The sequence below is a fragment of the Pseudomonas sp. VEM90 genome (genome assembly GCF_054611535.1).
The window spans coordinates 1-56769 of sequence record NZ_JBTRAR010000002.1 but is presented as its reverse complement, the minus strand read 5'-3'; the positions used below and the strand labels follow the sequence as shown (position 1 = coordinate 56769).

General features: G+C 62.4%; 48 protein-coding genes and 1 other RNA gene. 32 read left to right on the top strand and 17 right to left on the bottom strand.

The annotated features are described in order from the left end of the window. Positions 1-182: 182 nt before the first annotated feature. Positions 183-827, bottom strand: coding sequence for a DedA family protein (locus tag ACYCCG_RS02605; protein WP_176682836.1), 645 nt, complete (start codon positions 825-827; stop codon positions 183-185). 211 nt (positions 828-1038) lie between these two features. Here ACYCCG_RS02605 and ppk1 point away from each other — a divergent pair, with 211 nt between their 5' ends. Further along, on the top strand, positions 1039-3288 hold the full coding sequence (gene ppk1, locus ACYCCG_RS02600; protein WP_209969229.1) for a polyphosphate kinase 1: 2250 nt from the start codon (positions 1039-1041) through the stop codon (positions 3286-3288). Here ppk1 and ppx read toward each other — a convergent pair. Then, positions 3275-4777, bottom strand: coding sequence for an exopolyphosphatase (ppx, locus tag ACYCCG_RS02595; protein WP_209969232.1), 1503 nt, complete (start codon positions 4775-4777; stop codon positions 3275-3277). The two genes, ppk1 and ppx, sit on opposite strands and share 14 nt — an antisense overlap. A gap of 253 nt (positions 4778-5030) precedes the next feature. On the opposite strand from ppx, the gene trxA reads away from it, so the two are divergent. The 5 genes from trxA (at position 5031) to ACYCCG_RS02570 (ending at position 10382) form a co-directional block, all read left to right on the top strand. Further along, positions 5031-5360, top strand: a complete 330-nt coding sequence (trxA, locus tag ACYCCG_RS02590) for a thioredoxin TrxA (protein WP_003253660.1) — start codon at positions 5031-5033, stop codon at positions 5358-5360. Positions 5361-5587: 227 nt separating this feature from the next. Beyond that, a complete protein-coding gene (gene rho / locus ACYCCG_RS02585) occupies positions 5588-6847 on the top strand; it encodes a transcription termination factor Rho (protein ID WP_003253661.1) in 1260 nt (419 codons plus the stop codon). A 203-nt stretch (positions 6848-7050) separates the two neighbouring features. Next, a complete protein-coding gene (gene ubiD, locus ACYCCG_RS02580) occupies positions 7051-8517 on the top strand; it encodes a 4-hydroxy-3-polyprenylbenzoate decarboxylase (RefSeq protein ID WP_020192776.1) in 1467 nt (488 codons plus the stop codon). Further along, positions 8517-9485, top strand: a complete 969-nt coding sequence (locus ACYCCG_RS02575; protein ID WP_459669346.1) for a CDP-6-deoxy-delta-3,4-glucoseen reductase — start codon at positions 8517-8519, stop codon at positions 9483-9485. The genes ubiD and ACYCCG_RS02575 overlap by 1 nt, the downstream gene beginning before the upstream one ends. 246 nt (positions 9486-9731) lie before the next feature. Beyond that, the gene (locus ACYCCG_RS02570; protein WP_176682832.1) at positions 9732-10382 is read left to right on the top strand and encodes a gamma-glutamylcyclotransferase; all 651 of its coding nucleotides are present in this window, start codon (positions 9732-9734) and stop codon (positions 10380-10382) included. A 141-nt stretch (positions 10383-10523) separates the two neighbouring features. Here ACYCCG_RS02570 and ACYCCG_RS02565 read toward each other — a convergent pair whose 3' ends face one another. Further along, complete coding sequence (locus ACYCCG_RS02565; protein ID WP_209969235.1) at positions 10524-11501, bottom strand: NADPH:quinone oxidoreductase family protein; 978 nt, start codon at positions 11499-11501, stop codon at positions 10524-10526. A 157-nt stretch (positions 11502-11658) separates the two neighbouring features. On the opposite strand from ACYCCG_RS02565, the gene ACYCCG_RS02560 reads away from it, so the two are divergent. Together ACYCCG_RS02560 and ACYCCG_RS02555 are read left to right on the top strand one after the other, a co-directional pair. Further along, on the top strand, positions 11659-12063 hold the full coding sequence (locus ACYCCG_RS02560) for a flagellar basal body-associated protein FliL (RefSeq protein WP_003253671.1): 405 nt from the start codon (positions 11659-11661) through the stop codon (positions 12061-12063). A 163-nt stretch (positions 12064-12226) separates the two neighbouring features. Further along, complete coding sequence (locus ACYCCG_RS02555) at positions 12227-12661, top strand: type II toxin-antitoxin system PemK/MazF family toxin (RefSeq protein ID WP_060489058.1); 435 nt, start codon at positions 12227-12229, stop codon at positions 12659-12661. A gap of 180 nt (positions 12662-12841) precedes the next feature. Here ACYCCG_RS02555 and ACYCCG_RS02550 read toward each other — a convergent pair whose 3' ends face one another. The 4 genes from ACYCCG_RS02550 to ACYCCG_RS02535 form a co-directional block, all read right to left on the bottom strand. Next, complete coding sequence (locus ACYCCG_RS02550; protein WP_101196396.1) at positions 12842-13954, bottom strand: ABC transporter permease; 1113 nt, start codon at positions 13952-13954, stop codon at positions 12842-12844. A gap of 1 nt (position 13955) precedes the next feature. Beyond that, positions 13956-16676 carry a ribosome-associated ATPase/putative transporter RbbA gene (gene rbbA / locus ACYCCG_RS02545; RefSeq protein ID WP_459669343.1) on the bottom strand — a complete coding sequence of 907 codons (2721 nt, stop codon included), beginning with the start codon at positions 16674-16676 and terminating at the stop codon, positions 13956-13958. Beyond that, the gene (locus ACYCCG_RS02540) at positions 16673-17632 is read right to left on the bottom strand and encodes an HlyD family secretion protein (protein WP_176682828.1); all 960 of its coding nucleotides are present in this window, start codon (positions 17630-17632) and stop codon (positions 16673-16675) included. Before ACYCCG_RS02540 ends, rbbA begins: the two co-directional genes overlap by 4 nt. A 95-nt stretch (positions 17633-17727) precedes the next feature. Further along, positions 17728-18177 (bottom strand): EVE domain-containing protein, encoded by a 450-nt coding sequence (locus ACYCCG_RS02535; protein WP_176682827.1) that lies wholly within the window; start codon positions 18175-18177, stop codon positions 17728-17730. A 178-nt stretch (positions 18178-18355) separates the two neighbouring features. Between ACYCCG_RS02535 and ACYCCG_RS02530 the strand changes: the two genes are divergently transcribed. Next, positions 18356-18508: a hypothetical protein gene (locus ACYCCG_RS02530; RefSeq protein WP_176682826.1), complete on the top strand. Its 153-nt coding sequence runs from the start codon at positions 18356-18358 to the stop codon at positions 18506-18508. An 18-nt stretch (positions 18509-18526) separates the two neighbouring features. Here the strand turns inward: ACYCCG_RS02530 and ACYCCG_RS02525 are convergent, their stop codons facing one another. The 4 genes from ACYCCG_RS02525 to ACYCCG_RS02510 all read right to left on the bottom strand — a co-directional run bounded on the left by ACYCCG_RS02525 (position 18527) and on the right by ACYCCG_RS02510 (position 19954). Continuing rightward, complete coding sequence (locus ACYCCG_RS02525) at positions 18527-19135, bottom strand: 5-formyltetrahydrofolate cyclo-ligase (RefSeq protein ID WP_339442847.1); 609 nt, start codon at positions 19133-19135, stop codon at positions 18527-18529. A 122-nt stretch (positions 19136-19257) separates the two neighbouring features. Further along, positions 19258-19437, bottom strand: a non-coding RNA gene (gene ssrS, locus ACYCCG_RS02520) — 6S RNA. Positions 19438-19454: 17 nt separating this feature from the next. Then, positions 19455-19775: a cell division protein ZapA gene (locus ACYCCG_RS02515; RefSeq protein WP_003253687.1), complete on the bottom strand. Its 321-nt coding sequence runs from the start codon at positions 19773-19775 to the stop codon at positions 19455-19457. Continuing rightward, positions 19772-19954 (bottom strand): TIGR02449 family protein, encoded by a 183-nt coding sequence (locus tag ACYCCG_RS02510; protein WP_029886233.1) that lies wholly within the window; start codon positions 19952-19954, stop codon positions 19772-19774. The genes ACYCCG_RS02515 and ACYCCG_RS02510 overlap by 4 nt, the downstream gene beginning before the upstream one ends. Before the next feature lie 181 nt (positions 19955-20135). On the opposite strand from ACYCCG_RS02510, the gene ACYCCG_RS02505 reads away from it, so the two are divergent. The 10 genes from ACYCCG_RS02505 to gcvP all read left to right on the top strand — a co-directional run bounded on the left by ACYCCG_RS02505 (position 20136) and on the right by gcvP (position 32647). Continuing rightward, positions 20136-20690 (top strand): YecA/YgfB family protein, encoded by a 555-nt coding sequence (locus ACYCCG_RS02505; protein WP_101196394.1) that lies wholly within the window; start codon positions 20136-20138, stop codon positions 20688-20690. Positions 20691-20711: 21 nt separating this feature from the next. Beyond that, positions 20712-22046, top strand: a complete 1335-nt coding sequence (pepP, locus tag ACYCCG_RS02500; RefSeq protein ID WP_003253692.1) for a Xaa-Pro aminopeptidase — start codon at positions 20712-20714, stop codon at positions 22044-22046. After that, complete coding sequence (gene ubiH, locus ACYCCG_RS02495) at positions 22043-23242, top strand: 2-octaprenyl-6-methoxyphenyl hydroxylase (RefSeq protein ID WP_209969241.1); 1200 nt, start codon at positions 22043-22045, stop codon at positions 23240-23242. Before pepP ends, ubiH begins: the two co-directional genes overlap by 4 nt. After that, entirely contained in the window at positions 23239-23721 is a 483-nt protein-coding gene (locus ACYCCG_RS02490; protein WP_401100632.1) for a DUF4442 domain-containing protein, read from the top strand. The genes ubiH and ACYCCG_RS02490 overlap by 4 nt, the downstream gene beginning before the upstream one ends. 9 nt (positions 23722-23730) lie before the next feature. Next, positions 23731-24948 carry a 2-octaprenyl-3-methyl-6-methoxy-1,4-benzoquinol hydroxylase gene (locus ACYCCG_RS02485; RefSeq protein WP_176683046.1) on the top strand — a complete coding sequence of 406 codons (1218 nt, stop codon included), beginning with the start codon at positions 23731-23733 and terminating at the stop codon, positions 24946-24948. Positions 24949-25116: 168 nt separating this feature from the next. After that, complete coding sequence (locus ACYCCG_RS02480; protein ID WP_012054051.1) at positions 25117-26118, top strand: extracellular solute-binding protein; 1002 nt, start codon at positions 25117-25119, stop codon at positions 26116-26118. Between the two features lie 152 nt (positions 26119-26270). Beyond that, positions 26271-27893 (top strand): ABC transporter permease, encoded by a 1623-nt coding sequence (locus ACYCCG_RS02475; RefSeq protein WP_176682821.1) that lies wholly within the window; start codon positions 26271-26273, stop codon positions 27891-27893. Positions 27894-28020: 127 nt separating this feature from the next. Then, positions 28021-29103: a glycine cleavage system aminomethyltransferase GcvT gene (gene gcvT / locus ACYCCG_RS02470; protein WP_459669340.1), complete on the top strand. Its 1083-nt coding sequence runs from the start codon at positions 28021-28023 to the stop codon at positions 29101-29103. Between the two features lie 51 nt (positions 29104-29154). Further along, a complete protein-coding gene (gcvH, locus tag ACYCCG_RS02465) occupies positions 29155-29538 on the top strand; it encodes a glycine cleavage system protein GcvH (protein ID WP_176682820.1) in 384 nt (127 codons plus the stop codon). A 235-nt stretch (positions 29539-29773) separates the two neighbouring features. Further along, positions 29774-32647 carry an aminomethyl-transferring glycine dehydrogenase gene (gene gcvP, locus ACYCCG_RS02460; RefSeq protein ID WP_459669338.1) on the top strand — a complete coding sequence of 958 codons (2874 nt, stop codon included), beginning with the start codon at positions 29774-29776 and terminating at the stop codon, positions 32645-32647. Positions 32648-32712: 65 nt separating this feature from the next. Here gcvP and ACYCCG_RS02455 read toward each other — a convergent pair whose 3' ends face one another. From ACYCCG_RS02455 to ACYCCG_RS02445, 3 genes are all read right to left on the bottom strand, one after another. After that, the gene (locus ACYCCG_RS02455) at positions 32713-33027 is read right to left on the bottom strand and encodes a DUF2388 domain-containing protein (RefSeq protein ID WP_176682818.1); all 315 of its coding nucleotides are present in this window, start codon (positions 33025-33027) and stop codon (positions 32713-32715) included. An 88-nt stretch (positions 33028-33115) separates the two neighbouring features. After that, entirely contained in the window at positions 33116-34789 is a 1674-nt protein-coding gene (locus ACYCCG_RS02450) for a GspE/PulE family protein (RefSeq protein ID WP_459669336.1), read from the bottom strand. A gap of 186 nt (positions 34790-34975) precedes the next feature. After that, positions 34976-35281 carry a hypothetical protein gene (locus ACYCCG_RS02445; RefSeq protein ID WP_209969256.1) on the bottom strand — a complete coding sequence of 102 codons (306 nt, stop codon included), beginning with the start codon at positions 35279-35281 and terminating at the stop codon, positions 34976-34978. 126 nt (positions 35282-35407) lie between these two features. On the opposite strand from ACYCCG_RS02445, the gene ACYCCG_RS02440 reads away from it, so the two are divergent. Then, complete coding sequence (locus ACYCCG_RS02440) at positions 35408-35878, top strand: Lrp/AsnC family transcriptional regulator (RefSeq protein WP_003253717.1); 471 nt, start codon at positions 35408-35410, stop codon at positions 35876-35878. Positions 35879-36010: 132 nt separating this feature from the next. Here ACYCCG_RS02440 and ACYCCG_RS02435 read toward each other — a convergent pair whose 3' ends face one another. Beyond that, the gene (locus tag ACYCCG_RS02435; protein ID WP_459669335.1) at positions 36011-37378 is read right to left on the bottom strand and encodes a CYTH domain-containing protein; all 1368 of its coding nucleotides are present in this window, start codon (positions 37376-37378) and stop codon (positions 36011-36013) included. A gap of 227 nt (positions 37379-37605) precedes the next feature. Between ACYCCG_RS02435 and argE the strand changes: the two genes are divergently transcribed. Then, entirely contained in the window at positions 37606-38748 is a 1143-nt protein-coding gene (argE, locus tag ACYCCG_RS02430; protein WP_021783547.1) for an acetylornithine deacetylase, read from the top strand. A gap of 124 nt (positions 38749-38872) precedes the next feature. Then, positions 38873-40171, top strand: coding sequence for an amino-acid N-acetyltransferase (argA, locus tag ACYCCG_RS02425; RefSeq protein ID WP_459669332.1), 1299 nt, complete (start codon positions 38873-38875; stop codon positions 40169-40171). Positions 40172-40324: 153 nt separating this feature from the next. Here the strand turns inward: argA and ACYCCG_RS02420 are convergent, their stop codons facing one another. After that, positions 40325-41701, bottom strand: coding sequence for a glutamine synthetase family protein (locus tag ACYCCG_RS02420; RefSeq protein ID WP_021783548.1), 1377 nt, complete (start codon positions 41699-41701; stop codon positions 40325-40327). A gap of 574 nt (positions 41702-42275) precedes the next feature. Here ACYCCG_RS02420 and ACYCCG_RS02415 point away from each other — a divergent pair. The 7 genes from ACYCCG_RS02415 to ACYCCG_RS02385 all read left to right on the top strand — a co-directional run bounded on the left by ACYCCG_RS02415 (position 42276) and on the right by ACYCCG_RS02385 (position 50583). Next, complete coding sequence (locus ACYCCG_RS02415; RefSeq protein WP_003253727.1) at positions 42276-43634, top strand: glutamine synthetase family protein; 1359 nt, start codon at positions 42276-42278, stop codon at positions 43632-43634. 48 nt (positions 43635-43682) lie between these two features. Further along, positions 43683-45044: an aspartate aminotransferase family protein gene (locus tag ACYCCG_RS02410; RefSeq protein WP_209969262.1), complete on the top strand. Its 1362-nt coding sequence runs from the start codon at positions 43683-43685 to the stop codon at positions 45042-45044. Positions 45045-45212: 168 nt separating this feature from the next. After that, positions 45213-46310, top strand: coding sequence for a polyamine ABC transporter substrate-binding protein (locus tag ACYCCG_RS02405; RefSeq protein ID WP_209969265.1), 1098 nt, complete (start codon positions 45213-45215; stop codon positions 46308-46310). Positions 46311-46466: 156 nt separating this feature from the next. Then, complete coding sequence (locus ACYCCG_RS02400) at positions 46467-47561, top strand: polyamine ABC transporter substrate-binding protein (protein ID WP_176682811.1); 1095 nt, start codon at positions 46467-46469, stop codon at positions 47559-47561. 72 nt (positions 47562-47633) lie between these two features. Continuing rightward, positions 47634-48776, top strand: coding sequence for a polyamine ABC transporter ATP-binding protein (gene potA / locus ACYCCG_RS02395; RefSeq protein WP_021783552.1), 1143 nt, complete (start codon positions 47634-47636; stop codon positions 48774-48776). After that, on the top strand, positions 48773-49693 hold the full coding sequence (locus tag ACYCCG_RS02390) for an ABC transporter permease subunit (protein WP_176682810.1): 921 nt from the start codon (positions 48773-48775) through the stop codon (positions 49691-49693). The genes potA and ACYCCG_RS02390 overlap by 4 nt, the downstream gene beginning before the upstream one ends. Further along, positions 49690-50583 (top strand): ABC transporter permease subunit, encoded by an 894-nt coding sequence (locus ACYCCG_RS02385; protein ID WP_209969271.1) that lies wholly within the window; start codon positions 49690-49692, stop codon positions 50581-50583. Before ACYCCG_RS02390 ends, ACYCCG_RS02385 begins: the two co-directional genes overlap by 4 nt. 149 nt (positions 50584-50732) lie before the next feature. On the opposite strand, the gene ACYCCG_RS02380 is transcribed toward ACYCCG_RS02385, so the two are convergent. Continuing rightward, complete coding sequence (locus ACYCCG_RS02380; protein ID WP_209969275.1) at positions 50733-51188, bottom strand: REP-associated tyrosine transposase; 456 nt, start codon at positions 51186-51188, stop codon at positions 50733-50735. A 314-nt stretch (positions 51189-51502) separates the two neighbouring features. Between ACYCCG_RS02380 and ACYCCG_RS02375 the strand changes: the two genes are divergently transcribed. From ACYCCG_RS02375 to ACYCCG_RS02365, 3 genes are read left to right on the top strand one after another with little or no spacing between them, the layout of a single operon-like run. Beyond that, entirely contained in the window at positions 51503-52591 is a 1089-nt protein-coding gene (locus ACYCCG_RS02375; protein WP_209969279.1) for an efflux RND transporter periplasmic adaptor subunit, read from the top strand. Beyond that, positions 52588-53655: an efflux RND transporter periplasmic adaptor subunit gene (locus tag ACYCCG_RS02370; protein WP_209969282.1), complete on the top strand. Its 1068-nt coding sequence runs from the start codon at positions 52588-52590 to the stop codon at positions 53653-53655. The genes ACYCCG_RS02375 and ACYCCG_RS02370 overlap by 4 nt, the downstream gene beginning before the upstream one ends. Continuing rightward, the gene (locus ACYCCG_RS02365; protein ID WP_209969284.1) at positions 53652-56705 is read left to right on the top strand and encodes an efflux RND transporter permease subunit; all 3054 of its coding nucleotides are present in this window, start codon (positions 53652-53654) and stop codon (positions 56703-56705) included. The genes ACYCCG_RS02370 and ACYCCG_RS02365 overlap by 4 nt, the downstream gene beginning before the upstream one ends. Positions 56706-56769: the final 64 nt, after the last annotated feature.

Below are 56769 nucleotides of genomic sequence, written 5' to 3'. Positions count from 1 at the left end.
GCTACTTGATGGACGTGGCCGAGCGCGTGCCGGTTGCCGCGCTGGTGCTCGGCTGGTCACTGATGGCGTTTGGCTTGTTCGTGCTGGGCGCGTTGCTGGAGAATCGGCCCTGGTCTGCACGCCTTGAGCTGGCGCGGCTGTTTCTGAATGCGCCGGCCTTGTACCTGGCCGGCGCCTTGGGCTTAGCGGTGGTCGTGCCGCTGGCCTGGTTTCTGCTCGTGGCCTACAGCCTGCTCAGCCTCTGGGGGCTGGGCCTGGCTCGCCGCCCTGCGCTCCGCGCGCAACGCGCGGAAGCGCCGGCGCAGCCACAGCAGACCGCCCAGCGCCACCAGGCCACCAAGCACCCATAGCTCGTAACGCTTGACGTTGCCCAGCAAGCCTTCGAGGATGGCGCCGAAGTGGTAGGCCGCGACGCCCAGGGCCACTGCCCAGATGCCCGCGCCAATCCCGTTCAGCAGCAGGTAGCGGCGTGGCGGGTAACCCGACAGGCCTATGGCCACCGGCATGACCGTGCGCAAACCATAGACAAAGCGGAAGCTCAGCACCCAGATATCAGGATGGCGGCGGATGTGGTCCAGCGCGCGGTCACCCATTGCCTGCCAGCGCGGCTTGCGCGCCAGGATCCTGCGCCCGTGGCGTCGGCCCATGAAGTACCACAACTGGTCGCCCGCGTAGCTGCCGAAGAAGGCCACCAGGCACACCAGATTGATATCCATGTAACCGCGGAACGCAAGGAAACCCGCAAGCACCAGAATGGTCTCGCCTTCAAAGAAGGTGCCTAGAAAAAGGGCGAAGTAGCCGAAATCCTGCAGGAATTGTTGAAGCATTTTCTGAGGTGCTGGCGAAATGAACGCGCAGCCTACCCCTTCGCGCGCGTTCGTGAAAGTGTCCAAATGTGTCTCGACGTGAACAATTCCAGCGCAGACAATGCCAGAGGCCTTGCCACGGCTTGCCCATGTGTGTCACACGGGCGTCATAATGGGCGCTTATCTTGCCGCTCAATAGATGATAGGGCGTTAACGTCCTCAGGAACGCCAGATGAATAATGAAGTGCTAAGCCCTGTCGCGATCAAGGATGCTCAGGAGCTCCCAGAAGAGATGGTGCAAACCCCGCCAGACCTGCCTCCGGCGGCCGAGCCTGAAGCGGAACAGGTGGCCGAGCCTGTGGCTCCGGTGCCTGCGCCGGCCCCGGCCCCGGCAATCGCCGTCCCTGGCCTGGACGACAGCAGCCTGTACATTCATCGCGAACTCTCGCAACTGCAGTTCAATATCCGGGTGCTGGAGCAGGCACTGGACGAGAGCTACCCGCTGCTGGAACGCCTCAAGTTCCTGTTGATCTTCTCCAGTAACCTCGACGAGTTCTTTGAGATTCGCGTCGCCGGCCTGAAGAAGCAGATCAACTTCGCCCGTGAACAGGCCGGAGCCGATGGCCTGCAGCCCCACCAGGCGCTGGCGCGCATCAGCGAACTGGTGCACATCGAGGTAGAGCGCCAGTACGCGATCCTCAACGACGTGCTGTTGCCTGAGCTGGAAAAGCACCAGATCCGCTTTATCCGCCGCCGTTACTGGACACCCAAGCTCAAGACCTGGGTACGCCGCTATTTCCGCGACGAAATTGCCCCGATCATTACCCCGATTGGCCTTGACCCGACTCACCCGTTCCCGCTGCTGGTGAACAAGAGCCTCAACTTCATAGTCGAGCTCGAGGGGGTGGATGCCTTCGGTCGCGACTCGGGTCTGGCGATCATTCCGGCGCCACGCCTGCTGCCGCGGGTTATTCGCGTGCCGGAAGAGGTGGGCGGCCCGGGCGCAAACTACGTGTTCCTGTCGTCGATGATCCACGCGCACGCCGACGACCTGTTCCAGGGCATGAAGGTGAAGGGCTGCTACCAGTTCCGTCTGACGCGTAACGCCGACCTGGCGCTGGACTCTGAAGAGGTCGACGACCTGGCTCGCGCGCTGCGCGGTGAGCTGTTCTCGCGCCGCTACGGTGACGCCGTGCGCCTGGAAGTGGCCGACACCTGCCCGAAACACCTGTCGGACTACCTGTTGAAGCAGTTCAGCCTGAGCGAAAGCGAGCTGTACCAGGTCAATGGCCCGGTCAACCTCACCCGCCTGTTCAGCATCACCGGCCTGGACAGCCATCCGGAGCTGCAATACACACCGTTCACCCCGGCGATCCCCAAGCTGCTGGCGAACGCCGATAACATATTCAGTGTGATCAGCAAGCAGGACATCCTGCTGATGCACCCGTTCGAGTCCTTTACGCCAGTGGTCGACCTGCTGCGCCAGGCCGCCAAGGACCCGCACGTGCTCGCCGTGCGCCAGACCCTGTACCGCTCGGGGGCTAACTCAGAAATCGTCGACGCCCTGGTGGACGCGGCGCGTAACGGCAAAGAGGTCACTGCGGTGATCGAGTTGCGTGCGCGCTTTGACGAAGAGTCCAACCTGCAGATGGCCAGCCGCCTGCAAGCGGCCGGTGCGGTAGTGATCTACGGCGTGGTCGGGTTCAAGACCCACGCCAAGATGATGCTGATTCTGCGCCGCGAGCAGGGTGAGATCGTGCGTTATGCGCACTTGGGTACCGGTAACTACCACGCCGGCAACGCCCGCCTGTACACCGACTACAGCCTGCTGACCTCTGACGATGCGCTCACCGAGGACGTCGGCAAGCTGTTCAGCCAGTTGATCGGCATGGGCAAGACCCTGCGCATGAAGAAGCTGCTGCATGCGCCGTTCACCCTGAAAAAGGGCATGCTCGACATGATCGCGCGGGAAACCCAGTTTGCCCTCGAAGGCAAGCCGGCGCACATCATCGCCAAGTTCAACTCGCTGACCGACGCCAAAGTCATCAAGGCGCTGTACAAGGCCAGCCAGTCGGGCGTGAAAATCGACTTGGTGGTGCGTGGCATGTGCTGCCTGCGCCCTGGCATTCCGGGGGTTTCGCACAACATCCAGGTGCGTTCGATCATTGGTCGCTTCCTCGAGCACACGCGGGTGTTCTACTTCCTCAATGGCGGCGAAGAGCAGATCTACCTGTCCAGCGCCGACTGGATGGAGCGCAACCTCGACAAGCGTGTCGAGACTTGCTTCCCGGTGGAAGGCAAGAAGTTGTTGCTGCGTGTGAAGAAGGAGCTGGAAGGCTACCTGACCGACAATACCCACGCCTGGACCTTGCAGCCAGACGGGCGCTACGTGCGCAGCACCCCGACCGGCAACCAGAACCCGCGCAGCGTTCAGGCGACCCTGCTGGAGCGCCTGAGCAACCCGGTCCTCAACGTACGCTGAGGACGAAACCGACCCGGGCCAGCCACTCCGCCTCGTTGGCGAAGTCGGCCTGGGTCAGCTGGTTCTGTTCCAGCCAACCCTCAGGGAAGGCGACATCCAGGCTGTTGTCCCCGCCGTGCAGTTCTACTTTTGGCATTTGCTGGGTGCCGCGGATGTGGTGGAACAGGATGGCAAAGCGCAGCAGCACGCACAGGCGCAGCAGCTTGACCCCTTCCTCACCCAGTTCGGCATAACGGTCCTTGGGGATGTTGCGGCGGTGCCCGCGCACCAGCAGGGCCATCATCTGCTGATCTTCCCGAGAAAAGCCCGACAGGTCCGAGTGCTCGATCAGATAAGCGCCGTGCTTGTGGTAGTGATAATGGGCAATGTCCAGCCCGATTTCGTGCACTTTCGCGGCCCAGCCCAGTAGATCGCGCCAGTTTCCTTCTTTCAGATTCCAAGCATCGGCCACCTGGTCGAATGCGTGCAACGCCTTGCGCTCAACGCGCGCAGCCTGGCCCTGGTCCACGTGATAGCGCTCCATCAGCGAGTTCAGGGTGCGTTCGCGCACGTCTTCGTGGTGGTGGCGGCCGAGCAGATCGAACAGCACGCCTTCGCGCAGGGCGCCGTCGCAGTGGTCCATGCGGTGCAGTTCAAGGGCATCGAAGATCGCTTCGAGAATCGCCAGGCCAGCCGGGAAGATGGTGCGGCGGTCTGGCTTGACGCCGTCGAAGTCGATCTTGTCGACCTCGCCCAGCTTGAACAGTTTGCGTTTGACCCAGGCCAGGCCTTCGGCGTTGACCTCGCCATTGCCCAGGCCGCCGGCCTTGATGGCGGCGCCGATGGCGCGAATGGTGCCGGATGAGCCGATGGCCTCATCCCAGGTCAGGCGGTGCAGGGCATTTTCGATGCTCATCAGTTCCAGGCGCGCGGCAGTGTAGGCCTGGGCATAGCGGGCCGGGGTGATCTTGCCGTCGCGGAAATAGCGCTGGGTAAAGCTTACGCAACCCATCTGCAGGCTTTCGCGCAGCAGCGGCTCGAAGCGCTGGCCAATGATGAATTCGGTACTGCCGCCGCCGATGTCGGCCACCAGGCGCTTGCCGGGGGTGTCGGCCAGGGTGTGTGACACGCCCAGGTAGATCAGGCGCGCCTCTTCACGGCCGGAGATGACCTCCACCGGGTGGCCGAGGATGGCTTCGGCGCGTTGGATGAATTCGTTACGGTTGCGCGCTTCGCGCAATGCATTGGTACCGACGATACGCACGGAGCCTGCCGGCATGCCGTTGATCAGCTGGGAAAAGCGCTTGAGGCAATCCAGGCCTCTTTCCATTGCCTCTTCACTGAGCATGCGCTCTTCGTTGATGCCGGCGGCCAGCTGAACCTTCTCGCCGAGCCGCTCAAGGATGCGGATTTCGGTATGGTGGGCCTTGGCCACGACCATGTGAAAACTGTTGGAGCCAAGGTCGATGGCGGCGATCAGGGACAGGTTCTTCGCGATGGTATGCGGCATGATCTGGTTGTTCTCGGTCGTTAACCTGGCAATCGTGCCACGATAGCAGGCTATCGCCAACGCGTGGCACTCCGCCGTTGTACTGGCCTTGATGCAAGGCAATGTGCCATTCGATTCTATGACGGCCATATGACAGTTTCGATTCGCGGCGTCTTGCGCAACTATAGTTACACTCAATCGTCCGTGGCTTCCTGTCCGGCGTGGGTGCGGCTATCATGGGCCACGTTTTTTGCTTACGACCCTGGAGATATCCATGAGCAGCGATCTGATCAAACATGTCACCGACGCCTCCTTCGAAGCCGATGTCCTGAAGGCCGAAGGCGCGGTACTGGTCGACTACTGGGCTGAATGGTGCGGTCCATGCAAGATGATCGCTCCGGTTCTGGACGACATCGCTTCCACCTACGAGGGCAAACTGACCGTCGCCAAGCTGAATATCGACGAGAACCAGGAAACCCCGGCCAAGCACGGTGTGCGTGGTATCCCGACGCTGATGCTGTTCAAGAACGGCAACGTCGAGGCCACCAAGGTTGGTGCACTGTCCAAATCGCAGTTGGCCGCATTCCTCGACGCCCACCTGTGATGTGAAAAGGCCCCGCAAATGCGGGGCTTTTCTTTTTCAGAGCACTAGACGCAGAAAAAAGCAAGTGTTACATTCGGCCTCGCACTGCTTTTCCAGTGCCCTCTACATGCCGTCGCCGAAGCATCCCTAATTCGAATCAGTACGCGATCCTGTCGCCATCCAGCGGCGCGGCCTCATTAAGCCAGAAGCTTAATTCTCCCTTCTTACATGATTACGTCATTCCCCTTATGAACCTGACTGAACTCAAGCAAAAGCCGATTACCGATCTTTTGGAAATGGCCGAACAGATGGGCATCGAAAACATGGCCCGTTCGCGCAAACAGGACGTGATTTTCGCCCTGCTGAAGAAGCATGCGAAAAGCGGCGAAGAGATCTCGGGTGACGGCGTGCTGGAGATTCTCCAGGATGGTTTCGGTTTCCTGCGTTCGGCTGATGCGTCCTACCTGGCCGGCCCAGACGATATCTATGTCTCGCCCAGCCAGATCCGCCGTTTCAACCTGCGTACCGGCGACACCATCGTCGGCAAGATCCGCCCACCGAAGGAAGGGGAGCGTTACTTCGCCCTGCTGAAGGTCGATACCATCAACTTCGACCGCCCGGAAAACGCGAAGAACAAGATCCTGTTCGAAAACCTGACGCCGCTGTTCCCGAACAAGCGCCTGAAGATGGAGGCCGGTAACGGCTCCACCGAGGACTTGACCGGTCGCGTCATCGACCTGTGCGCCCCGATCGGCAAAGGCCAGCGCGGCCTGATCGTTGCCCCGCCGAAAGCCGGTAAGACGATCATGCTGCAGAACATTGCGGCCAATATCACCCGCAACAACCCCGAGTGCCACCTGATCGTCCTGCTGATCGACGAGCGCCCGGAAGAAGTGACCGAAATGCAGCGCACCGTGCGTGGCGAAGTGGTTGCCTCCACCTTCGACGAGCCGCCAACCCGCCACGTGCAGGTTGCCGAGATGGTGATCGAGAAGGCCAAGCGCCTGGTCGAGCACAAGAAGGATGTGGTTATCCTGCTGGACTCGATCACTCGACTGGCACGTGCCTACAACACCGTGATCCCGAGCTCCGGCAAGGTGCTGACCGGTGGTGTCGACGCCCACGCCCTCGAGAAGCCCAAGCGCTTCTTCGGTGCTGCGCGTAACATCGAGGAAGGCGGTTCGCTGACCATTATCGCCACTGCGCTGGTTGAAACCGGCTCGAAGATGGACGAAGTGATCTACGAAGAGTTCAAGGGCACCGGCAACATGGAGCTGCCGCTGGACCGCCGCATCGCCGAGAAACGTGTGTTCCCGGCCATCAACATCAACCGCTCCGGCACCCGCCGCGAAGAGTTGCTGACCGCTGACGACGAACTGCAGCGTATGTGGATTCTGCGCAAGCTGCTGCACCCGATGGACGAAATCGCTGCCATCGAGTTCCTGGTCGACAAGCTCAAGCAGACCAAGACCAACGATGAGTTCTTCCTGTCGATGAAGCGCAAGTAAGCTTCCCGATCAGGCAGTAATTGGGGCCGCCTTGCGGCCCTTCGCGGGCACGCCCGCTCCCACAGGTTAAATACAATCCTTGTGGGGGCGGGCGTGCCTGCGAAGGGGCGCAAGGTGGCCCCAGTGCATTTTTGCCCCCAAACAGGCCTCGAACGGCGCTACACTCTGCACCCCGACCGATACGGCCAACACGAGGCTCCTGCATGCAGTATCGCGACTTGCGCGACTTCATCCGTGGCCTGGAACAGCGCGGTGAGCTCAAGCGCATCCAGGTACCGATCTCCCCCGTCCTGGAAATGACCGAGGTCTGCGACCGCACCCTGCGCGCCAAGGGCCCGGCATTGCTGTTCGAAAAGCCCACCGGCTTCGACATCCCCGTGCTGGGCAACCTGTTTGGTACCCCGGAGCGGGTGGCCATGGGCATGGGCGCCGAGTCGGTCAGCGAACTGCGGGAAATCGGCAAGCTGCTGGCCTTCCTCAAGGAGCCCGAGCCGCCCAAGGGCCTGAAGGACGCCTGGTCGAAGCTGCCGATCTTCAAGAAGGTCGTGTCGATGGCGCCCAAAGTGGTCAAGGACGCGGTGTGTCAGGAAGTGGTGGTCGAGGGTGACGATGTCGACCTCGGCGCACTGCCGATTCAGCACTGCTGGCCTGGCGACGTGGCGCCGCTGATTACCTGGGGCCTCACCGTGACCCGTGGCCCGAACAAGGACCGCCAGAACCTGGGCATCTACCGCCAGCAGGTGATTGGCCGCAACAAGGTGATCATGCGCTGGCTCAGCCACCGTGGCGGCGCCCTCGACTACCGAGAGTGGTGCGAGAAGAACCCCGGCCAGCCGTTTCCGGTCGCCGTGGCGCTGGGCGCTGACCCGGCGACCATTCTCGGCGCCGTGACCCCGGTGCCGGACACTCTTTCCGAGTACGCCTTCGCCGGCCTGCTGCGAGGCAACCGCACCGAGCTGGTCAAGTGCCGTGGCAGCAACCTGCAGGTACCGGCAACCGCCGAGATCATCCTGGAGGGGGTAATCCACCCGGGCGAAATGGCCCCGGAAGGCCCATACGGCGATCACACGGGCTACTACAACGAAGTGGACAGCTTCCCGGTGTTCACCGTAGAGCGCATCACTCACCGGCAAAAACCGATCTACCACAGCACCTACACCGGTCGGCCGCCCGATGAGCCGGCCATTCTCGGCGTGGCGCTGAACGAAGTCTTCGTGCCGATCCTGCAGAAGCAGTTCCCGGAAATCACCGACTTCTACCTGCCGCCGGAAGGCTGCTCGTACCGCATGGCGGTGGTGACCATGAAGAAACAGTACCCAGGCCACGCCAAGCGCGTAATGCTGGGTGTGTGGTCGTTCCTGCGACAGTTCATGTACACCAAGTTCGTTATTGTCACCGATGACGATATCAACGCTCGTGACTGGAACGATGTGATCTGGGCCATTACCACGCGCATGGACCCCAAGCGTGATACGGTAATGATTGACAACACCCCGATCGACTACCTGGACTTTGCGTCACCGGTATCGGGGCTGGGTTCGAAGATGGGCCTGGACGCTACTCACAAGTGGCCGGGCGAGACTACACGCGAATGGGGCCGGGTCATCGTCAAGGATGAGGCCGTCACCCGCCGTATCGATGAGCTGTGGGATCAGTTGGGAATAGATTGATGCAGGTAACGTTGCAGCCGTCCGGGGCGGTGCTGGCGCTTGAACCCGGGGAAAGGATCCTGGATGGAGCACGGCGGCTGGGCTATGACTGCCCAAACAGCTGCCGCAATGGCAATTGCCATGTTTGCGCCGCATTGTTGGTTGAAGGCCGGGTTCGCCAGGATGGCGAAGTCCGCGACCATGGCGAGTTGTTCACCTGCATTGCCGAACCGCTGGAGGACTGCGTGTTGCTCTGGGACGGTGTGCTTGCCTTGGGCGAGCTGCCAGTGCGCAAGCTGGCGTGCAGCGTCAGTGAGTGCGTCGACGTCGGTGGCGACGTCTGGCGGGTGCTCCTGCGTGCGCCTGCCGGCAAGCCACTGCGCTACCACGCAGGGCAATACCTGATGATCGAACGTGAGGGCGGCAAGCAGGCGGCCTTCTCGCTGGCATCCGCGCCGCATGCCGGGCGTGAACTGGAATTGCACGTGCTGGCGCGTGAGCCTAGTGCGGTGCAACTGATCGACCAGCTCAGGCGAGATGGCCTGGCACGCATCGAAATGCCGTTTGGCGATACCCATCTGGCCGAACTGCCCGACGGGCCTCTGGTGCTGATTGCCGCCGGCACCGGCATGGGCCAGATGCACAGCCTGGTCGAGCACTGCCGGGCCCAGGGCTTCAAGCACCCGGTGCACCTGTACTGGGGTGTGCGCCGGCCTGAGGACTTCTACCAGATCGAGCACTGGGACGAATGGCAGCGCCTGCCCAACCTGTTCCTGCATCAAGTGGTCAGCGACCTGTGCGGTTGGGAAGGCCGTTGCGGCATGCTGCATGAAGCGGTCTGCGAAGACATTGCCGACCTCAATAGCGTGCATGTGTATGCCAGCGGCTCACCGAACATGATCTACGCCACACTCGACGCTTTGGTCGAAGCCGGTATGGATGCGCACCGCATGCGTGCCGATGTGTTCGCCTACGCGCCGCGCGGTTAATAACCAAAGTTTGAAAGTATGGGTATAAGGCGGTAATTATTACCGCCTTCGCCAATAACTTTCACCGTTGCTGAAACAGTACTTCCCAGTCGTCGGAGCCGTGCACGAAACGCGTGTTCAAGGGCTTGAGTATTCCTGCAATTCTGGCCTATGGTTACTGCAAGCGCCCTTGGTACAGCGGCCTGGCGGCGCAGTGTAATCGAATCTCGCTACCTCCGTAGTTCAAAGGAATAATGGCGGCAGCTTATGTCGGCTCTTGAACGTATGTCTTGGGAAGTTTCATACCCTCCAGCTCTCGATTTCGGTCAGCAACATACTCGCGAACAGTTGTTCAGCTCCATGAAGACAACCATGTCCAGGCATCAGGGTGGCCCGGTGTGGCTGTTTGCCTATGGCTCGTTGATCTGGCGTCCGGAGTGCAATTCGGTGGAGCGCCAGCGCGCGCGGGTACATGGTTATCACCGTGGCTTGTACCTGTGGTCGCATGAACATCGCGGCACCCCGGAAACCCCCGGCCTGGTGTTTGGCCTGGACCGCGGTGGTTCCTGCAGCGGTTTTGCCTACCGGCTGGATGAGCGCAATCTGGACGACTCACTGATGGCTCTGTGGCAACGCGAGATGCCGTATCCGGCCTACCGGCCGCACTGGCTCCACTGCCGCCTGGGCGATGGTAGCAAGGTGCAGGCCTTGGGCTTTGTGCTGGAGCGGCATTTGCCGTGCTATGCCGGCAACTTGCCGGATACCTTGCTCAGCCAGATCCTGGCCAGTGCCAAGGGGCGTTATGGCACCACGCGCGACTATGTCGAGCAGACCTTGAATGCACTGCGCAGTCACCAGATGCCCGATCGCAATCTGGAGGCGCGATTCAGGCGTTGCCATAATCTGCGCGAAGTGTGAACAACCTGTTCCGGCCTCTTCGCGGGTAAACCCTGCGCGGTCGCCTGTAGGAGCGGGTTTACCCGCGAAAGGGCCGGGCCTGCCGGCCAATTCCACCCGCCGTTCACCGTTGCCGTCACCACCGTATTCGCGGGTCCTGCCTTACCTGGCCACCACCACCAACTTACCCACAGCCTGCCGTTGCCCCAGTTTCTCAATCGCGGCCCCAGCCTCTGCCAGTGGATAAGTCTGCGACACCAGCGGCTTCAACTTGCCCTCGGCATGCCAGGCAAACAGCTGGCGGAAGTTGGCGGCATTGTCCTCCGGCTGGCGCTGGGCAAATGCCCCCCAGAACACGCCCAGTACCGCCGCGCCCTTGAGCAGCACCAGGTTGGCCGCCAGCTGTGGAATGCTGCCGCTGGCAAAACCCACCACCAGCAGCCTGCCATTCCAGGCCAACCCGCGCACCGCTTGTTCGAACAGCTCGCCTCCGACCGGGTCGTAGATCACGTCCACGCCCTGGCCGCCGGTCAGGCGTTTGATTTCTTCGCGCAGGTTGGCCTGGCTGTAATCGATCAGTTCATCCGCCCCGGCAGCCTTGGCCACGGCCAGTTTCTCGGCACTGCTGGCCGCCGCGATCACTCGCGCGCCCATGGCCTTGCCGATCTCCACCGCCGCCAGGCCGACCCCACCGGAAGCGCCCAGTACCAGCAGAGTCTCGCCTGCTTGCAACTGGCCACGCTGGCGAAGGGCGTGCATCGAGGTGCCGTAGGTCATGCCGAAGGCCGCAGCGGTGGTGAAGTCCATGCTCGCCGGGATCGGCAGAACGTTATAGAACGGCACCGCCACTTGCTCGGCGAACGCCCCCCAGCCGGTGAGCGCCATGACCCGGTCGCCTACCTGGAACGCGCCGGCCTTTTCACCGATGGCGGCCACCACGCCCGCTGCCTCGCCACCTGGAGAGAACGGCAGCGGTGGCTGGAACTGGTACTTACCTTCGATGATCAAGGTGTCGGGGAAGTTGACCCCGGCAGCCTGCACGTCCAGCAGGATCTCGTTTTTCTTCGGCAGTGGGCTGGCCACCTCTTCCAGCACCAGGTTGCGCGCTGGACCCAGGGTTTTGCACAACACAGCTTTCATCGGGGCTATTCCTTTGCGGGTAGTGGCCGATAAGTGTAGGAGGGCCGCTTGGCAGGTCAACGAGCATGGCCCGCCCTGATGGGCCGGCATAAGCCCGGGCTTGGGTTTGAGCGGTGTGCTGGGTAAGCTGGCGCCAATTGTATTGAGGAGCGAATTCGTGAAAGCGTGGATCTTGATGGTGCTGGCGCTGCTGCTGCCGGCTGCGGCCATGGCCGAAGAAGCCAAGGAAGGGGTGCCCAAGGTCGCCTACATCAGCCTGAGCCCGCCCTTTGTTGGCAACTATGCGCTCGACGGCAGCCCGCGGCTGCGCGTGTACAAGGCTGACGTGGCCCTGCGCGTGACGGGTGACGAAGCGGCCAAGACGGTGAAACACCACGAACCGCTGATCCGTAACCAGCTGGTGGCACTGTTCACCCAGCAGACGGTGGACAGCATGAGCAACGTCGAGGCCAAGGAGCATCTTCGCCAAGAGGCGCTGAAACAGGTGCAGCAGGTGCTGGAGGCGGAAGAGGGTAAGCCGATCGTTGAGGACCTGCTGTTCAACAACCTGATTGTGCAGTGACCTGAAACAGTGTGAGGTCCATCACTGGTAAGTCGGATTGAATTCAGGCTTACCCCGTGTGTAGGACCCTTCTGTCTTTCCTGTAAGCCCGCCAGTTTTCAGTTTTTGGGGCCATGGCCAAGCTAGATTGTGCCCTGTCTTCAGTTGCTCGAGAGTGTTGGCAATGGCTTTGAAGTACCAGCCGAAAGAGGCGACTGTACTGATGTGCGACTTTTCAGGCTTTCAAGTGCCTGAAATGATCAAGGTGCGTCCCGTGGTCGTTCTTCGCAAGCACAGTCAAAATCGCCAGTTAGTGACGATAGTCCCTTTGAGTACCACTGCACCGGATCACATGGCAGGGCATCACGTTGTGCTGCCGAGTTATCTGCCTGGTTCGGCCCTGACATGCTGGGCCAAGTGCGACATGATCTACACGGTGGCTACCTCCAGATTGGACAGATGTCGGGTCAAATCGCGGCAAGGAAGTGGTCGGGAATACATGACCTTTACAATGCGGCCAGAGCATTTCGCCGCCGTGAGGGCTGCAGTTGGCTTTACGCTGGGTTTCACACATCCAGCAACAGAGCGGTCTGTTGTCAATGTTACGCTCGATGCGTGATAATCAGCCTGTTCCCGCAAGGGGCTTGTAAGACTCTGAGGATCCTGGTTCAACCAGCAATTACAGAGCCGGGCAGGTATATGGCGATGACAAGTCGACCTGTCTGTGAGTAGGGCGCCGAAAGGCGCCCTTTGTCTTTGTGCCAGTTTTCCAACTTTCGGCGGACGCTCGCGCATGCCTTCAAGACGCCAGGGTACGGCGGAACCGCGCGAGGGCCACGCTGAAGAACACCAGGCCGATCAGCGTCAGCGCCAGGATATCCGGCCATACCACCGCCCACCCGGCATCCCGGAACAGGATTGCGGCACTCAGGCTGACAAAGTGCGTTGAGGGTGACCCCTGCATCACCCACTGCAGCCACTGCGGCATGCTGTCCAGTGGTGTGCTGCCACCGGACAGCAACAGCATCGGGATGATCACCGGGATCGCCAGCAAGCCGAACTGCGGCGTCGAGCGCGCCAGGGTAGCTAGGAAAATACCCAGCGCAGTGCTGGCGAACAGGTACAGCGCGGTCACGGCCAGGAACAGCCCCATCGAGCCAGAAAGCGGCACGCCCAGTGCACCTTTGACGACTACCACCAATGAAATCCAGGTGCAGATCACCACCACCAGCGCGTTGCTGCCGATTTTGGCCAGCATGATCTCCAGCGCGGTCAACGGCAGCACCAGCAGGTGGTCGAGGGTGCCGTGCTCACGCTCGCGCAGCAGCGCGGTGCCGGTGAGGATGATCGCCAGGATGGTGATGTTGTTGACGATCTGGATCACTGCCAGAAACCAGCCCCCCTCCAGGTTGGGGTTGAACAGCGCTTTGGGGTTGATCAGCACCGGGCTTTGCACGTTGCCACGCTGGCTGTAGTCGAGCAGCTCACGCTCGAAGATGCGGCCGATGTAGCCGGCGCCCATGAATGCCTGGCTCATGGCCGTGGCGTCGACGTTGATCTGCAGCTCCGGCGAGCGCCCGGCCAGCAGGTCGCTCTGGAAGTTCACCGGTACGTTGATGACGAAGGTGTACTGGCCGCTGTCCATGGCCTGGTCCAGGCGCTGCGGGGGCAGCGGCACGGCTGGCTGGAACTCGGGGGGTTGCAGGGCTTCGCTGAGCTTGCGCGAGAGCAGGCTATGGTCTTCATCCACCACCGCCACGCTGGCGTTGTGTACGCCGATCACCGAGCCGGCTGCCGGCATGTAGATCGCCACGCTGAAGGCATATAGCAGGAACAGCAGCAGTACGCTGTCATGGCGCAGGCTGGTCAGTTCTTTCAGGCCCAGGCGCAAGGTGTGGTTCAGGCGCGACATGTCAGGCCTCCTGCTTCTTCAGCATTGCCAGGCTCAGGCCGGTGAATGCGGCAAAGAAGCTCAGCAGGATCAGGCACTGCGGCCACAACTCGCGCAGGCCTAACGCCTTGGTGAAGGTGCCGACTGCGATGTCGAGGAAGTAGCCCGCCGGGAACAACTGGCCCATCACCGCTGCTGCGCCGTCCAGCGACGAGCGTGGCACGATCAGCCCGGAAAACTGGATGGTCGGCAGGCTGGTAATGATCATGGTGCCGAGAATGGCGGCGATCTGGGTGCGGGTGAATGCCGAAATCAGCAGGCCCAGGCTGGTGGTTGCCAGCAGGTAGGCCACGCCGCCACACGCCAGGGCCAGTACGCTGCCCTTGAGCGGTACGGCGAACAGCCAGCAGTTCATCGCGACGAGCAGCGCCAGGTTGACCAGGCTCACAGCCAGGTAGGGCATCTGCTTGCCAAGCAGGAATTCCAGGCGGGTGAGGGGTGTGGCGTAGAAGTTGGTGATGGAGCCGAGTTCCTTCTCGCGCACGATGCCCAGTGCAGTGAGCATGGCCGGTATGAAGGCCAGTATCAGTGCCATCACGCCCGGACCGATGGCGTTCACGCTGACCACATCCTGGTTGTAGCGGAAACGCGTTTCCAGGCGCACCGGGTCCTGGCGTGGCTGCGGTTGCGGGCTGGCCTGTGCCAGTTGCTCCAGGTTGGCCTGGTGCACGGCTTCCACGTAGTTGCGGCTGGTTTCTGCGCGGAACGGCATGCCACCGTCGAGCCAGGCAGCCACCACCGGCTGGCGCCCTGCGTACAGGTCGCGGCCAAAACCGGGCGGAATCTCCAGTGCCAGTTTGATTTCCGAGCGTTGCAGGCGCTGGTGCAGCTCGCTGCTATCGCGGATGGGTGCCTGTTCGGCGAAGTAGCGTGAACCACGGAAGGCTTCGAGGTAGGCGCGGCTTTGCGGGCTCTGGTCCTGATCGTGCACGGCGAAGGCGAGGTTTTCCACATCCAGTGAAATGCCGTAGCCGAAGATCACCATCATGAACATTGCACCCAGTAAGGCGAAGGCCAGGCGCACCTTGTCGCGCAGCAGCTCCTTGCCCTCACGGCCGGCCACTGCCAGCAGGCGGCGCAGGCTGAATCCCTGGCGTAGCGGCAGGGTGGGGGTGGACGCCTGTTCCAGCACGCTGCTGTCGGTGGCGGCTGGCGCCAGCTCCTGGGCCTGCTCCAGGCAGCGGACGAACGCGTCCTCCAGCGTGGCGCCCTGGTACTGATGCTGCAGGGCATCGGGTGTGTCGCAGGCCAGCACTCGCCCGGCGTGCATCAGCGAAATACGATCGCAGCGCTGGGCTTCGTTCATGAAGTGGGTGGAGAGGAAAATGGTCACGCCTTGCTCGCGGGACAGTTCTACCAGCAGGCGCCAGAAGTCGTCGCGGGCGGCCGGGTCGACGCCAGAGGTCGGTTCGTCGAGGATCAAGACTTCCGGGCGATGCAGAACCGCCACTGCCAGCGACAGACGCTGGCGCAAACCAAGGGGCAGGGCGCCAGACGGTTGGTCGGCGATAGCGGCGAGGTCGAAGCGCTCGATCAGCTCATCGATGCGCTGGGCGCTCTCGGCTTTGGGCAAGTCGAACAGGCGGGCATGCAGGGCCAGGTTCTGCCGGGTGCTGAGCTCGCCATACAGAGAGAAACTCTGCGACATGAAACCGACCCGCTTGCGTGTGGCGAGGTCGCTGGCGTCCACCGGGCGACCCAGCAGGCTGGCGCTGCCCTCGCTGGCCGGCATCAGGCCAGTGAGCACTTTCATGGTGGTGGTCTTGCCGCAACCGTTGGAACCCAGGAAGCCGAAGATCTCCCCACGGCCAATGGCGAAACTGACCTTGTTCACCGCTGTGAAGTCGCCAAAGCGCAGGGTCAGGTCGTGCGCCTCGATGGCGACCGGGCCGTCCGTGGCTTGGCGCGACGGGATTGCCAGTGGTTGATGCTGCGCCTTGCCCGCGCCCTGGTAGTGGGTAAAGGCGTCATCCAGCTTGCCGCTGGGGGTTACTGCAGCCAGTTCGTGGCTAGGGCCGGCGGCCAGCAGCCGGCCGCCATCGAGCATCAGGCAATGCTCGAACTGTTCGGCTTCTTCCATGTAGGCGGTAGCCACCAGCAGGGTCAGTTGCGGGCGTTGTACGCGAACCTGCTCAACCAGCTCCCAGAAGCGCCGCCGCGACAGTGGGTCGACGCCGGTGGTCGGCTCGTCCAGGATAAGCAGGTCTGGCTCGTGGATCAGCGCGCAGCAAAGCCCCAGCTTCTGCTTCATGCCACCCGACAGCTTGCCGGCCGGGCGCTGGGCAAAGCGCTGCAGGTCGGTGGCCTGCAACAGATTGGCCATGCGCTGCTCACACTCGCGGCGGCCCAGCCCGAACAGGGTGGCGAAAAAGCGGATGTTCTCGCTGATCGACAGTTCCGGGTACAGGTTGTTGCCCAGCCCCTGCGGCATGAACGCTACTTTGGGGTATAGCGCCGTGCGATGGCGGCGTTGGCGGATCGAGCCGCCCAGCACCTGCAGCTCCCCCTGTTGCAGGCGTTTTACGCCGGCGATCAGCCCCAACAGGGTTGATTTGCCTGCCCCGTCGGGGCCGATCAGCGCGCAGCGGGTGCCCACAGGCAGGCTGAAACCTAGCGGGTGCAGGGCTATGAGGTCGCCGTAACGGTGGCTGATGCCTTCGGCCAGCAGTGCCGGGGCGTTCATTGCAAGTTGGCCGGCCAGTCCACTTCAGCCGTGCGGACATAGCCGGCGCCTGGCATGCCTGGTTTGGCTTGCGGCACGGCGCCCGGGTCGCTCAGGCGCAGTTTGACCCGGAACACCAGCTTTTGCCGTTCGTCGCGGGTTTCGACCTGTTTGGGGGTGAACTGGGCCTTGGCTGCGACAAAGGCCACCTTGGCCGGCAGCGCGCGCTCGGGCAGGGCGTCGAGCACGATGCGCGCCTGATCGCCTACGGTCAGCCGGCCGCTGGTGGACGCCGGCAGGTACAGGTTCATGTATTGGTCGCTGGGGTCGATCAGCATCAGGACGCGGCCGCCGGCACCCAGCACTTCACCGGGTTCGGCCAGGCGCAGTTGGATGATGCCGTTGATGGGCGCTCGCAGGCTGCTGTCGTCAATTTCGCTGGTGAGCTGTGCCACTTGAGCTTCGGCGGCGCCGATTGCAGCCTTGATCGCTGCCAGTTGGGCGCGGGCAGCGACCACTGCTGCGCTGGCTGTGTCAAAGCGCGCCTGCTGTTGGTCGAGCAACTGCTGGCTGGCGTACTTGCGCTGGAAAATTTCGCGCACGCGCTTGAGCTCCTGGCTGGCCAGCAGCAGTTCGCTCTGGCGCAGTTGCACGCTGGCCTGGGCGGCGGCGTAGTTTTCCCGGGCGCGCAGCACTTCGGCTTCGGCCTGGCTGCGCTGGGCTTCCATGGTGCGGGTGTCGATGCGTGCCAGTAGCTGGCCTTGGGTAACGTTGTCGCCTTCATCGACCAGTACCTCGGCCAGGCGACCGGGGACCTTGCTGGCGATCTGCACTTCGGTGGCTTCAAGGCGGCCGTTGCCCATGCTCAGGCCTTCGGGCAACTGGTCGTGGAGCGACTTCCAGTACCCCAGCCCGCCGGCTGCAACGAGCAGTGCGATCAGTGCAGTGGCGAAGATTCTAGGGGCGTATCGGTTCATCGTTCTGCATCCTTGCGGTCATGCACGGTCCATCATGCCTTGCGGCCATGTGTGGCGTGTTGATATTGGTCAAGCCCTTGACCTTAGCTGCGCATTCAGCGCAACGCGACAATCACCGCCCACTGCTCGGGCGTTACCGGCATGACCGACAGGCGGCTGCCTTTTTGCACCAGCGGCAACTCGACCAGCCCGGCCTGCTGTTTCAGCCATCCCAGCTCCAGCACCCTTGGGAAGGTTTGTACGTGGGCCACATCCACTGCGCTCCACGGGTTCTTGTCGGTCGTGGCCTTGACATCGTGATAATGGCTTTCCGGGTCCAGCGCGGTAGGGTCCGGGTAGGCCGCGCGGGTGATTCTGGCAATGCCGGCGATGCCGGGTTGTGGGCAGCTGGAGTGGTAGAAGAAAAATTCGTCACCCACGCTCATGGCCCGCAGAAAATTACGCGCCTGATAGTTACGCACGCCGTCCCAGCGCGCTTCACCCAAGCGTGCGAGGGCTTCTATGGAGAGCTCGTCGGGCTCGGATTTCATCAGCCAGTAAGCCATGAATGCTGCTCCTGAAAAGGTTTGAAATAACCTGTTGCACGAAACCGACAGTCGGTTGGCGTCAAGGTTTGCGTGCGGACGCATGTTGTCGGAAAATGCGCACCGTTTAAAGCGCGTGCACCGGCGGTACCCAGAATATCGCCGAGTACAGAACAGTTTGCCTGGGGGGCAATCTTCGATGAATCAACGTAAAAAGCCGGATCTACTGTGGATCCTGGTGTTCATTTTTGGCCTGGGTGTGGTCACTACCGGTTATGCGCAAGGGTTCTGGGAGCGCAAGCTGGACAGCGCCTATCAGATGCCGGTCGACGCCGGCCAGCCACAACGTTGATATCCCCGCTGGCGCCGCTCAACGTGGCGCCAGGTACCAGCCACGGTCAGAGACTGTGCCCTGCAGCGGTACGTCCCAACTGGCCTGCGCCAGCCGCTCGACCTTCTGGCATTCATGCGCCAGCCCCAGCAGCAACGGTTTTTTCCAGGTTTGCCGACGCGCCTGGTAGGCCAGGCTGCGATCATAGAAGCCACCGCCCATTCCCAAGCGGCCGCCCACTTCGTCAAAACCGACCAGCGGTAGCAGGATCAGATCCAGCGCCCAGATCGGCCGTTGGCGTTTGCGATCGATTATCGGCTCTGGAATACGGAAGCGGTTGGGCTTGAGCTTCTCCCCCTGTTCAAAACGCTGGAACACCATGCGCGTGCGCGGCCAGGCGTGCAGCACCGGCAGGTAGGTGCGCTTGCCTCGACGCTGGGCTTCGCGCAGCAGTAGGCGAGGGTCGATTTCACCGTCGTTGGGCAGGTACAGGGCAATGTGGCGGGCGCGGCGGAACAAGGGGTGTTGCGCCAGCTGGCGGTACAGGCCGAGGGTGGCCTGGCGTTGCTGGGCAGGGGTAAGGGCGCGGCGGGCATTGCGAAGCAGGCGACGTAGCTGGGGGCGGGTGAGCGGCACGTTTTCGGTCATGGCACGTGGGATCCCAGATGTGCTGGCTTTGTCCGAACAGTGCCTGCGCGGTGAATCGTCGTACAAAGCTTGAATAAAGTCGGCCAAAACGAATTGCCCGCCGGGGGGCGGGCAAGAAATTCAGGCTCCCCGATAAGACCGCTATCGGTGTAGCCCTTGAACCCGAAAGTTCAAGGTGGAGATTGCAGGGGGCGTTAAGGCTTTCCGTCGGGCGGACATGCACACCGGCCCCAGCGTGCAACCCCCGTGGTTGTGCGTATCGGCTCAGGGACATAACCGACTGGCGCATCCCCCAGGGAGTGGCGCCAGTATACCAATCTCAGCCGATTTTGGTATCCGTGTCGTCGGACAAAGCCTTATCTACCCGATCTAGCAGGTCGCGCACCTGTTCGCGGTTTGTGCCGCTGACCGGTGCATCGTTGCGATCTTCCTGGCGGTGCAGCATTTCGTGGGTAATGTTCAATGCTGCCATGACCGCGATGCGGTCGGCACCGATCACCTTGCCGCTGCTGCGGATCTCGCGCATCTTGCCGTCCAGGTAGCGCGCAGCGCTGACCAGGTTGTTGCGCTCTTCCGGCGGGCAGATGATCGAGTATTCCTTGTCGAGGATCTGCACGGTGACGCTATTGCTTGAACTCATGAGTCTTGCTCCAGAGCCTTGAGGCGTAAAATCATCGACTCGACTTTGCGCTTGGCGATCTCGTTCTTTTCGATGAGGTGGGCGCGCTCTTCGCGCCAGGACTTTTCCTGAGCTACTAGGAGTGCATTTTGCCGTTTTAGTTGCTCGACGCGTTCGATCAGCAACTCGAATCGGCTCATCAGTGCCTGCAGGTCGTTCTCTTGCGTGGGTTGCACTCGATTCGCTCCGTCGTTGAGTCACCTGGCGATGATGCCTCCCCCTGGGCGGCAACGGCCAGTGCAGATGGTCTTGGCGCGCCTGCCGGTGCTAGGATACAAGGTCTTCATTCTAGACATTGCGCCGTCTGGCGCCTAGCTGCCCATGCCCAATACTCAATCGCCCTACAACGCCTTCGCCATGCTGCTCTCGAGCAATGGTCATCCCGTCACCCCGGCCGAACTGCACGGCCTGCTGATTGGCCGCAGCTGCGCCGGCGCCGGCTTCGATGCCGATGCCTGGTTGGCCGATGCCGCCCAACTGCTGGAAACCGAGCCTGGTGACAGTGTCCGCAATGCCTTGGTCGGCTTGCAGGAAATGGTCAAGGGCGAGCTGACCAGCGACGACATGGCGATCGTCCTGCTGCTGCCTACCGATGATGCTGCACTGAGCGACCGCGCCACCGCGCTGGGCCAGTGGTGCCAAGGCTTCGTGACCGGTTTCGGCCTGAACGCTGGCGGTAAGGACTTGTCCGACGAGGCCAAGGAAGTGCTGCAGGACCTGGTGGCCATTTCGCAGGTCCAGGAAGCGCTCGAAGAATCCGAGGACGGCGAGAGCGACTACATGGAGGTCATGGAATACCTGCGCGTGGCGCCCCTGCTGCTGTTCTCCGAACTGGCCAAGCCGGCCGCACCCGCGCCCAAGCCGTCGCTGCACTGATCAACCAGGGGTAGTCTGCCCATGAGCCACATTCCCAAGGCCGAATATGCCCGTCGGCGCAAGGCGCTGATGGCGCAGATGGTCCCCAACAGCATCGCTATTCTGCCCGCCGCCGCGGTTGCCATCCGCAACCGCGACGTCGAACACGTGTACCGCCAGGACAGCGACTTCCAGTACCTCAGCGGCTTCCCGGAGCCCGAGGCGGTGATTGCTTTGATTCCAGGGCGCGAGCATGGCGAGTACGTGCTGTTCTGCCGTGAACGCAACCCTGAGCGCGAGCTGTGGGACGGCCTGCGGGCCGGCCAGGAAGGGGCGGTGCGTGATTTCGGCGCCGACGATGCCTTCCCCATCACGGATATCGACGAGATCCTGCCTGGCCTGATCGAAGGCCGCGAGCGGGTCTACAGCGCCATGGGCAGCAACCCGGAGTTCGATCGCCGGCTGATGGACTGGATCAACGTGATCCGCTCCAAGGCACGCCTGGGCGCCCAGCCACCGAACGAGTTCGTTGCGCTGGATCATCTGCTGCACGATATGCGCCTGTATAAATCGGCGGCGGAAGTGAAGGTGATGCGTGCTGCCGCAGACATTTCTGCGCGAGCCCACGTGCGGGCCATGCAGGCCTGCCGCGCCGGGCTGCACGAGTACAGCCTGGAAGCCGAGCTGGACTACGAATTCCGCAAGGGCGGGGCGAAGATGCCGGCCTACGGCTCGATCGTTGCGGCCGGGCGCAACGGCTGCATCCTGCACTACCAACAGAACGATGCGCCGCTCAAGGACGGCGACCTGGTGCTGATCGACGCCGGCTGCGAAATCGACTGCTATGCCAGCGACATCACCCGCACCTTCCCGGTCAGTGGGCGGTTTTCGCCCGAGCAGAAGGCCATCTACGAGCTGGTGCTCAAGGCGCAGGCGGCGGCGTTTGCCGAAATAGCCCCCGGCAAGCACTGGAACCACGCCCATGAGGCGACCGTGCGGGTCATCACTGCGGGCCTGGTGGAGCTGGGCTTGCTTGAAGGGGATGTGCAGGCGCTGATCGACAGCGAAGCGTATCGCGCCTTCTACATGCACCGCGCCGGGCATTGGCTGGGCATGGATGTGCACGACGTGGGCGAGTACAAGGTGGGCGGCGAGTGGCGGGTGCTGGAACCCGGCATGGCGCTGACCGTGGAGCCGGGTATCTACATTGGCGCCGACAATCAGGCCGTGGCCAAAAAGTGGCGCGGCATTGGGGTAAGGATCGAGGACGACGTGGTAGTGACCAGGCAAGGTTGTGAAATCCTGACTTCGGGTGTGCCGCGTACGGTCGCCGAGATCGAGGCGCTGATGCAGGCTGCCCGCAAGGCCGTGGCATGAGCCGGGTAAACCTGGCGATCATCGGCGGTGGCCTGGTTGGCGCAAGCCTGGCTTTGGCCCTGCAGGCCGGCGCCAAGGCGCGCGGCTGGAAGATCCTGCTGATCGAGCCGTTCGCCCCCGGCGACAACTACCAACCCAGCTACGATGCGCGCTCGTCGGCGTTGTCATTCGGCACCCAGCAGATTTATCAGCAACTGGGCCTGTGGCAGGCCATCGGCCGCCGCGCCGAGCCTATTCGCCAGATTCACGTGTCCGACCGTGGTCGCTTTGGCGCCACCCGCCTGGATGCCCTGGAAGAGGGCGTACCGGCGCTGGGTTACGTGGTGGAAAACGCCTGGCTCGGCCAGTGCCTGTGGCAAGGGCTGGACAGCGAGGTGGTGAGCTGGCGCTGCCCGGCGGAAGTGACCTCGATGCAGGCCATCGAACGCGGCTACCGGCTGGGGTTGAACGACGACACTCAGCTGGAATGTGACCTGGCGGTGCTGGCCGATGGTGGTCGCTCTGGCCTGCGCGAGCAGTTGGGAATCCATGTGCGGCACACGCCTTACCAGCAGAGCGCGTTGATCGCCAACATTACCCCGGGTGAGGCCCACGGTGGCCAGGCTTTCGAGCGCTTCACCGAGGAGGGCCCCATGGCCTTGCTGCCGTTGCCGGAAAACCGCTGCGCACTGGTGTGGACCCGCCAGGGCATGGATGCGCGGCGCCTGGCCGACATCGACGAGCGCAGTTTCCTGCGCGAACTGCAGGGTGTGTTCGGCTACCGCCTGGGCGCGCTGCGCCAGGTGGGCGTACGGCACCTCTACCCGCTGTCCTTGATCGAGGCCCAGGAGCAGGTGCGGCCGCACCTGGTGGTGCTGGGCAACGCAGCACACAGCCTGCACCCCATCGCGGGCCAGGGTTTCAATCTGTCGCTGCGTGACGTGCAGGCCCTGGCCGAAGCACTGCTGGCGGGTCCACAGCAGCCTGGCGACCTGACCACGTTGCAGGCCTATCACCAGCGCCAGCGCCTGGACCAGGCGATGACCATCGGCTTCTCCGACCAGGTCACCCGTCTGTTCGGCAGCAATCAGCCGTTGCTGACGGCCGGGCGCAACCTTGGCCTGCTCGGGCTCGACCTGCTGCCACCGGCAAAAAGCTGGTTCGCCCGCCAGGCCATGGGCCTGGGCACCCGCCCTGATCCGCGGGGCCAGGCATGAGCAACCCGCGTAAACTGGCGCGTCGGGCGCGCATGCTGCGCTGGCTGCTGAACCTTTACCCACCGTACCTGGGGGCCGGTATCCGTGTGCAGCACATCAGCCCGGACCTGCGTAGCGTCAAGGTGGCGATGAAGCTGACCCGCTGGAACCGCAATTACGTCGGTACCCAGTTCGGTGGCAGCCTGTATGCCATGGTCGACCCGTTCTACATGCTGCTGCTGATCGAGCAGTTGGGGCGTGACTATATCGTATGGGACAAGGCCGCCAGCATCGATTTCATCTCGCCGGGCAAAGGCCCGGTGTATGCCGAATTCCACGTCGATGATGCGCTGCTGGACGAAATTCGCCAGCAGGCCGCCACCGGCAAGAAATGCCTGCCGCGTTTGCAGGTCGATATCCGCGATGGCGCCGGCGAGTTGGTGGCGCGGGTCGATAAAACCCTATACGTGCGGCTCAAGCCGCAAGCGAGGCAGGCGTAAGGCATGGAAATGCGCGCAGATCTGTTGATTGTCGGTGCCGGTATGGTCGGCAGCGCCCTGGCCTTGGCGTTGCGCCACAGTGGCCTGCAAATTTTGTTGCTCGATGGTGGCCCGCTGACGGTTGTACCCTTCGATGCCCAGGCCCCGTTCGAGCCGCGTGTCAGCGCGCTATCGGCGGCCAGCCAGCGCATCCTCGAGCGCCTTGGCGCCTGGGACGGCATTGCCCAGCGGCGCGCCACGCCATACTCCGACATGCATGTGTGGGATGGCAGCGGCACCGGGCAGATTCACTTTTCGGCGGCCAGTGTGCATGCCCAGGTGCTCGGCCATATCGTCGAGAACCGGGTGGTGCAGGACGGCCTGCTGGAGCGCCTGCACGACAGCGACATCGGCCTGTTGGCCAATGCGCGGCTGGAGCAATTGCGTCGCTCCGGCGATGAGTGGCTGCTGACCCTGGCGGATGGCCGGCAACTGCGGGCACCGTTGGTGATCGCTGCCGACGGTGCCAATTCGGCGGTGCGGCGTCTGGCCGGCTGCGAAACCCGCGAGTGGGATTACCTGCACCATGCCATTGTCACCAGCGTGCGTTGCAGCGCCGGGCACCAGGCCACGGCCTGGCAGCGCTTCACTGACGAAGGTCCGCTGGCGTTCCTGCCGTTGACCCGCGATGGCCTGCAGGACTGGTGCTCGATCGTCTGGTCGACCACCCCGGAGCATGCCGAGCAGCTGATGGCGATGGATGAAGCGGCCTTCCTGCAGGCCCTGGAGCGGGCCTTCGAAGGGCGTCTGGGGGACGTGCTGCAGGCCGACCCACGGGTGTGCGTGCCGCTGCGCCAGCGTCACGCCAAGCGCTATGTGGATGAAGGCCTGGCCTTGATCGGTGATGCTGCACACACCATTCACCCGTTGGCCGGGCAGGGCGTGAACCTGGGCTTTCTCGATGCGGCGGTGCTGGCCGAGGTGTTGGTCAATGCCTGCGAGCGCGGCGAGAGGCTGGCCGATGTGAAGGTGCTGAGCCGTTACGAGCGGCGGCGCATGCCACACAACCTGGCGTTGATGGCGGCGATGGAGGGGTTCGAGAGGTTGTTCCAGGCCGATCCGCTGCCGTTGCGCTGGTTGCGCAACAGCGGGTTGAAGCTGGTGGAGCAGATGCCGGAGGCCAAGGCGCTGTTTGTGCGCCAAGCGTTGGGTTTGAGTGGTGATCTGCCGGATCTGGCCAAGGCTTGAGAGTGGCGGGGCCGCTTTGCGGCCCTTTCGCGACACCAGGCCGCTCCCACAGCGTGGCGCAATCACCTGTGGTAGTCCTTTGCAACATCCGGTAACGCCTAGGTAGGTGAGCCAGAAAATGGGATTCACTACCATTCGCACCTCTCATACGATCGAGGAGTGCTTAAAATGTTGCCACGCAAGCCCCTACTGGCCGCCTTGGCCCTGACCCTGTTCGGCGGCACTGCCCAGGCAGCGGACGAAGTGGTGGTGTACTCCTCGCGCATCGACGAGCTGATCAAGCCGGTGTTCGATGCCTATACCGCCAAGACCGGTGTCAAGATCAAGTTCATTACTGACAAGGAAGCCCCGCTGATGCAGCGCATCAAGGCCGAGGGCGACAACGGCGTGGCCGACCTGTTGCTGACCGTCGATGCAGGCAACCTGTGGCAGGCTGAGCAGATGGGCATCCTGCAGCCGATCGAGTCCGACGTCATCGACCAGAATATCCCGTCGCAGTACCGCGCCTCGTCCCACGACTGGACCGGTCTGAGCCTGCGCGCCCGCACCATCATCTACTCCACCGAGCGAGTCAAACCCGAAGAATTGAGCACCTACGAAGCCCTGGCTGACAAACAGTGGGAAGGCCGTCTGTGCCTGCGCACGGCCAAGAAGGTGTACAACCAGTCGCTGACCGCCACCTTGATCGAAACCCACGGTGAGGCCAAGACCGAGCAAATCGTCAAAGGTTGGGTCAACAACCTGTCCACCGATGTGTTCTCCGACGACAACGCGGTGATCCAGGCCATCGAGGCCGGGCAGTGTGATGTGGGCGTGGTCAACACCTACTATTACGGCCGTCTGCACAAGCAGAACCCGAACCTGCCGGTGAAGATCTTCTGGCCCAACCAGGGTGATCGTGGTGTGCATGTGAACCTCTCGGGCATCGGCCTGACCAAGCATGCGCCACACCCGGAAGCCGCGAAGAAACTGGTGGAATGGATGACCGGCGAAGAAGCGCAGAAGCTGTTCGCTGACATCAACCAGGAATTCCCGGCCAACCCGAAGGTGAAACCTTCGGAGGAAGTGGCGGCGTGGGGCAGCTTCAAGGCCGACAGCATTCCGGTGGAAATTGCCGGCAAGCGCCAGGCTGAAGCCATTCGCCTGATGGATCGGGCTGGCTACAACTAAGCGCCAGGCTTTATCCTCTCTGGGCCCGTTAGGGCCCTTTCGCGGGTAAACCCGCTCCTACAGGATCTGCACTGCCTTGCGCGGTCCCCGTAGGAGCGGGTTTACCCGCGAACGGCCGCGCAGCGGTCGCCATCGCACTCGAGATTTCAGCCTTGCCCCACACCCCCCAACGCCGCTGGTACCTCCCGGTCTCCCTGATCGCCGCCTTGGTGCTGCTGCCCCTGAGCGTGCTGCTGCTCTCCTGGCAATCCATCGACCTGCAGATCTGGTCCCACCTGCTCGACACCCAGATGGGCCGCCTGCTCGGCAATACCCTGACTCTGGTGGTGGGTGTGGGTATTGGTGTCACCGTGCTGGGCGTCAGCCTGGCCTGGCTCACCAGCCTCTGCGACTTCCCCGGTCGACGCTGGCTGGACTGGGCGCTGATGTTACCGTTCGCCATCCCGGCCTACGTGCTGGCGTTCGTCTTCGTCGGCCTGCTGGACTTTGCCGGCCCGGTGCAAAGCGCCCTGCGCGAGGTGTTCGGGCCAATGCGCCTGCCTCGGGTGCGTTCCACCGGTGGGGTAATCACCGTCCTGGTGCTGGTCTTCTATCCCTATGTCTACTTGTTGGCGCGCACGGCTTTCCTGGCTCAGGGCAAGGGCCTGATGGAGGCGGCGCGGGTACTTGGGTTAACGCCCCTGCAGGCTTTCTGGCGGGTGGCCCTGCCCATGGCGCGGCCGGCGATCGGTGCCGGTATCGCCCTGGCGCTGATGGAAACCCTGGCCGACTTCGGTGCAGTGGCCGTATTCAACTTCGACACCTTCACCACGGCTATCTACAAGACCTGGTACGGCTTCTTCAGCTTGTCCAGTGCGGCCCAGTTGGCCAGCTTGCTGTTGCTGGCGGTGATGCTGGTGCTGTACGGCGAGCGCCGCGCCCGTGGTGCCAGCCGCAGCGGCAACGAACGACCACGCGTGCAGGCGCTTTATCAACTGCGTGGACTCAAGGCGCTGCTGGCCAGTGGCTGGTGCCTGCTGGTGTTCGCCTGCGCTTTCGTCATCCCGTTGCTGCAGTTGCTGGCGTGGTTCTGGCAGCGCGGCCGGCATGACCTGGATGAGCGTTATATCGGCCTGGTGCTGCACACCCTTTACCTGGGCAGCATGGCGGCGCTGGTCACGGTATGTGTGGCGCTGCTGCTGGCCTTTGCCCGGCGCCAGGCACCGACGGGCGGTATCCGCGCCGGGGTTGGTCTGGCCAATCTGGGGTATGCCCTGCCCGGTTCGGTGTTGGCGGTGTCGATCATGCTGGCCTTCAGTTACCTCGACAACCACCTGGTCATTCCGCTGTCCAGCTGGCTGGGCGGCGCCGGCAAGCCGCTGCTGCTAGGCAGCCTCTCGGCGTTGCTGTTGGCCTACCTGGTGCGCTTCATCGCGGTGGCCTACGGGCCGCTGGAGAGCAGCCTGGAACGCATCCGCCCCTCACTCCCCGAAGCCTCGCGCAGCCTGGGTGTCGGCGGCGCAAGATTGTTTTTCAAGGTATATCTGCCGCTGCTGGTACCCGGTGCCCTTAGTGCCGCGCTGCTGGTGTTCGTCGACGTGCTCAAGGAAATGCCCGCCACCTTGCTGATGCGGCCGTTCGGCTGGGACACCCTCGCTGTGCGGGTGTTCGAGATGACCAGCGAGGGCGAATGGGCGCGAGCCTCGCTGCCGGCACTGACCTTGGTAATGGTGGGGCTGCTGCCGGTCATCGGACTGATTCGCCGTTCGGCCCGTCGACCCGGTCACAGTCACTGAGGATGTCAGCTTGCGACCTTGCGGCTACAATGCGCGGCATTCGCGCGGCGGGTGTGAGTAACAAGAACAGCTGACGACCCAACGTCATCGACCGCCGCCGCTTCGCCACGCCCGGAAGGAGAAACCCATGGGACAGCGCACGCTTTTGTATGACCTGCACCTGGCGCTAGGCGCCAAGACGGTCGATTTCGGTGGCTGGGACATGCCCCTGCACTATGGCTCGCAGGTCGAGGAGCACCACCAGGTGCGCAGCGATTGCGGCGTTTTTGATGTTTCCCACATGACCGTGATCGATGTCGACGGCACTGATGCCACCGTTTGGCTGCAGCGCTTGCTGGCCAACGATGTGGCCCGCCTCGACGACACCGGCAAGGCGTTGTATAGCCCACTGCTGCACGAACAGGGCGGGGTGATCGATGATCTGATCGTCTACCGCACGGAAACCGGCTATCGCCTGGTCACCAATGCCGCCACCCGTGCCAAGGTGCTCGATTGGCTGCAATTGCAGCGTGCCGGTTTTTCCGTGGGCTTCCAGGTCCGACCTGATCTGGCCATCCTTGCCATCCAGGGGCCGCGTGCCCGCGAAAAGGTCGCGGCCCTGCTCAGCGCCGGGCGCGCAGCTCTCATCCGTGAACTGCGCCCGTTTGAAGGCGTTGCCGACGGCGACTGGTTTATTGCCCGCACCGGCTATACCGGTGAAGACGGCCTGGAGATCATCTTCCCGGGCGATCAGGCGGTGGCCTTCTTCAACGACCTGGTCGGCGCCGGTATCGCTCCAAGCGGCCTGGGCGCCCGCGATACCCTGCGCCTGGAAGCCGGCATGAACCTGTACGGCCAGGACATCGACGAAAACCACACCCCGCTCACCTCCAACCTGGGCTGGAGCATCGCCTGGGAACCGGCCGAGCGCGACTTCATCGGCCGTGCCGGCCTGCTTGCGGAAATCGAGCACGGCGTGCAGGAAAAACTGGTGGGTCTGGTGCTGGAAGAGCGCGGTGTACTGCGCGCCCATCAGGTCGTGCGTGTAGCCGGCATTGGCGAAGGGGAGATCACCAGTGGTAGTTTCTCGCCTACGCTGAGCAAGTCCATTGCGTTGGCGCGCGTGCCTATGGCTACCGGTGATCGGGCCGAGGTGGAAATTCGCGGCAAGTGGTACCCGGTGCGGGTGGTCAAACCGACCTTCGTGCGCCACGGCAAGATCCTGATCTGAACAATTTATAACCGGCGGGCGTACCGCTGAGCCAATCGAGGAATTCAAGACATGAGCAATATCCCCGCCGACCTGCGTTTTGCCGAAAGCCATGAGTGGGCTCGCCTGGAAGCCGACGGCAGTGTGACCGTGGGAATCAGCGATCACGCCCAGCAAGCCTTGGGTGATGTGGTGTTCGTCGAGCTGGCTGAAGTCGGCAAAGTGTTTGGCGCTGGCGACGCTGCGGGTGTGGTGGAGTCGGTCAAGGCCGCTTCGGATATCTACGCCCCTGTCGGTGGCGAAGTGATTGCGGTCAACGAAGAGCTGGCTGAGAGCCCGGAACTGCTCAACGAAGAGCCTTACGATTCGTGGATCTTCAAATTGAAGCCAAGCAACCCGGCCGAGCTGGACAAGTTGCTGGATGCTGCTGGCTACAAGGCCCTTATTGGCGAGTAAGACCGCGTCGCCTGCTTCGCGGCTAAAGCCTCCTACACGGGTACAGCACTGCATTCGAGGCGGCTAAAGCCTCCTACACGGGTACAGCACTGCATTCGAGGCGGGTGCAGCCCCTGTAGGAGCGGCTTTAGCCGCGAAGAGGCCGGGCCTGCAGACAAGTTTCCCCGCACAATCGGCAATCCCTTCCTAGACTTGTAAGTCTCCATGAGACCTGGTCTAGGAAGAGAGCGTCGTCATGTCCCAGTCGCCATCCCTGCATCAACTGCAAGAGCTCAACCCATTTCTGCGCCGTCACCTGGGCCCCGATGCCACAGAGCAGCAGGCCATGCTCAACGCGCTGGGTATCGCCAGCCGCAACGAGCTGATCGAGCAGACCGTTCCGCCCGACATCCGCCTCAATCGCCCCCTCGACCTCCCAGCGGCACTGGACGAGCAAGCCGCCCTGGCCAAGCTCGCCGGTTACGCCGAACAGAATCAGGTCTGGACCAGCCTCATCGGTATGGGCTACCACGGCACCATCACCCCCACGGTCATCCTGCGCAACGTGCTGGAAAACCCCGGCTGGTACACCGCCTACACGCCATACCAACCCGAAATTGCCCAAGGCCGGCTGGAGGCGCTGCTGAACTTCCAGCAAATGGTCATTGACCTCACTGGCCTGGCTCTGGCCAATGCCTCGCTGCTCGATGAAGCCACTGCTGCCGCCGAAGCCATGGCCTTGGCCAAGAGGGTGGCGCGCAACAAGAGCAACGCCTTCTTCGCCGACGAGCACTGCCACCCGCAGACCCTTTCGGTACTCAAGACCCGCGCCGAGGGCTTCGGCTTCGAGTTGATCGTCGATTCTGTGGATAACCTTGCCAAACACTCGGTGTTCGGCGCTTTGCTGCAGTACCCCGACACCCACGGCGAAGTGCGCGACTTGCGCCCGTTGATCGACCAGGTGCACAGCCAGCAGGCCCTGGCCTGCGTAGCCGCTGACCTGCTAAGCCTGGTGGTGCTGGCGCCGCCCGGAGAGCTGGGCGCCGATGTGGTGCTGGGCTCGACCCAGCGCTTTGGTGTGCCGATGGGCTATGGCGGGCCTCACGCGGCCTATTTCGCCTGTCGCGACGACTACAAGCGGGCTATGCCGGGGCGCATCATCGGCGTATCGCGCGATGCCCGTGGCAACACCGCATTACGGATGGCCCTGCAGACCCGCGAGCAGCATATTCGCCGCGAAAAGGCCAATTCCAACATCTGCACGGCCCAGGTGCTGCTGGCCAACATTGCTGGCTTCTACGCGGTGTACCACGGCCCGGAAGGCCTGCAGCGCATCGCTCAGCGTGTGCACCGGCTGACCTTCATCCTGGCTGCCGGCCTCGAGGCCAAGGGCATCAAACGCCTCAATCAGCACTTCTTCGATACCCTTACCCTGGATGTTGGCGGTGCCCAGGCGGCCATCATTGAAAGCGCCGAGGCCGCGCACATCAATTTGCGCATTCTCGGTCGCGGGCACCTGGGGGTGAGCCTGGACGAAACCTGCAACGAGCAGACGGTGCTGCGCCTGCTCGACATCTTCCTGGGGGTGGATCACGGCCTGGAAATCACCGCCCTCGACCAGTTGGCCCTGCCTGAAGGCATCCCCGCCAGCCTGGTGCGACGCACGCCATTCCTCGCCCACCCCGTGTTCAACCTGCATCACAGCGAAACAGAGATGCTGCGCTACCTCAAGCAACTGGAGAACAAGGACCTGGCGCTGAACCAGTCGATGATCCCGTTGGGCTCGTGCACCATGAAACTCAACGCCACCAGTGAGATGATCCCCATTACCTGGCCCGGCTTTGCTCAACTGCATCCGTTCGCCCCGGCGGCCCAGGCAGCAGGCTACAAGGCGATGATCGACGAACTGGAAAGCTGGCTGTGCGCGATCACCGGCTTCGATGCGATCTGCATGCAGCCCAACTCCGGTGCTCAGGGTGAATACGCCGGCCTGATGGCCATCACGCGCTATCACCGCAGCCGCCATCAGCCGATGCGCACGTTGTGCCTGATCCCGTCGTCGGCCCACGGCACCAACCCGGCGTCGGCACAGATGGCTGGCATGGAAGTGGTGATTGTCGACTGCGACAACGATGGCAACGTCGACCTGGCAGACTTGAAAGCCAAGGCACACGCGGCAGGGGAGCGTCTGTCGTGCCTGATGATCACCTACCCCTCGACCCATGGTGTGTACGAAGAGGGGATACGCGAAATCTGCGCTGTGGTGCATCAGCACGGTGGCCAGGTGTACATGGACGGTGCCAACCTCAATGCCCAGGTGGGCCTGGCGCGCCCCGCAGACATTGGGGCCGATGTTTCACACATGAACCTGCACAAGACTTTCTGCATTCCCCACGGCGGGGGCGGCCCGGGTATGGGGCCGATCGGTATCCGCGCGCACCTCAAGCCGTTCGTCGCCAGCCACCCGGTGGTGCCGGTGCCTGGGTTGGACCCGAACAACAGCGCGGTCAGCGCCGCGCCCTGGGGCAGCGCAAGCATCTTGCCGATAAGCTGGATGTACATTGCCATGATGGGCCCGCAGCTGGCCGACGCCAGCGAGGTGGCTATCCTCTCGGCCAACTACCTGGCCAGCCGATTGGGCGCGGCGTTCCCGGTGCTCTACCGTGGGCGTAATCAGCGCGTGGCGCATGAATGCATCCTTGATCTGCGGCCGTTGAAGGCACTGACAGGCATCAGCGAAGAGGATGTGGCCAAGCGCCTGATGGACTACGGCTTCCATGCGCCGACCATGTCCTTCCCGGTGCCGGGTACGCTGATGGTGGAGCCGACCGAGAGTGAGTCGAAGGCCGAGCTGGACCGGTTCGTCGAGGCGATGCTGGCGATTCGGGCGGAAATTGAAGAAGTACAGCAGGGCAACTGGCCAGCGGAGAACAACCCGCTGAAGCATGCACCGCATACCTTGGCTGATGTGCTGGGGGTGTGGGACAGGCCGTATAGCCTGGAGCAGGCGGTGGCCCCCAGTGCTCACGTGCGCCAGCACAAGTACTGGCCGGCGGTGAACCGGGTAGACAACGTTTATGGGGACAGGAACCTGTTCTGTGCGTGTGTGCCGGTGGAGGCTTATCGCTGAGGTTGGTGTTGGATGCTTCGCGGGTACCTGTAGGAGCGGGTTTACCCGCGAAGCAGGCGACGCAGTTACTCGGCTACCGCATTCTTGGCCAGGATGGCATTGGCCAGTTCCATGTCGGAAGCCTGCATCCCTGGGTTCTCTGCCCGTGCCTCGCGCATGGCCGCTTCCAGGAACGGCCCGCGGATCGCGCCTTCGCTGGCGACGAAGCTGCTGGCGTCATCCTGCGCGGCCACCACCCGCTTGTGATCGCGCGAGGTCAGGTAGCTCGACGCCGTGGTAGCGCCGGAAGTCATCACGTTACGCCAGAAGGTATCGGCCATGGCCGAGCCAAGAGGCAGCGAAAGCAAGGTAGCCGCGGCAATGGCGGTTTTGAGACGCATGTTGAAACACCTCGAAGGGTGATGATTGAAGATGCGCGCTTGGATCTTTACGGGCAAGGCAAGTTCCTTGAATACAAAGGACTTTTCGTCAGTTGCAGACGCGCAGCACTTCCTCGGTACGGGTCTGCCCAGCGGCCACTTTGGCCTCGCCGCAACGGCGCAGGTCAATCAGGCCATCGGCCAGCGCCTGGCGCCGCAAACGGGTCAGGTCGGCATCAGGGCCGATCAATGCGCGCAAGGTGTCGCTGGGCTCGAGCAGTTCGAATAATCCCGTGCGCCCCTGAAAGCCGGTGCCGCGGCAGGCTCGGCAGGTGACTGATGAGCCTGCCTGGCAGTCGGTGCAGACGGTTCGCACCAGGCGCTGGGCCATCACCCCGATAAGCGTCGCCTTGATCAGGTAGTCGGCTACACCCAGCTCTTGCAAGCGGGTGATGGCTGCACAGGCGTCGTTGGTATGCAGGGTCGACAGCACCAGGTGCCCGGTCAGCGCTGCCTGCACCGCCACCAGGGCGGTTTCGCGGTCGCGAATTTCGCCGATCATGATGATGTCGGGGTCTTGGCGCAGCATGGCCCTGACCGCGTTGGCGAACCCCAGGTCCAGCGCTGGCTGCACCTGCAGCTGGTTGAAGGCTGATTCCAGACGCTCGATCGGGTCTTCGATGGTGCACAGGTTGACCTGAGGTGTGGCCAGCAGTTTGAGGCTGGTGTACAGCGTGCTGGTCTTGCCAGAGCCGGTGGGGCCGGTGACCAGGATGATGCCTTGGCGCTGACGTAGCAGGCGCTGCCATTGGGCCAGTTGCTGGCCTTGCAGGCCAAGGCGTTCGAAGCCCTCTTGCAACTGGTGCGGGTCGAACAGGCGCAGCACCAGTTTCTCGCCAAACGGGGTGGGCAGGGTCGAAAGCCGCAGCTCCACTTCGCCACCGCCCGGTAGGCGGCTTTGTAGCCGGCCGTCCTGCGGCCGGCGCTTCTCTGCAACGTCCATGCGGCTCAGGTGTTTCAGGCGGCTGACGAGGGCCAGGGTGACCCCGGCGGGGAAGGCATAGACGGTGTGCAGCAGGCCATCGATGCGGTAGCGCAGCTGGCCCTGTTCGCGGCGCGGTTCCAGGTGAATATCGCTGGCGCGTTGCTCGATGGCGTACTGCAACAGCCAGTCGACGATATGAACGATGTGCGCGTCGTCTGCGCTGGCCTCGGCCTGGCGTTTGCCCAGCTCGAGCAATTGCTCAAGTTCCCCCAGGCTGGCCGACTGCTGGTATTGCGCGCCTTTTACCGACTGGGCCAGGCGGTGGAACGACTGCGCTGACTGACGGATCTGCTGCGGGCTGGCCAGTACGCGACGGATCTCCCGGCCGAGGCTGCGGGCTAGGTCGGCCTGCCAGTCATCCTGGAAAGGCTGGGCGCTGGCGACGGTGACGCTGGAGGCATCGGCGGCGACGATGAGGATGCCGTGGCGCTGGGCGAAGGCTGGGGAGATCAGGCCGGTGACCTGGGGCAGGTCGAGTTGCATGGGGTCGATGCGCAGGTAGGGTTGGCCGACCTTGTCGGCCAGCCACTGGCAAAGGTGCTCCAGGTCCAAGGGCTGGCCGGGGTGCTGGCGGCTTTCCAGGCTGCAGGCGGCGATGTGCTCCAGTGGGTGGCTAGCGGGGTGGGCAGCGGCGTGTTCGAGTACTTGCAGGGTATCGCTGACGTGCAGGTGCTGGTCAGCGAGCAGGGCCTGGAGCACGTGCTTGAGGTCGAGTGCAGGGTTGTCGGGGGTGTGCATGGTTGGCGTCCGTGCCTGATCGGGTAGTGCTGATCAAGGCTAGCCGGGCGGCGGGAGGCTATCGGAGGTGAAAGGTTTCGGAATTTTGCTGCGCCTGTATCGGACGCTTCGCGGGTGGACCCGTTCCTAAAGGGATCGCACGGGCCTTTAGTGCTATGGCGGTACAGGCCCGGCAGAGAGGGTGGTTCAGACCACTGCCAACGCCACTCGCTGCAAGTTGGTCAGGCTCACCTCACCCACACACACCAGGTTACGCAGCTTCTGTGCTATGACCTCGGCCCGGTGCCAGCTCAACCCGCCAATGCCGATTTCGATATCCAGCCAGTCATCCTGCTGCCTGACCTGCACGCTATGCGGGGTCAGGAACTGCAAGGCGAACAGGTTGAGCACCCGGCACAGGCTATCGGGCTCGGCCTCGGCCTGCAGGCGATAGTGCACGGTGCTGTGGGCGTTGGTGGCGGCCCAGGCGTCGGTACGGGGCTGTGCGTTCATGCTGGTCTCCGCAAATGAGGGAGAAATTCTTGCACGTTGCTGGCGGCATTTTTTCGCTATGATTGGGCTGTTTCACCTTAATGGTGAATTCAATTATTCAATAAAAGCCGTTTTGGAGAATGAATAATGCACAGCGAGCTGGACGCCTACGACCGTCGCATCCTCGAACTGCTGCAGGAGGACGCTTCGCTGTCCAGCGCACAGATCGCCGAGCGCGTCGGGCTGTCGCAATCGCCGTGCTGGCGGCGCATTCAGCGCTTGAAGGAAGAGGGGGTGATTCGTGGGCAGGTGACCTTGCTGGACCGCAAGAAGGTCGGCCTGAACACGCAGATTTTCGCCGAAGTGAAACTGAACGCCCATGGGCGCTCCAACTTCACCGAGTTCACCGAGGCGATCCGCGGGTTCCCAGAGGTGCTGGAGTGTTATGTGCTGATGGGGGCTGTGGACTTTCTGCTGCGTATCGTCACGTCGGACATCGAGGCCTACGAGCGGTTCTTCTTCGAAAAACTGTCGAACGTGCCGGGGATTCAGGAGGTGAACTCGATTGTGGCGCTTTCCGAGATCAAGTCCACCACTAGCCTGCCGCTATCGCGTTGAGGCCATTCGCGGGTAAACCCGCTCCTACACCGGTGAGGCCATTCGCGGGTAAACCCGTGCCTACACACGGCCTCACGCCTGGCGCGAACCCTTTGTAGGAGCGGGTTTACCCGCGAAGCAGGCGACGCGGTATCACGCCTTGAGCAGGTGCTTCCAGCCGCGGCTCTGGTCCACCGCCCGAGCCTGTTCGATACGCGCTTCCAGCACTTCATCGCTGATGGGCTGCTCGGCCAGTTCGTGCAGCTTTTTCAGGTCGCCGTACAGGCGGTCCATCTGCGGCGCTTCCAGCACCTGGCGGGCGTGGTGCAGCCAGGCCAGAAGCTGCTCGATACGTGGCAGCTGCTCGGCCAGGTCTTCCGGGCGCTGGGTGTACAGCGGCAGCTTCAACGCGCGGCCTTCCTCGCCCAGCAGGTGCCCCAGCCAGCTGGCCAGTTGTGCCTTGCCTTGGCGTTCGCCGCGGCCCTTGCGCTCTGCGGTCCAGGTGCGGGCCATCAGCCAGCGTGAGGTTTCCAGTGAGAACTGGCCCCAGCGTACGTCTTCCAGTTCTTCGGCAAACTGCTCAGGCGCGGCGCGACGGATGTCTTCGTCATCGTTGCCAGCCTGCACCAGCGGGCGCCAGTCTTCAAGCAAGGCATCAAGGCTGGCGCGCAGGTCGCGGGTGGTTGCGCGCGGTGCTGCCTGGCCCAGGCTGGCGGTGAGCGCGCGCAGTTCGCTCAGGCACTCGACCCAGTCCTGGAGCAGGCGCCAGTGGCCGTTGTGGCGGTACTGCTCGGCCAGGCGCTGGCTGCTGCCCAGCAGTTGCCAGGCGAGGGCGGCATAGGCGTCGTCCAGGGCCATTTCGGCTTCCAGCGCGGTGTGTGGCAGGGCCAGCTCGTAGCTGTCCGGTTCCAGCAGGCGGTAACCACGCTCGGCCTTGCTGATGTCGCACGGCATCAGTGGCAGGCTGGCGGCCAGTTCTGCGGCCAGTTCCAGCAGGGCTTGCGGCTCACCTTCGCGCAGTTCCAGCTCCAGCTCGCAGATCTCTTCCTTGCGCTTGCCGGCGATCACGAAGCCTTGGTCCAGCGCAGCCTCGATCACCACCTTGCTCTTGCCACGGCCCCAGGCGATTTCAGCGTATTCACGGTTGAAGTCGGTGGTGAACAGCGGCTTGATGGTTTTCTTGTCCAGGTTGGCCAGTTGCTCGGGCCAGCAGGTGGCGTCCAGCTTCTTCAGGTCGAGCTTGACCTTGTCCAGGTTCCATTCGTACTCGTTGCGCTCGGACAGGCCGGCCACGCTCTGGCCGCGGCACTTGAGGGTTTGAATGACAGCGTCGCCATCGCGGCGCAGGCGCAGGGCGACACGGGCGGCGGACAGCTCACGCTCGGGGGTGTCGAAGTACTGGTTGAGCAGTTCACGGGTCTGCCAGCCGGACTTGTTGCGCTTTTTCAGCAGAGGGTGCTCGCGCAGGGCGGCAAGGGTCTCGCGGCTGGCGCGGAGCTTCAGTTCGGTTTCTTTGTGCATCACAGACTCGAAAGAGGGGGCGTGGTTGGCAAGGAGTTTACAGCAGTCGGCTGTCGACTGTTGGATCGTGGTGGCTTCTTCGCGGGCTTGCCCGCTCCCACAGGTAACGCGTAGCCCTTGAGGGCAGCGAAACCCTGTAGGAGGGCGAGCCCGCGAAGAAGCCCATGGGGTTGCCCTGCGAACGATAGGCATTGTTATGATGGGCAACGTTTCCGAGGAGTACGCGCATGCCGTTGCCGACGCTGAAAGACCAGTTTGCCGCCTTGATCGCCGCGCCTTCGGTCAGCTGTACCCAGCCTGCGCTGGACCAGTCCAACCGCCAGGTTATCGACCTGCTGGCCGGTTGGCTGGGCGACCTGGGTTTCAAGTGCGATATCCAGCAGGTCAGCCCCGGCAAATTCAACCTGCTGGCCAGCCGTGGCACCGGCCCGGGAGGGCTGGTGCTGGCCGGGCACAGCGATACCGTGCCCTATGACGAACAGTTGTGGGCCAGCGATCCGTTGAAGCTTACCGAGACCGATGGCCGCTGGGTCGGTCTGGGCAGTTGCGACATGAAGGGCTTCTTCGCCCTGGTCATCGAAGCGGTCATCCCGCTGCTGGAGCACGACTTCAAGGAGCCGCTGCTGATCCTTGCCACCTGCGACGAAGAAAGCTCCATGTCCGGCGCCCGTGCCCTGGCCGAGGCCGGCCAGCCACTGGGCCGTGCAGCGATAATCGGTGAGCCTACCGGGCTGCGGCCGATCCGCATGCACAAGGGCATCCTCATGGACCGCATCGACATCCTCGGTCGCAGCGGCCATTCGTCGGACCCAAGCCTGGGCCGCAGCGCCATGGAGGCCATGCATGCGGTCATGGGCGAGCTGATGGGCCTGCGCCAGCAGTGGCAACAAACCTATAGCAACCCGCAATTCACCGTGCCGACCCCTACCATGAACTTCGGCTGCATCCACGGCGGCGACAACCCCAACCGTATCTGCGGCCAGTGCGCCCTGGAGTTCGACCTGCGGCCACTGCCTGGCATGGACGTGGAGCAACTGCGCGCGGCCATTCGCGAAAAATTGCTGCCGGTTGCAGAGCGCCATGAGGTGCGCATCGACTATGCGCCGCTGTTCCCGGAGGTGCCGCCGTTCGAGCAGGCTGCCGATGTCGAACTGGTACAGGTCGCGGAGCGCCTGACCGGTCATCGCGCTGAAGCGGTGGCGTTCGGCACCGAAGCACCTTATCTTCAGCAACTGGGCTGCCAGACCATTGTGCTGGGCCCGGGCGACATTGCCTGCGCCCACCAGCCCGGCGAATACCTTGAAATGTCACGAATCGAGCCTACCGTGCGTCTATTGCGTGACCTGATCCGGCACTATTGCCTGCACTAAACGTCAATCGAACTGATTCGTTCCTGCCTAGAGGAGACCGCGCGTGACCGCAAGCCTGTTCCGACGATGATCCTGAACGCCCCCTGCATCGCCGTTCTCCGTCCACTTATCCACAGGCTCTGTCATGCCCGATTACGTCAACTGGCTGCGTCATGCATCCCCCTATATCAATGCCCATCGCGACTGCACCTTCGTGGTCATGCTCCCTGGCGATGGGGTGGAACACCCTAATTTCGGCAACATCGTCCACGACCTGGTGCTGCTGCACAGCCTCGGCGTGCGGCTGGTGCTGGTGCATGGTTCGCGCCCGCAGATCGAAAGCCGGCTGGCCGATCGCGGCCTGACCCCGCACTACCACCGGAGCATGCGTATTACTGATGCGGCTACCCTGGATTGCGTGATCGATGCCGTCGGCGCCCTGCGCCTGGCCATTGAAGCGCGGCTGTCGATGGACATCGCCGCTTCGCCCATGCAGGGCTCGCGCCTGCGCGTGGCGTCCGGCAACCTGGTCACCGCGCGGCCGATCGGTGTGCTCGAAGGCGTGGACTACCACCACACTGGCGAAGTGCGCCGGGTCGACCGCAAGGGCATCAGCCGCCTGCTCGACGAGCGCTCCATCGTGCTGTTGTCGCCCTTGGGCTACTCGCCTACCGGGGAAATTTTCAACCTGGCCTGTGAAGACGTGGCTACCCGCGCGGCCATCGAACTGGGCGCCGACAAATTACTGCTGTTCGGCGCCGAGCCGGGCCTGCTGGACGCCGACGGTAGACTGGTGCGCGAACTGCGCCCGCAGCAGGTTACCCCGCATCTGCAGCGTCTTGGCAGCGACTACCAGGGCGAACTGCTGGATGCTGCGGCCGAGGCCTGCAAAGGCGGTGTGGCGCGCAGCCATATCGTCAGCTATGCCGAGGACGGCGCGCTGCTCACCGAGCTGTTCACCCGTGGCGGTGGCGGTACGCTGGTGTCGCAGGAACAGTTCGAAGTGGTGCGCGAGGCGACTATCGAGGATGTGGGTGGCTTGCTGGAGTTGATCAGCCCGCTGGAAGAGCAGGGCATCCTGGTGCGCCGTTCGCGCGAAGTGCTGGAGCGAGAGATCGAGCAGTTCAGCGTGGTCGAGCGCGAGGGCATGATTATCGCCTGTGCGGCGCTGTACCCGATTGCCGATTCCGAGGCCGGGGAGCTGGCTTGCCTGGCGGTGAACCCGGAGTACCGCCATGGCGGGCGTGGGGACGAGCTGCTGGAACGGATCGAGAGCCGGGCACGGCAGATGGGCTTGAGTACTTTGTTCGTGCTGACTACGCGCACGGCGCACTGGTTCCGCGAGCGCGGCTTTGCACCGAGTGGCGTGGAGCGGCTGCCGGCGGCGCGGGCTTCGCTGTACAACTACCAGCGCAATTCGAAGATTTTCGAGAAGCCCCTGTAAGCCTGGGCCGCCCTCTTCGCGGGCTCGCCCGCTCCCACAGGGTAATTTCGAGGGCTGAATCCTATGGCTTACCTGTGGGAGCGGGCGTGCCCGCGAAGCAGGCGACACCGGTCTCAAACAAAAAACGCCGCCCTTGAGGGGCGGCGTTTTCGTTTACACGGTATGCAGGTACCAGTTGTACTCGAGGTCGGAGATCGAGTGCTCGAACTCTTCCAGCTCGCTTTCCTTGCACGCGACAAAGATGTCGATGTACTTCGGATCGATGTACTTGTTCAGGATCTCGCTGTCGTCCAGCTCGCGCAGGGCATCGCGCAGGTTGTTCGGCAGGCTCTGCTCCAGCTGCTCGTACGAGTTGCCTTCGATCGGCTCGCCCGGCTCGACCTTGTTGGTCAGGCCGTGGTGCACGCCCGCCAGCACCGCAGCCATCATCAGGTACGGGTTGGCGTCGGCACCGGCCACGCGGTGCTCGATGCGCACGGCGTCCGCGGAGCCCGTTGGCACGCGCAGCGCCACGGTGCGGTTGTCCAGGCCCCAGCTCGGCGCGTTCGGCACGTAGAACTGCGCGCCAAAGCGGCGGTACGAGTTGACGTTCGGGCAAAGGAATGCCATGGACGCGGGCAGGGTCTCGAGCACACCGCCGACAGCGTGACGTAGCGCGGCGTTCTGCTCGGGATCCTCGCTGGTGAAGATGTTGTTGCCATCTTTGTCCAGCACGGAAATGTGCACGTGCAGGCCGTTGCCTGCCTGGCCCGGGTAGGGCTTGGCCATGAAGGTGGTGTCCATTTCATGGTCGTAGGCGATGTTCTTGATCAACCGCTTGAGCAGTACCGCGTAGTCGCAGGCCTTGAGCGGGTCGGCCACGTGGTGCAGGTTGACTTCGAACTGCGCCGGAGCGCTTTCCTTGACGATGGCGTCGGCCGGGATGCCTTGTTCTTTCGCGCCTTCGAGGATGTCCTGCAGGCAGTCGGCATACTCGTCGAGGTCGTCGATCAGGTACACCTGGGTCGACTGTGGGCGCTTGCCCGAAATTGGCGAGCGGGGTGGCTGCGGGCGGCCGTTCACGTTCTCCTGGTCGATCAGGTAGAACTCCAGTTCGAATGCGGCGCAGATAGTCAGGCCCAGTTCGTCGAACTTGGTCACCACCTGACGCAGCACTTCGCGCGGGTCGGCGAAGAACGGCTCGCCTTCCAGCTCGTGCATGGTCATCAGCAACTGGGCAGTGGGGCGTTTTTGCCACGGCTCGTTACAGAGCGTGTCGGGGATTGGATAGCAGATGCGATCAGCATCGCCGATATCCAGGCCCAGCCCGGTGCTTTCGACGGTGGAACCGTTGATGTCCAGGGCGAAGAGGGAGGCCGGCAGGTTGATGCCTTTCTCGTAAACCTTGTGGAGGCTGGTGCGCTCAATGCGCTTGCCACGCACCACACCATTCATATCTGCAATCAGAAGGTCAACGTAGAGAACCTCAGGATGTTCCTTAAGGAACGCGTTCGCTTCGTTAAGCTGAACGGCACGCGGGGGTACCGACATGATGCAACACCTTTGTTGTTAAAAATATCAATCAAGGGGGGCTTGCAAGACCAGTCAATCGAAAAGCCATACTGATGTCAAGCCAACCCCATGATGCCCTGAAATGGCACATCTACGGCAGATTTGCTGCATATCGGGGCAAACCATTATCCGCTATTTCCTGCGTAAAGGGCTATCTCCGGTACGCCGTGTTTTATTTTTTACGGAGGTGTTGTGTAAAAAAATGAACAAGGATAAGCTCGGTCTCAACCCAGAACACAATAATACGAGGGTCACATGGTCCGCTTGCCGCGACCTGAAAGCACTGCCTGCGCAGTGCCATCGGGTACTTCCGTCGTTTTTGCAAGCTTCGTCAATGGCGTGGTCGCCCTGGCCGCAATAATTGACGTTTCGCGTTCCTGGACCGGTCCTCGCAGCGGCTTGCCGCCCTTCGCTTCGTCTTACTGCCTTTTGAACTCATTACGGACACAGCTGATTTCAGTGTATCCACTGTGGCTCTGCGCGTGGGTTTTTGCTTTAGCAATCGACTCCATCCAGAATCAAGTCGCGGACCACCTTACCTCCTGAGGTATTTATGAGTAACAACCTCGACCAGCTCACCGATTGGTTGAAAGAGCACAAGATTACCGAAGTCGAATGCATGATCAGCGACCTGACCGGCATCACGCGCGGCAAGATTTCGCCAACCAACAAATTCATCGCCGAGAAAGGCATGCGGCTGCCCGAGAGCGTACTGCTGCAGACCGTGACCGGTGACTACGTCGACGACGACATCTATTACGAACTGCTCGACCCGGCAGACATCGACATGATCTGCCGCCCTGACGAGAACGCCGTGTTCCTCGTGCCGTGGGCCATCGAGCCGACCGCACAGGTCATTCACGACACCTACGACAAGAAGGGCAACCCGGTCGAACTGTCGCCGCGCAACGTGCTGAAAAAAGTGCTCAAGCTTTACGCCGACAAGGGCTGGCAGCCGATCGTCGCCCCCGAGATGGAGTTCTATCTGACCAAGCGCAGCGAGGACCCGGACTTTCCGCTGCAGCCCCCGGTTGGCCGTTCCGGTCGCCCGGAAACCGGCCGTCAGTCGTTCTCGATCGAAGCGGCCAACGAATTCGACCCGCTGTTCGAAGACGTCTACGACTGGTGCGAGCTGCAGCAACTGGACCTCGACACGCTGATCCACGAAGACGGCACGGCGCAGATGGAAATCAACTTCCGTCACGGCGACGCCTTGCACCTGGCCGACCAGATCCTGGTGTTCAAGCGCACCATGCGCGAAGCGGCGCTCAAGCACAACGTGGCCGCCACTTTCATGGCCAAACCGATGACCGGCGAGCCAGGCAGTGCCATGCACCTTCACCAGAGCGTGGTCGACGTGGCGACCGGCAAGAACATCTTCAGCAATGAAGACGGCAGCATGAGCGAGCTGTTCCTCAACCACATTGGCGGCCTGCAGAAGTTCATCCCCGAGGCGCTGCCGCTGTTCGCGCCTAACGTCAACTCGTTCCGCCGTTTCCTGCCCGACACCTCGGCGCCGGTGAACGTGGAGTGGGGCGAAGAAAACCGCACCGTCGGCCTGCGCGTACCGGATGCCGGCCCGCAAAGCCGGCGCGTCGAAAACCGCCTGCCGGGCGCCGACGCCAACCCTTACCTGGCCATCGCCGCCAGCCTGCTGTGTGGCTACATCGGCATGGTCGAAGGTATCGAGGCCAGCGCGCCAGTGCAGGGCCGTGGTTACGAACGCCGCAACCTGCGCCTGCCCCTGACCATCGAAGACGCCCTGGAACGCATGGAAAACAGCCGTGCGCTGGTGCAGTACCTGGGCAAGAAATTCATTACCGGATATGTCGCCACCAAGCGCGCCGAGCACGAAAACTTCAAGCGCGTCATCAGTTCCTGGGAGCGTGAGTTCCTGCTGTTCGCTGTCTGATCAACCCTGGTGCCGCAGGAGCGCGGCGGTCCAATAACGGAGAAGCACATGAGCGTCAACAACCCGCAAACCCGTGAATGGCAAACCCTGAGCGGGGAGCATCACCTCGCACCCTTCAGTGACTACAAGCAACTGAAGGAGAAGGGGCCGCGCATCATCACCAAGGCCCAGGGTGTGCATTTGTGGGATAGCGAGGGGCACAAGATCCTCGACGGCATGGCCGGTCTATGGTGCGTGGCGGTCGGCTACGGCCGTGAAGAGCTGGTGCAGGCGGCAGAAAAACAGATGCGCGAGCTGCCGTACTACAACCTGTTCTTCCAGACCGCTCACCCACCTGCGCTCGAGCTGGCCAAGGCGATCACCGATGTGGCGCCGAAAGGTATGACCCATGTGTTCTTCACCGGCTCCGGCTCCGAAGGCAACGACACAGTGCTGCGCATGGTGCGTCACTACTGGGCGCTGAAGGGCAAACCGCACAAGCAGACCATCATCGGTCGTATCAACGGTTACCACGGCTCCACCTTCGCCGGTGCTTGCCTGGGTGGCATGAGCGGCATGCACGAGCAGGGTGGCTTGCCGATCCCGGGCATCGTACACATCCCTCAGCCTTACTGGTTCGGCGAGGGCGGCGACATGACCCCTGACGAATTCGGTGTATGGGCCGCCGAGCAGTTGGAGAAGAAGATCCTCGAAGTCGGCGAAGACAACGTCGCTGCCTTCATCGCCGAGCCGATCCAGGGCGCAGGTGGCGTGATCATACCGCCGGAAACCTACTGGCCGAAGGTGAAGGAGATCCTCGCCAAGTACGACATCCTGTTCGTCGCCGACGAGGTGATCTGCGGCTTCGGCCGTACCGGCGAGTGGTTCGGTTCGGACTATTACGACCTCAAGCCCGACCTGATGACCATCGCGAAAGGCCTGACCTCTGGTTACATCCCCATGGGCGGTGTGATCGTGCGTGACACCGTGGCCAAGGTGATCAGCGAAGGCGGCGACTTCAACCACGGTTTCACCTACTCCGGCCACCCCGTGGCGGCCGCGGTGGGCCTGGAAAACCTGCGCATCCTGCGTGACGAGAAAATTGTCGAGAAGGCGCGCACAGATGCGGCACCGTATTTGCAAAAGCGTTTGCGCGAGCTGCAGGACCATCCTCTGGTGGGTGAAGTGCGCGGCCTGGGCATGCTGGGTGCGATCGAGCTGGTCAAGGACAAGGCCACCCGCAGCCGTTACGAGGGCAAAGGCGTGGGCATGATCTGTCGCACCTTCTGCTTCGAGAACGGCCTGATCATGCGTGCGGTGGGTGACACCATGATCATCGCGCCGCCGCTGGTAATCAGCCATGCGGAGATCGACGAACTGGTGGAAAAGGCACGCAAGTGCCTGGATCTTACCCTTGAGGCGATTCGATAAGCGTTTGCTAGGCTAGCGTTGTGACATTAAGCCGTTACATGGCCCTGCTTTCCTTGATACAGGGCCTTGTAACTTGCCAGACTAGCGGCTGTTTCAGTCGCCGCGCGCTCTGCACCGTGGGTTCTGGCTGCTGGACAGTTGCTAAATAAAAATTCTGGAGCATTACGCATGAATAAAATGGGCAAAACGTTGCTGGCCGCCGCCCTGATGGGCGCCATGGCCTCCGCTGTTCAGGCTGAAGACAAAGTGTTGAACGTCTATAACTGGTCGGACTACATCGCTCCGGACACCATCGCCAAGTTCGAGAAGCAGACGGGTATCAAGGTCAAGTACGACGTCTTCGACAGCAACGAAACCCTGGAAGCCAAGCTGCTGGCAGGCAAGTCGGGCTATGACATCGTCGTGCCGTCGAACAACTTCCTGGCCAAGCAGATCAAGGCGGGTGTGTACGAGGAACTGGACCGTTCGAAACTGCCGAACTGGAAAAACCTCGACCCCGACCTGCTCAAGGCCGTTGGCGATGCCAGCGACAAGGGCAACAAGCATGCCTTCCCTTATATGTGGGGCTCGATCGGCATCGGCTACAACCCGGAGAAGGTCAAGGCTGCGCTGGGCGTGGACAAGATCGACTCGTGGGACGTGGTGTTCAAGCCTGAGAACATCGCCAAGCTCAAGAGCTGCGGCGTGAGCTTCCTCGACGCCCCGACCGAAATGCTCCCGGCTGCGCTGCACTACCTCGGCAAGCCGACCGACAGCACCAAGAAAGAAGACCTGAAGGCCGCCGAGGACCTGTTCCTCAAGATCCGTCCTTCGATCACCTACTTCCACTCGTCCAAGTACATTGGCGATATGGCCAACGGCAACATCTGTGTAGCCGTCGGTTACTCGGGTGACCTGGAGCAATCCAAGGCCCGTGCCCATGAAGCGGGCGACAAGGTCAAAGTGGACTACGTCATTCCGAAGGAAGGTGCCGGTACCTTCTACGACATGGTCGCCATCCCGAAAGATGCCGAGCATAAAGACGCTGCCTACCAGTTCATGAACTTCCTGATGCAGCCGGAAATCATGGCTGAAATCACCAACGCCGTGCGCTTCCCGAACGGTAACGCTGCTGCTACCCAGTTCGTGGACAAAGACATCACCAGCGACCCGAGCATCTACCCGCCTGCCGAAGTGAAGAAGCAGCTGTACGCGATCGCTGCGCCTGACGCTTCTGTGCAGCGAGTGATCACCCGCAGCTGGACGAAGATCAAGTCGGGCAAGTAAGTCCGATGCGACAGCTCTGGGCCGGTTTTTTCGGCCCAGAGCCATTGAAAGGTAATTGATGATTGCGGCATCGAAGCTGCGAAGTTAAGTTGCGCGCCGGTTTTGCGTGTGCGGCAGCATTGTCGCTACCCAGGCACTGATTGTGAGGACCCCCACTTGTCTATTTCTGTATTCCGCAAGGCCTTGATGGCCGGCGCGGGCCTGACGCTGGCATGCAGCGTCCAAGCGGCGCCGACGGTGCACTTCTATAACTGGTCCGACTACATCGGCCCGACCACACTCGCGGACTTCGAGAGCGCCACGGGCATCAAGTCTGTGCAAGACGTGTTCGACTCCAACGAAACCCTGGAAGGCAAGCTGCTGGCCGGTAACACCGGTTATGACGTGGTGGTGCCGTCCAACCATTTCCTCGGCAAGCAGATCAAGGCGGGCGCGTTCCAGAAGCTCGACAAGCACCTGCTGCCCAATTATTCCAACCTCGACCCGGCATTGATGAAGCGCCTGGAAAAGAACGACCCGGGTAACCAGTACGCGGTGCCTTATCTGTGGGGCACCAACGGCATCGGTTACAACGTCGACAAGGTCAAGGCTGCGCTGGGCGTGGATACCATCGACTCCTGGGCCGTGCTGTTCGAGCCCGAAAACATGAAGAAGCTCTCCAAGTGCGGTGTGGCCTTCCTCGACTCGGCGGACGAAATGCTGCCAGCGGTGCTCAACTACATGGGCCTCAACCCGAACAGCACCGACCCCAAGGATTACGCCAAGGCCGAGCAGAAGCTGCTGGCGGTGCGCCCGTACGTGACCTACTTCCACTCGTCCAAGTACATCACCGACCTGGCCAACGGCGACATCTGCGTCGCGGCAGGTTTCTCGGGTGATGTGTTCCAGGCCAAGGCCCGCGCCGAAGAAGCGAAGAAGGGCGTGAACCTGGCCTACGCCATTCCCAAGGAAGGCGGCAACCTCTGGTTCGACGTGCTGGCGATCCCCAAGGACGCCAAGAACGTCAAAGAGGCGCATGCCTTCATCAACTATTTGCTGAAACCTGAGGTTATCGCCCAGGTCAGTGATTACGTCGGTTACGCCAACCCGAACCCCAAGGCTGGCGACCTGATGGACCAGGCCGTGAGGACTGACGCTGCGGTTTACCCACCGCAGGAAGTGCTGAACAAGATGTTCGTGAACTCAGAGTTGCCACCCAAGGTGCAACGGCTGATGACCCGTAGCTGGACCAAGGTCAAGTCGGGCAAGTAAAAAATCCAGACCCGCGGCGGCCTCTGCAGGTCTGGCCGCGCGGGCACAAAAATCTTGTTGGGAGTTTCACTCATGGCAGTTGCCTCCGGTGCCTATAAAAAAGCCCTCGAGGGTGACCAGCAACCCAAGCAGGTGCTGGTCAAGATCGACCGGGTCACGAAAAAGTTCGACGAAACGGTAGCCGTGGACGATGTGTCCCTGGAAATTCGCAAGGGTGAGATCTTCGCCTTGCTGGGTGGCTCCGGTTCCGGCAAGTCTACCTTGCTGCGCATGCTGGCCGGCTTCGAGCGCCCATCCGAAGGGCGGATCTTCCTCGATGGCGTCGACATCACCGACATGCCGCCCTACGAGCGGCCGATCAACATGATGTTCCAGTCCTACGCGCTGTTCCCGCACATGACCGTGGCACAGAACATCGCCTTCGGCCTGCAGCAGGACAAGCTGCCCAAGGCCGAGATCGATGCGCGCGTGGCCGAGATGCTCAAGCTGGTGCACATGACCCAGTACGCCAAGCGCAAGCCGCACCAGTTGTCGGGCGGCCAGCGTCAGCGTGTGGCGTTGGCCCGCTCGCTGGCCAAGCGCCCCAAGCTGCTGCTGCTCGACGAGCCGATGGGGGCACTGGACAAGAAACTGCGTTCGCAGATGCAGCTGGAACTGGTCGAGATCATCGAGCGCGTGGGTGTGACCTGCGTGATGGTGACCCACGACCAGGAAGAGGCCATGACCATGGCCCAGCGCATCGCCATCATGCACCTGGGCTGGATCGCCCAGATCGGCTCGCCAGTGGACATCTACGAGACACCTACCAGCCGCCTGGTGTGCGAGTTCATCGGTAACGTCAACCTGTTCGAAGGTGACGTGGTCGATGACGCCGAAGGCTACGCGATCATTGCCAGCCCGGAGCTGGAGCGCAAGATCTACGTGGGCCACGGCATCACCACTTCGGTTGAAGACAAGCACATCACCTACGCCCTGCGCCCGGAGAAACTGCTGGTAACCACCAAGCAGCCCGAGTTCGAGCACAACTGGTCGCGCGGCAAGGTGCACGATATCGCCTACCTGGGTGGCCACTCTGTGTTCTATGTGGAACTGCCGAGCGGCAAGGTCGTCCAGTCGTTCGTCGCCAACGCCGAGCGCCAGGGTGCCCGTCCTACCTGGGGCGATGAAGTGTACGTATGGTGGGAAGACGATAGCGGCGTGGTACTGCGGTCATGAAACTGCGCAAGCTCAAGCGAGCCTTCCAGCGTCTGGTCCCGGAGGGGCGGCATCTGGTGATCGGCGTGCCGTTCATCTGGCTGTTCCTGTTCTTCATGCTGCCGTTCTTCATCGTCCTGAAGATCAGTTTTGCCGAAGCTGATGTGGCAATTCCGCCGTATACCGAGATCTACACCTACGTCGAAGACAAGGTCCAACTGGTCCTCAACCTGGCCAACTACGGGCTGTTGACCGAGGATGATCTGTACCTTGCGGCCTACCTGGGTTCGTTGAAGATGGCCTTCTTCAGCACCCTGCTGTGCCTGCTGATCGGCTTCCCGATGGCCTACTCCATTGCCAATGCCAAGAAGGAGACCCAGACGGTCCTGCTGTTGCTGATCATGATGCCCACCTGGACCGCGATCCTGATCCGCGTCTATGCCTGGATGGGTATCCTCAGCAACAACGGCCTGCTCAACGGTTTCCTGCTGTGGACCGGGTTGATCGACCAGCCGTTGCAGATCCTCAACACCAACCTGGCGGTATACATCGGCGTGGTCTATTCGTACCTGCCGTTCATGATCCTGCCGCTGTTCGCCAATCTGGTGAAGCATGACCCGAGCCTGCTCGAAGCTGCATCCGACCTGGGTTCGAGCACCTTCAACAGCTTCTGGAAGATCACGGTACCGCTGTCGAAAAACGGCATCATCGCCGGCTGCATGCTGGTGTTCATTCCGGTGGTGGGCGAGTTCGTGATCCCGGAACTGCTGGGCGGTCCGGAAACCCTGATGATCGGTAAAGTGCTGTGGCAGGAGTTCTTCAACAACCGTGACTGGCCGGTGGCATCTGCCCTGGCGGTGGTAATGCTGGCGATCCTGATCGTGCCGATCCTGCTGTTCAACCGTAGCCAGGCCAAAGAGATGGAGGGCCGCGCATGAAACGCTTCAGTTTCTCCAAGCTGATGCTGGTGCTCGGCTTGCTGTTCATCTACCTGCCGATGCTGATCCTGGTGATCTACTCGTTCAACGCCTCCAAGCTGGTGACGGTGTGGGGGGGCTGGTCGATCAAGTGGTACGTCGGCCTGCTCGACAACACCCAGCTGATGGGTTCGGTAATGCGCTCGCTGGAAATCGCCTGCTACACGGCGGTGGCAGCGGTGGCACTAGGTACCCTGGCAGCCTTCGTACTGACCCGTGTCACCCGCTTCAAGGGCCGCACGCTGTTCGGTGGCCTGGTCACTGCGCCGCTGGTAATGCCCGAAGTGATCACCGGTCTGTCGCTGTTGCTGCTGTTCGTGGCCATGGCGCAGTCGATCGGCTGGCCCCAGGAGCGTGGGGTCGTCACCATCTGGATTGCCCACACTACGTTCTGTGCTGCGTACGTCGCGGTGGTGGTGTCGGCTCGCCTGCGTGAGCTGGACCTGTCGATCGAGGAAGCGGCGATGGACCTGGGTGCCAAGCCGTGGAAGGTGTTCTTCCTGATCACCATCCCGATGATCGCGCCGTCGCTGGCGGCGGGCGGCATGATGTCGTTCGCCCTGTCGCTGGACGATCTGGTACTGGCCAGCTTCGTGTCCGGTCCGGGTTCTACCACCTTGCCAATGGAAGTGTTCTCGGCGGTGCGCCTGGGCGTGAAACCGGAGATCAACGCCGTGGCCAGCCTGATCTTGCTGTCGGTCTCGTTGGTGACCTTCTTCGTCTGGTACTTCAGCCGCCAGGCCGAAGAGCGTCGTCGCAAGGCGATTCAGCAGGCGATCGAAGAGGGGGCTGCGGCCAACGCTTCGCAGCCGCAGGTCAAGCGCCCGGCGCAGGTGGCTGCGTCGGCCTGACCCGGCCCTTTCGCGGGCACGCCCGCTCCCACAGGGACCTCACAGCCTTCAGGGTTGTGCTGACCCCTGTGGGGTAGGGGTATCAGAGTTTTCAAGGTTGTGGTGAGCCCTGTGGGAGCGGGCATGCCCGCGAAGGCTCCAGCACTGATTCAAAGCCATACCGCATCCCAATGTGGATAGTCCCTGATACTTCTGACCAATCCAGCTCTCAAGGGATTGGCAACAATGTACCGGGCGACATGAACCACACGCTCTTCCCGCCGCAGCGCATGGTCCTGGTAGCCCGGTTGCCATATCGGCTTGTGCCCGACACCGGCCTTGCGCAAGGCAATCGCTGTGCGTGATTTGAACTTGCGCATCAGCGTTCCTAATGTCACTTCTTTCAGCTCAATCAGCCAATGAAGATGGTCCGGCATCACTACCCAGGCCAACGATTGGCAATCCTGAATGTCATTGGAGACCCGAAGGTGTTTGACCACTAGACGGGCGTGGTGGAAGTTCTTGAACAGTGGTTTGCGTTGATGCGTGATGGTGGTCAGCATGTAGAGCCTGCCAGGCTCGGAGAAGCGCCCACGGCGCAGTCGGTGGGATTCGGCTAACGGCATATTGATCTTCCTTGAAGTTGAACCTCCCTGTGAAAGGTAGCGGTTGGAGCGGGGGTGGCAGATGACTGATGGTTTCTGGATATGGCAGACACTGATACATGGCTGTGGGGCCTCTTCGCGGGCACGCCCGCTCCCACAGATACCGCGCAAGTCTCAAATAGAGCGCTCTCTCTGTGGGAGCGGGCGAGCCCGCGAAGAGGCCCCCACAGCCACCAGAAATGCCAGCATGGCCATCGCCAGTGATGTTTATCGAACCCTGAACTACGCTCACAGTCGCATCCCACAAATCATTTGTGCGCAAGCAAGGAGCCAGCATGGCGTTGATGCCTCCGCTGTCGGTCGTCTGTCTGGGGTTGTTGTACATGCTCACCGGCTGTAGCAAGGAAGAGGTCCCCGAGACACTGCCTCGGGTGGGTGTGCAGCAGGTACAACCCACCGATTTCGCTGCCAGGGTCACCCTGACCGGCGACGTACAGGCGCGGGTGCAGACCGATTTGTCATTCCGCGTCGGCGGCAAGATCATTTCGCGTAGCGTCGACGTGGGCGATCACGTGAAGGCCAACCAGGTGCTGGCCCGGCTCGACCCGAAAGACCTGCAGAACAATGTCGACTCGGCCAAGGCCGAAGTGTTCGCCGCGCAGGCGCGGGTCACCCAGACCAGCGCAGCCTTCGTGCGCCAGCAAAAACTGCTGCCCAAGGGCTACACCAGCCAGAGCGAATACGATGCTGCCGAGGCCGCGCTGCGCAGCAACCAGAGCGCGCTCAAGGCCGCCCAGGCGCAACTGGCCAATGCCAACGAGCAACTCAGCTACACCGCACTGGTCTCCGAGGCTGCCGGGGTAATCACCGAGCGCCAGGCCGAGGTTGGCCAGGTGGTGCAGGCGACCATGCCGATCTTCAGCCTAGCCGTCGATGGCGACCGCGATGCGGTGTTCAACGTTTATGAATCCTTGTTGGTGGCACCGCCCAGCGATGCCGGGGTAGTCGTGAGCCTGCTGGACGATCCCAAGGTCCAGGCCCGTGGCTTCGTGCGAGAAATCACCCCCACCGTGTCCGCGCAAAGCGGCACCGTGCAGGTCAAGGTGGGGCTCAAGGACGTGCCGCCCGGGATGCAGTTGGGGGCACCGGTTACTGCCACCACCAATGCCCAGGGCCGGCCCAGCGTCGAGCTGCCTTGGTCGGCGCTGACCAAGGCCCTGCATGAGCCTGCCGTGTGGGTGGTGGGCGAGGGCGACAAGGTGGAATTGCGCAAAGTCGAGATCCGCCGTTACCTCACCGGCAAGATCGTGATCGCCAGCGGCCTGAAAGGCGGTGAGACCGTGGTGGTCAACGGTGGCCAGTTGCTGCACCCCGGCATGCAGGTGCAGAAAGTCGACGCCAAGGCCCCAGGGGGTGAGCTATGAAGCGTCTGCTGCTGATGCTGTCGGCCGGTGTGCTGCTGGTTGGTTGCAGTAGCGAAGAAGAGGCACCAGAGGCGATCCGGCCAGTGCTGTCGGTCAAGGTGGAACCTCAGGTGCAGTCGCAGCTGGGCCGCTTCGCCGGCAGTATCCAGGCGCGCTTCGAAAGCACTTTGGGCTTCCGGGTTTCCGGGCGTATTGCCCGGCGCTGGCTGGACGTCGGGGCCCAGGTGAAACCGGGCGACACCTTGGCCACCCTGGACCCGACCGACCAGCAAAACCAGCTGCGCGCTGCCGAAGGCGATCTGGCCAAGGTGCAGGCACAGTGGATCAACGCCCAGGCCGATGCCCGTCGCCAGCAGCAGTTGTATGACCGTGGGGTTGGCGCCCAGGCACAGCTGGATATCGCCCAGACCAACCTGAAAACCACCAGCGCAGCGTTGGAGCAGGCGCGCTCCGCTGTCAGCCAGGCCCGTGACCAGCTCGACTACAGCACCCTGCGTTCCGACCACGCTGCCGTGATTACCGCGTGGCAGGCCGAAGCCGGGCAAACTGTAACCGCTGGTCAAGCCGTGGTGACCCTGGCCCGGCCGGACGTGAAGGAAGCAGTCATCGACCTGCCGATCGATCTGGCCGAGCAGTTGAGCAAAGACCTGACCTTCACTGTTGCCTCGCAACTGGACCCGACCATCAACACCACAGCGAGCCTGCGCGAACTGGAGCCCCAGGCTGATGCCACCACCCGTACCCGCCGTGCTCGCCTGACCCTGACCAGCACACCGGCGGCCTTCCACCTCGGCACCTCCATCAGTGTGACCCTTAGCTCGGAAGTGTCCCCACGCAGCGAACTGCCCCTGAGTGCCTTGCTTGAGCGTGACGGCAAGACCCAGGTGTGGGTGATCGATACGCAACACAAGACCGTGGCCACCCGTGACGTAGCGCTGATCGACCGCACCGCTGACAGCATCGTACTGAGCTCCGGCGTGCAGCCCGGTGAACGCGTGGTCACCGCCGGCGTCAACAGCCTCAAGCCTGGCCAGAAGGTCACCTTCGACGAGGATGCGCAATGAAAGGAAGCTTCAACCTGTCCGACTGGGCACTCAAGCATCAATCGTTCGTCTGGTACCTGATGTTCGTTAGCCTGTTGATGGGGATTTTTTCCTACTTCAACCTGGGCCGCGAGGAAGACCCGTCGTTCACCATCAAGACCATGGTCATCCAGACCCGCTGGCCCGGTGCGACCCAGGACGAAACCCTGTACCAGGTTACTGACCGCATCGAGAAGAAGCTCGAGGAACTCGACTCGCTCGACTACACCAAAAGCTACACCCGCCCCGGCGAGTCCACGGTCTACGTGTACCTTCGCGACACCACCAAGGCCAAGGACATTCCGGATATCTGGTACCAGGTGCGCAAGAAGATCCAGGATATTCGTGGCGAATTTCCCGCCGGTATTCAGGGGCCGGGCTTCAACGACGAATTCGGTGATGTATTCGGCTCGATCTATGCCTTTACCGCTGACGGCCTGACCCTGCGCCAACTGCGGGACTACGTGGAACAGGCACGGGCCGAGGTCCGCGATGTACCCAACATCGGCAAGATCGAGCTGGTCGGCACTCAGGACGAAGTGCTGTACCTGAATTTCTCCACCCGCAAGCTGGCAGCCCTGGGCATTGATCAGCGCCAGGTGATGCAGGCACTTCAAGCGCAGAATGCGGTGACGCCGGCCGGCATGATCGAGGCCGGCCCGGAGCGCATCTCGGTGCGTACGTCCGGGCAGTTTGCCTCGGAAAAAGACCTGCAAACCGTCAATTTGAGGATCAACGACCGCTTCTTCCGCCTGGCCGATATCGCCGACATCGAGCGCGGCTACGTCGACCCGCCTTCGCCAATGTTCCGTTACAACGGCCAGACAGCCATTGGCCTCGCCATCGGCATGAAGGCCGGCGGTAACATCCAAGTGTTCGGTGCGGCGTTGAAAAAGCGCATGGACCAGGTGGTCCAGGACCTGCCGGTGGGTGTCGGTGTACACACCGTTTCTGACCAGGCCGTGGTGGTCAAGCAGGCGGTCGGCGGTTTCACCAGCGCGTTGTTCGAGGCGGTGGTGATCGTGCTGGCCGTGAGTTTTGTCAGTCTTGGCGTGCGCGCCGGGCTGGTGGTGGCCTGCTCGATCCCGCTGGTGCTGGCCATGGTGTTCGTGTTCATGGAGTACAGCGGCATCACCATGCAGCGGATTTCGCTGGGCGCGCTGATCATTGCGCTTGGCCTGCTGGTGGACGATGCGATGATTACCGTGGAGGTAATGGTCACGCGGCTGGAGATGGGCGAAAGCAAGGAGCAGGCGGCGACGTTCGCCTACACCTCCACAGCCTTCCCCATGCTTACCGGCACCTTGGTGACCGTGGCCGGGTTCGTGCCTATCGGCCTCAACGCCAGCTCTGCGGGTGAATACACGTTCACCCTGTTCGCGGTGATCGCCGTGGCCCTGATCGTGTCGTGGGTGGTGGCGGTTTTCTTCGCGCCGGTGCTTGGGGTGCATATTCTCAAAAGCGACAAGCTCAAGGCCCACGAGGCTGAGCCTGGCCGGGTCGGGCGGGCATTTGAAGGCGGGTTGCTGTGGTGCATGCGCAACCGCTGGTTGACCATCATCGGCACTGTGGTGCTGTTCGCCCTGTCGATCTTCTGCATGCGTTTTGTGCAGAACCAGTTTTTCCCGTCCTCGGACCGCCCGGAAATTCTCGTCGACCTCAACCTGCCGCAGAACGCTTCGATCGAGGAGACGCGCAAGGTGGTCGACCGCTTCGAGGCGCGGATCAAGGACGACCCGGACCTGGTGCACTGGAGTACCTACATTGGCCAAGGCGCGATCCGCTTCTACCTGCCCCTCGATCAGCAGTTGCAGAACCCGTACTACGCGCAGCTGGTGATTGTCAGCAAGGGCTTCGAAGAGCGTCAGGCCTTGATGGACCGCCTGCAGAAGATCCTGCATGAAGAATTCGTCGGTGTCGGCACCAACGTGCAATCGCTGGAGATGGGCCCGCCAGTGGGCCGGCCGATCCAGTACCGGGTCAGCGGTGCCGACATCGACCAAGTACGCAAACACGCCATTGAGCTGGCCACCTTGCTCGACCAGAACGAGCACATCGGCGAGATGATCTACGACTGGAACGAGCCGGGTAAGGTGCTGCGCGTGGAAATTGCACAGGACAAGGCACGCCAGCTGGGCCTGTCGTCCGAAGATGTTGCCAATGTGATGAACAGCATCGTCAGTGGCGTGCAGATCACCCAGGTCAACGACAACATCTACCTGGTCGATGTGGTCGCCCGCGCCGAAGACAGCGAGCGTGGCTCGCCTGATACTCTGCAGAACCTGCAAATTCTTACCCCTAACGGCACCTCGATCCCACTGCTGTCGTTCGCCACCGTGCGCTACGAGCTGGAGCAGCCACTGGTATGGCGACGCGACCGCAAGCCAACCATCACCATCAAGGCCTCGGTCAACGGCGACATCCAGCCCACCGACCTGGTGGCCCAGTTGAAGCCGAAAATTGACGAGTTCGCCAGCAAGCTGCCGGTCGGTTACGAAGTGGCCACGGGTGGTACGGTTGAAGAAAGCAGCAAGGCCCAGGGGCCGATCGCCAAGGTCATCCCACTGATGCTGTTCCTGATGGCGACCTTCCTGATGATCCAGTTGCACAGCGTGCAGAAGCTGTTCCTGGTGGTCAGCGTGGCGCCGCTGGGCCTGATTGGTGTAGTGCTGGCGTTGGTGCCCACGGGGACGCCGATGGGCTTCGTGGCGATCCTCGGCATCCTTGCGCTGGCGGGCATCATCATTCGTAACTCGGTGATTCTGGTGACCCAGATAGACGAGTTCGAAGCCCACGGCCTGTCGCCGTGGAATGCGGTGGTGGAGGCCACCAACCACCGGCGCCGGCCGATCCTGCTGACGGCGGCGGCGGCGAGCCTGGGCATGATCCCGATTGCCCGCGAGGTTTTCTGGGGCCCCATGGCCTACGCCATGATTGGCGGGATCATCGTGGCGACCTTGCTGACGCTGCTGTTCCTGCCGGCGCTGTACGTGGCCTGGTACAAGATTCGCGAGCCGCAGAAACACTCCTGAAGGCCCATATGGCCCCTTGTAGGAGCGGGTTTACCCGCGAATGCGATGGTGCATCGACTACCGC

What these genes read in the sequence shown, in the direction of transcription:
- ACYCCG_RS02605 (WP_176682836.1), bottom strand. Translation starts at nt 827, where the DNA reads ATGCTTCAACAATTCCTGCAGGATTTCGGCTACTTCGCCCTTTTTCTA.
- ppk1 (WP_209969229.1), top strand. Translation starts at nt 1,039, where the DNA reads ATGAATAATGAAGTGCTAAGCCCTGTCGCGATCAAGGATGCTCAGGAG.
- ppx (WP_209969232.1), bottom strand. Translation starts at nt 4,777, where the DNA reads ATGCCGCATACCATCGCGAAGAACCTGTCCCTGATCGCCGCCATCGAC.
- trxA (WP_003253660.1), top strand. Translation starts at nt 5,031, where the DNA reads ATGAGCAGCGATCTGATCAAACATGTCACCGACGCCTCCTTCGAAGCC.
- rho (WP_003253661.1), top strand. Translation starts at nt 5,588, where the DNA reads ATGAACCTGACTGAACTCAAGCAAAAGCCGATTACCGATCTTTTGGAA.
- ubiD (WP_020192776.1), top strand. Translation starts at nt 7,051, where the DNA reads ATGCAGTATCGCGACTTGCGCGACTTCATCCGTGGCCTGGAACAGCGC.
- ACYCCG_RS02575 (WP_459669346.1), top strand. Translation starts at nt 8,517, where the DNA reads ATGCAGGTAACGTTGCAGCCGTCCGGGGCGGTGCTGGCGCTTGAACCC.
- ACYCCG_RS02570 (WP_176682832.1), top strand. Translation starts at nt 9,732, where the DNA reads ATGTCGGCTCTTGAACGTATGTCTTGGGAAGTTTCATACCCTCCAGCT.
- ACYCCG_RS02565 (WP_209969235.1), bottom strand. Translation starts at nt 11,501, where the DNA reads ATGAAAGCTGTGTTGTGCAAAACCCTGGGTCCAGCGCGCAACCTGGTG.
- ACYCCG_RS02555 (WP_060489058.1), top strand. Translation starts at nt 12,227, where the DNA reads ATGGCTTTGAAGTACCAGCCGAAAGAGGCGACTGTACTGATGTGCGAC.
- ACYCCG_RS02550 (WP_101196396.1), bottom strand. Translation starts at nt 13,954, where the DNA reads ATGTCGCGCCTGAACCACACCTTGCGCCTGGGCCTGAAAGAACTGACC.
- rbbA (WP_459669343.1), bottom strand. Translation starts at nt 16,676, where the DNA reads ATGAACGCCCCGGCACTGCTGGCCGAAGGCATCAGCCACCGTTACGGC.
- ACYCCG_RS02540 (WP_176682828.1), bottom strand. Translation starts at nt 17,632, where the DNA reads ATGAACCGATACGCCCCTAGAATCTTCGCCACTGCACTGATCGCACTG.
- ACYCCG_RS02535 (WP_176682827.1), bottom strand. Translation starts at nt 18,177, where the DNA reads ATGGCTTACTGGCTGATGAAATCCGAGCCCGACGAGCTCTCCATAGAA.
- ACYCCG_RS02530 (WP_176682826.1), top strand. Translation starts at nt 18,356, where the DNA reads ATGAATCAACGTAAAAAGCCGGATCTACTGTGGATCCTGGTGTTCATT.
- ACYCCG_RS02525 (WP_339442847.1), bottom strand. Translation starts at nt 19,135, where the DNA reads ATGACCGAAAACGTGCCGCTCACCCGCCCCCAGCTACGTCGCCTGCTT.
- ACYCCG_RS02515 (WP_003253687.1), bottom strand. Translation starts at nt 19,775, where the DNA reads ATGAGTTCAAGCAATAGCGTCACCGTGCAGATCCTCGACAAGGAATAC.
- ACYCCG_RS02510 (WP_029886233.1), bottom strand. Translation starts at nt 19,954, where the DNA reads ATGAGCCGATTCGAGTTGCTGATCGAACGCGTCGAGCAACTAAAACGG.
- ACYCCG_RS02505 (WP_101196394.1), top strand. Translation starts at nt 20,136, where the DNA reads ATGCCCAATACTCAATCGCCCTACAACGCCTTCGCCATGCTGCTCTCG.
- pepP (WP_003253692.1), top strand. Translation starts at nt 20,712, where the DNA reads ATGAGCCACATTCCCAAGGCCGAATATGCCCGTCGGCGCAAGGCGCTG.
- ubiH (WP_209969241.1), top strand. Translation starts at nt 22,043, where the DNA reads ATGAGCCGGGTAAACCTGGCGATCATCGGCGGTGGCCTGGTTGGCGCA.
- ACYCCG_RS02490 (WP_401100632.1), top strand. Translation starts at nt 23,239, where the DNA reads ATGAGCAACCCGCGTAAACTGGCGCGTCGGGCGCGCATGCTGCGCTGG.
- ACYCCG_RS02485 (WP_176683046.1), top strand. Translation starts at nt 23,731, where the DNA reads ATGCGCGCAGATCTGTTGATTGTCGGTGCCGGTATGGTCGGCAGCGCC.
- ACYCCG_RS02480 (WP_012054051.1), top strand. Translation starts at nt 25,117, where the DNA reads ATGTTGCCACGCAAGCCCCTACTGGCCGCCTTGGCCCTGACCCTGTTC.
- gcvT (WP_459669340.1), top strand. Translation starts at nt 28,021, where the DNA reads ATGGGACAGCGCACGCTTTTGTATGACCTGCACCTGGCGCTAGGCGCC.
- gcvH (WP_176682820.1), top strand. Translation starts at nt 29,155, where the DNA reads ATGAGCAATATCCCCGCCGACCTGCGTTTTGCCGAAAGCCATGAGTGG.
- gcvP (WP_459669338.1), top strand. Translation starts at nt 29,774, where the DNA reads ATGTCCCAGTCGCCATCCCTGCATCAACTGCAAGAGCTCAACCCATTT.
- ACYCCG_RS02455 (WP_176682818.1), bottom strand. Translation starts at nt 33,027, where the DNA reads ATGCGTCTCAAAACCGCCATTGCCGCGGCTACCTTGCTTTCGCTGCCT.
- ACYCCG_RS02450 (WP_459669336.1), bottom strand. Translation starts at nt 34,789, where the DNA reads ATGCACACCCCCGACAACCCTGCACTCGACCTCAAGCACGTGCTCCAG.
- ACYCCG_RS02445 (WP_209969256.1), bottom strand. Translation starts at nt 35,281, where the DNA reads ATGAACGCACAGCCCCGTACCGACGCCTGGGCCGCCACCAACGCCCAC.
- ACYCCG_RS02440 (WP_003253717.1), top strand. Translation starts at nt 35,408, where the DNA reads ATGCACAGCGAGCTGGACGCCTACGACCGTCGCATCCTCGAACTGCTG.
- ACYCCG_RS02435 (WP_459669335.1), bottom strand. Translation starts at nt 37,378, where the DNA reads ATGCACAAAGAAACCGAACTGAAGCTCCGCGCCAGCCGCGAGACCCTT.
- argE (WP_021783547.1), top strand. Translation starts at nt 37,606, where the DNA reads ATGCCGTTGCCGACGCTGAAAGACCAGTTTGCCGCCTTGATCGCCGCG.
- argA (WP_459669332.1), top strand. Translation starts at nt 38,873, where the DNA reads ATGCCCGATTACGTCAACTGGCTGCGTCATGCATCCCCCTATATCAAT.
- ACYCCG_RS02420 (WP_021783548.1), bottom strand. Translation starts at nt 41,701, where the DNA reads ATGTCGGTACCCCCGCGTGCCGTTCAGCTTAACGAAGCGAACGCGTTC.
- ACYCCG_RS02415 (WP_003253727.1), top strand. Translation starts at nt 42,276, where the DNA reads ATGAGTAACAACCTCGACCAGCTCACCGATTGGTTGAAAGAGCACAAG.
- ACYCCG_RS02410 (WP_209969262.1), top strand. Translation starts at nt 43,683, where the DNA reads ATGAGCGTCAACAACCCGCAAACCCGTGAATGGCAAACCCTGAGCGGG.
- ACYCCG_RS02405 (WP_209969265.1), top strand. Translation starts at nt 45,213, where the DNA reads ATGAATAAAATGGGCAAAACGTTGCTGGCCGCCGCCCTGATGGGCGCC.
- potA (WP_021783552.1), top strand. Translation starts at nt 47,634, where the DNA reads ATGGCAGTTGCCTCCGGTGCCTATAAAAAAGCCCTCGAGGGTGACCAG.
- ACYCCG_RS02390 (WP_176682810.1), top strand. Translation starts at nt 48,773, where the DNA reads ATGAAACTGCGCAAGCTCAAGCGAGCCTTCCAGCGTCTGGTCCCGGAG.
- ACYCCG_RS02385 (WP_209969271.1), top strand. Translation starts at nt 49,690, where the DNA reads ATGAAACGCTTCAGTTTCTCCAAGCTGATGCTGGTGCTCGGCTTGCTG.
- ACYCCG_RS02380 (WP_209969275.1), bottom strand. Translation starts at nt 51,188, where the DNA reads ATGCCGTTAGCCGAATCCCACCGACTGCGCCGTGGGCGCTTCTCCGAG.
- ACYCCG_RS02375 (WP_209969279.1), top strand. Translation starts at nt 51,503, where the DNA reads ATGGCGTTGATGCCTCCGCTGTCGGTCGTCTGTCTGGGGTTGTTGTAC.
- ACYCCG_RS02370 (WP_209969282.1), top strand. Translation starts at nt 52,588, where the DNA reads ATGAAGCGTCTGCTGCTGATGCTGTCGGCCGGTGTGCTGCTGGTTGGT.
- ACYCCG_RS02365 (WP_209969284.1), top strand. Translation starts at nt 53,652, where the DNA reads ATGAAAGGAAGCTTCAACCTGTCCGACTGGGCACTCAAGCATCAATCG.